This window comes from Pseudomonas sp. P7758 (assembly GCF_013386485.1).
Lineage (GTDB): Bacteria > Pseudomonadota > Gammaproteobacteria > Pseudomonadales > Pseudomonadaceae > Aquipseudomonas.
In genome coordinates this window covers 1-50,164 of the sequence record NZ_JACARS010000094.1, presented here as the reverse complement: position 1 = coordinate 50,164, position 50,164 = coordinate 1, and the positions used below count along the sequence as shown (strand labels likewise).

The 50,164-nt window shown below is 61.9% G+C and carries 31 protein-coding genes; 18 read left to right on the top strand and 13 right to left on the bottom strand.

Going from position 1 to position 50,164, the window contains the following annotated elements; genetic code table 11:
- Nucleotides 1-147: 147 nt before the first annotated feature.
- The 3 genes from nfuA to HX873_RS20440 all read right to left on the bottom strand — a co-directional run bounded on the left by nfuA (nucleotide 148) and on the right by HX873_RS20440 (nucleotide 4,187).
- Nucleotides 148-732: a Fe-S biogenesis protein NfuA gene (gene nfuA, locus HX873_RS20450; protein ID WP_003210817.1), complete on the bottom strand. Its 585-nt coding sequence runs from the start codon at nucleotides 730-732 to the stop codon at nucleotides 148-150.
- 59 nt (nucleotides 733-791) lie between these two features.
- Nucleotides 792-1,814 (bottom strand): acyltransferase, encoded by a 1,023-nt coding sequence (locus tag HX873_RS20445; RefSeq protein ID WP_003210814.1) that lies wholly within the window; start codon nucleotides 1,812-1,814, stop codon nucleotides 792-794.
- 81 nt (nucleotides 1,815-1,895) lie between these two features.
- The gene (locus HX873_RS20440; RefSeq protein WP_003210812.1) at nucleotides 1,896-4,187 is read right to left on the bottom strand and encodes a fatty acid cis/trans isomerase; all 2,292 of its coding nucleotides are present in this window, start codon (nucleotides 4,185-4,187) and stop codon (nucleotides 1,896-1,898) included.
- A 164-nt stretch (nucleotides 4,188-4,351) separates the two neighbouring features.
- On the opposite strand from HX873_RS20440, the gene metH reads away from it, so the two are divergent.
- Nucleotides 4,352-8,062, top strand: a complete 3,711-nt coding sequence (gene metH, locus HX873_RS20435) for a methionine synthase (RefSeq protein ID WP_177080999.1) — start codon at nucleotides 4,352-4,354, stop codon at nucleotides 8,060-8,062.
- 45 nt (nucleotides 8,063-8,107) lie between these two features.
- On the opposite strand, the gene HX873_RS20430 is transcribed toward metH, so the two are convergent.
- On the bottom strand, nucleotides 8,108-14,692 hold the full coding sequence (locus HX873_RS20430; protein ID WP_177123110.1) for an NEL-type E3 ubiquitin ligase domain-containing protein: 6,585 nt from the start codon (nucleotides 14,690-14,692) through the stop codon (nucleotides 8,108-8,110).
- Between the two features lie 161 nt (nucleotides 14,693-14,853).
- Complete coding sequence (locus HX873_RS20425) at nucleotides 14,854-21,486, bottom strand: NEL-type E3 ubiquitin ligase domain-containing protein (RefSeq protein WP_256349648.1); 6,633 nt, start codon at nucleotides 21,484-21,486, stop codon at nucleotides 14,854-14,856.
- A 141-nt stretch (nucleotides 21,487-21,627) separates the two neighbouring features.
- Here HX873_RS20425 and HX873_RS20420 point away from each other — a divergent pair, with 141 nt between their 5' ends.
- Complete coding sequence (locus tag HX873_RS20420; protein ID WP_008432997.1) at nucleotides 21,628-21,843, top strand: DUF2970 domain-containing protein; 216 nt, start codon at nucleotides 21,628-21,630, stop codon at nucleotides 21,841-21,843.
- 6 nt (nucleotides 21,844-21,849) lie between these two features.
- On the opposite strand, the gene HX873_RS20415 is transcribed toward HX873_RS20420, so the two are convergent.
- Nucleotides 21,850-22,929, bottom strand: a complete 1,080-nt coding sequence (locus HX873_RS20415) for an ABC transporter substrate-binding protein (RefSeq protein WP_177068964.1) — start codon at nucleotides 22,927-22,929, stop codon at nucleotides 21,850-21,852.
- Between the two features lie 449 nt (nucleotides 22,930-23,378).
- On the opposite strand from HX873_RS20415, the gene HX873_RS20410 reads away from it, so the two are divergent.
- Both HX873_RS20410 and HX873_RS20405 read left to right on the top strand, forming a co-directional pair.
- Nucleotides 23,379-25,037 (top strand): nitrite/sulfite reductase, encoded by a 1,659-nt coding sequence (locus HX873_RS20410; protein WP_003210800.1) that lies wholly within the window; start codon nucleotides 23,379-23,381, stop codon nucleotides 25,035-25,037.
- Nucleotides 25,021-25,515, top strand: a complete 495-nt coding sequence (locus HX873_RS20405) for a DUF934 domain-containing protein (RefSeq protein WP_003210798.1) — start codon at nucleotides 25,021-25,023, stop codon at nucleotides 25,513-25,515. Before HX873_RS20410 ends, HX873_RS20405 begins: the two co-directional genes overlap by 17 nt.
- 59 nt (nucleotides 25,516-25,574) lie before the next feature.
- Here HX873_RS20405 and HX873_RS20400 read toward each other — a convergent pair whose 3' ends face one another.
- Nucleotides 25,575-26,075: a MarR family winged helix-turn-helix transcriptional regulator gene (locus HX873_RS20400; protein WP_256579747.1), complete on the bottom strand. Its 501-nt coding sequence runs from the start codon at nucleotides 26,073-26,075 to the stop codon at nucleotides 25,575-25,577.
- A gap of 52 nt (nucleotides 26,076-26,127) precedes the next feature.
- On the opposite strand from HX873_RS20400, the gene HX873_RS20395 reads away from it, so the two are divergent.
- The gene (locus HX873_RS20395) at nucleotides 26,128-27,627 is read left to right on the top strand and encodes an FAD-dependent oxidoreductase (protein WP_177029360.1); all 1,500 of its coding nucleotides are present in this window, start codon (nucleotides 26,128-26,130) and stop codon (nucleotides 27,625-27,627) included.
- Nucleotides 27,628-27,635: 8 nt separating this feature from the next.
- Here the strand turns inward: HX873_RS20395 and HX873_RS20390 are convergent, their stop codons facing one another.
- Both HX873_RS20390 and HX873_RS20385 read right to left on the bottom strand, forming a co-directional pair.
- Nucleotides 27,636-29,282, bottom strand: a complete 1,647-nt coding sequence (locus tag HX873_RS20390) for a SulP family inorganic anion transporter (RefSeq protein ID WP_102604661.1) — start codon at nucleotides 29,280-29,282, stop codon at nucleotides 27,636-27,638.
- An 80-nt stretch (nucleotides 29,283-29,362) separates the two neighbouring features.
- Nucleotides 29,363-30,640: a serine/threonine transporter gene (locus HX873_RS20385; protein ID WP_177123109.1), complete on the bottom strand. Its 1,278-nt coding sequence runs from the start codon at nucleotides 30,638-30,640 to the stop codon at nucleotides 29,363-29,365.
- Nucleotides 30,641-30,892: 252 nt separating this feature from the next.
- On the opposite strand from HX873_RS20385, the gene HX873_RS20380 reads away from it, so the two are divergent.
- The 3 genes from HX873_RS20380 to HX873_RS20370 all read left to right on the top strand — a co-directional run bounded on the left by HX873_RS20380 (nucleotide 30,893) and on the right by HX873_RS20370 (nucleotide 32,679).
- A complete protein-coding gene (locus HX873_RS20380; protein WP_003210790.1) occupies nucleotides 30,893-31,276 on the top strand; it encodes a tautomerase family protein in 384 nt (127 codons plus the stop codon).
- Nucleotides 31,277-31,328: 52 nt separating this feature from the next.
- A complete protein-coding gene (locus HX873_RS20375; RefSeq protein ID WP_177123108.1) occupies nucleotides 31,329-31,925 on the top strand; it encodes a TetR/AcrR family transcriptional regulator in 597 nt (198 codons plus the stop codon).
- Nucleotides 31,926-32,142: 217 nt separating this feature from the next.
- Nucleotides 32,143-32,679 carry a cysteine hydrolase family protein gene (locus tag HX873_RS20370; RefSeq protein ID WP_177123107.1) on the top strand — a complete coding sequence of 179 codons (537 nt, stop codon included), beginning with the start codon at nucleotides 32,143-32,145 and terminating at the stop codon, nucleotides 32,677-32,679.
- A 15-nt stretch (nucleotides 32,680-32,694) separates the two neighbouring features.
- Here HX873_RS20370 and HX873_RS20365 read toward each other — a convergent pair whose 3' ends face one another.
- On the bottom strand, nucleotides 32,695-33,021 hold the full coding sequence (locus tag HX873_RS20365; RefSeq protein WP_003210784.1) for a hypothetical protein: 327 nt from the start codon (nucleotides 33,019-33,021) through the stop codon (nucleotides 32,695-32,697).
- A complete protein-coding gene (locus HX873_RS20360) occupies nucleotides 33,018-33,503 on the bottom strand; it encodes a hypothetical protein (protein ID WP_177123106.1) in 486 nt (161 codons plus the stop codon). Before HX873_RS20360 ends, HX873_RS20365 begins: the two co-directional genes overlap by 4 nt.
- A 29-nt stretch (nucleotides 33,504-33,532) precedes the next feature.
- Between HX873_RS20360 and HX873_RS20355 the strand changes: the two genes are divergently transcribed.
- The 6 genes from HX873_RS20355 to HX873_RS20330 all read left to right on the top strand — a co-directional run bounded on the left by HX873_RS20355 (nucleotide 33,533) and on the right by HX873_RS20330 (nucleotide 40,394).
- Nucleotides 33,533-34,483: a 2-hydroxyacid dehydrogenase gene (locus tag HX873_RS20355; protein ID WP_087692887.1), complete on the top strand. Its 951-nt coding sequence runs from the start codon at nucleotides 33,533-33,535 to the stop codon at nucleotides 34,481-34,483.
- A gap of 91 nt (nucleotides 34,484-34,574) precedes the next feature.
- Nucleotides 34,575-36,431: a pilus assembly protein TadG-related protein gene (locus HX873_RS20350; protein WP_177123105.1), complete on the top strand. Its 1,857-nt coding sequence runs from the start codon at nucleotides 34,575-34,577 to the stop codon at nucleotides 36,429-36,431.
- A gap of 130 nt (nucleotides 36,432-36,561) precedes the next feature.
- Nucleotides 36,562-37,629, top strand: a complete 1,068-nt coding sequence (locus HX873_RS20345; protein ID WP_003210778.1) for a phosphotransferase family protein — start codon at nucleotides 36,562-36,564, stop codon at nucleotides 37,627-37,629.
- Between the two features lie 19 nt (nucleotides 37,630-37,648).
- The gene (locus tag HX873_RS20340; protein WP_087692885.1) at nucleotides 37,649-38,416 is read left to right on the top strand and encodes an SDR family oxidoreductase; all 768 of its coding nucleotides are present in this window, start codon (nucleotides 37,649-37,651) and stop codon (nucleotides 38,414-38,416) included.
- Nucleotides 38,417-38,475: 59 nt separating this feature from the next.
- Nucleotides 38,476-39,909, top strand: a complete 1,434-nt coding sequence (locus HX873_RS20335) for a PLP-dependent aminotransferase family protein (RefSeq protein ID WP_102604666.1) — start codon at nucleotides 38,476-38,478, stop codon at nucleotides 39,907-39,909.
- Nucleotides 39,910-39,992: 83 nt separating this feature from the next.
- Nucleotides 39,993-40,394 carry a cupin domain-containing protein gene (locus HX873_RS20330; RefSeq protein WP_003210770.1) on the top strand — a complete coding sequence of 134 codons (402 nt, stop codon included), beginning with the start codon at nucleotides 39,993-39,995 and terminating at the stop codon, nucleotides 40,392-40,394.
- A gap of 129 nt (nucleotides 40,395-40,523) precedes the next feature.
- On the opposite strand, the gene HX873_RS20325 is transcribed toward HX873_RS20330, so the two are convergent.
- The gene (locus tag HX873_RS20325; RefSeq protein ID WP_177123104.1) at nucleotides 40,524-41,153 is read right to left on the bottom strand and encodes a DNA-3-methyladenine glycosylase I; all 630 of its coding nucleotides are present in this window, start codon (nucleotides 41,151-41,153) and stop codon (nucleotides 40,524-40,526) included.
- A 232-nt stretch (nucleotides 41,154-41,385) separates the two neighbouring features.
- Here HX873_RS20325 and HX873_RS20320 point away from each other — a divergent pair, with 232 nt between their 5' ends.
- From HX873_RS20320 to HX873_RS20310, 3 genes are all read left to right on the top strand, one after another.
- On the top strand, nucleotides 41,386-42,696 hold the full coding sequence (locus HX873_RS20320) for a C4-dicarboxylate transporter DctA (protein WP_008433031.1): 1,311 nt from the start codon (nucleotides 41,386-41,388) through the stop codon (nucleotides 42,694-42,696).
- Between the two features lie 145 nt (nucleotides 42,697-42,841).
- Nucleotides 42,842-43,546: a FadR/GntR family transcriptional regulator gene (locus tag HX873_RS20315; RefSeq protein WP_003212959.1), complete on the top strand. Its 705-nt coding sequence runs from the start codon at nucleotides 42,842-42,844 to the stop codon at nucleotides 43,544-43,546.
- A gap of 17 nt (nucleotides 43,547-43,563) precedes the next feature.
- Nucleotides 43,564-44,250: a GntR family transcriptional regulator gene (locus tag HX873_RS20310; RefSeq protein ID WP_102369279.1), complete on the top strand. Its 687-nt coding sequence runs from the start codon at nucleotides 43,564-43,566 to the stop codon at nucleotides 44,248-44,250.
- 196 nt (nucleotides 44,251-44,446) lie between these two features.
- Here HX873_RS20310 and HX873_RS20305 read toward each other — a convergent pair whose 3' ends face one another.
- Complete coding sequence (locus HX873_RS20305; protein WP_102604668.1) at nucleotides 44,447-49,306, bottom strand: NAD-glutamate dehydrogenase; 4,860 nt, start codon at nucleotides 49,304-49,306, stop codon at nucleotides 44,447-44,449.
- 468 nt (nucleotides 49,307-49,774) lie between these two features.
- Here HX873_RS20305 and HX873_RS20300 point away from each other — a divergent pair, with 468 nt between their 5' ends.
- Nucleotides 49,775-50,131, top strand: a complete 357-nt coding sequence (locus HX873_RS20300; RefSeq protein ID WP_003212949.1) for a hypothetical protein — start codon at nucleotides 49,775-49,777, stop codon at nucleotides 50,129-50,131.
- The last annotated feature ends 33 nt before the right edge of the window (nucleotides 50,132-50,164 follow it).

Sequence of the window (50,164 nt, the reverse complement as noted above, 5' to 3'; positions counted from 1 at the left end):
AACCATAAGCCGCCGTTACCTAAATAACGGATATGTACACAACATACCTAACCTAAAACCTCACAACCCTAACGCAACCCCCTGAATCCAAACCATAAAAAAACGACGCTCACGGGGCGCCGTTTTTCACATCCGCAGCGAACACCCTTAGTAGTAGGCGTTTTCTTTCTGCGTATGGTCAGTCACATCCCGCACACCCTTGAGCTCCGGAACCCGCTCAAGCAGCGTACGCTCAATACCCTCACGCAAGGTCACGTCCGCCTGGCCGCAGCCCTGGCAACCGCCACCAAACTTCAACACAGCAATACCATCATCAACCACGTCAATCAGACTCACCTGACCACCGTGGCTGGCCAACCCAGGGTTAATCTCGGTCTGCAGGTAATAGTTGATGCGCTCGTTAATCGGGCTATCCGCATTAACATTCGGCACCTTGGCGTTCGGCGCCTTGATGGTCAGTTGGCCGCCCATGCGATCCGTGGCGTAATCAACCACCGCATCGTCAAGGAACGCTTCACTGAACGCATCGATATACGCGGTGAAGCTTTTCAGCCCCAACGCCGTATCTTCAGGTTTTTCTTCTCCCGGCTTGCAGTAGGCAATGCACGTCTCAGCGTACTGGGTGCCGGGCTGGGTGATAAAGACGCGGATGCCAATGCCCGGGGTGTTCTGCTTCGACAGCAGATCAGCCAGGTAATCGTGGGCGGCGTCGGTAATGGTTATGGCGGTCATGGAAACTCCTCGCAGGCTTGCCGGCAGTTTACGCCAAATTATTACCGAGGTACAAAGTCCTAGTATTTTTGTCGGGAAAGCACCAACCGTTCGTCGCCATCGAACCAGCCTTTGAGCCGACGATAGCTGCCCTTTTCCAGCCAGTGATAGCTGGCCAGCGACCCAAGGGCGATCAGCACCACGCACACGCCGAGCATCACGTAGGCATTCACCCCATAACGCTGGGCGACAAAACCGCCGGCGGACAACACCAGCACGTGCATCAGATAGACCGAGTAGGAACAATCCCCCATCACCTTGAGCAGTCGGCTGCGCTCGAAATAGCGTTCCATCGAGATACAGGCCACCACCAGCACCGCACTCGGCAAGCCCCAGGTCAGGGCCCGCGGCGATGCCGGCCAGTGATAGATCGCCAGCAATGCCCCCGCAATCCCCAGCAATGGAAGCCACAGCCCGGGGCGAATCCAGCCCTTGCGGTAAAGCATGCCGATGCCTATCCCCAGCAGGAACTCATACACAATGTCCGAACGATAGAATTCGCTGATCCAGCCGAAAGAAGTCCACGCCTGGCACACCGCGAACAACAACGCGCCCACCACCAGCACCCGCCACTGCCGGCGAAACAGCAACGCCCACGCAAACAGCACGTAGAAGAGCATCTCGTAGTTCAGGGTCCAGCCGACGTTCAAGGTCGGGTACACCCCATAACCACCGGGATTTTCCGAAGGTATGAACAGCAAGGACATCAACACATGGGCCGCATCGACGCTCTGGTCCGGCAACACCGGCCGCGCAAACACCACCAGCAGCGCCATCAACAGCGTGTAGAACCAGTAGGCCGGGACGATTCGCAGCAGGCGATACAGCAGGAATCGCCAGGGCGGCAGCTGTTTGTTCTCGGTGGAGAGGAAGATCACCAGGCCGCTGATCACAAAAAACACATCCACGCCCGCCGCACCTTTGTCGACAAACAGGTGGCCCAGCGCCGAATCGGCCTTAAAGCCAAAGAAAATCTGCATGAAGTGATGACCTACCACGGTCCAGGCCGCCAGGGCGCGCAGTGCCTGTACTGAAATCAACATCGTCGACCCACTCTCCCAACACTCGACACCGGTTATTCAGGTGCCTATGGCTTGGGACAGCCGTCGACGGTCAAAGGTCGATCAAAGATTCTCGTAGCGGTTCATGTCCAGCACGCCCTCTTCCACCGGCGTGGTTTCGCGGATGTACTGCGACAGGTCGTGGAAGTACTGCCAGAACTGCGGATGGCTGCGGCGAATGCCCCAACGGTCGACAATCTTCTCGAAGCGATTGGCGTCCTTGGCATTCTCCATGGCCGCGACAAACTCCGGCACTTGCTGCGCCGGAATGTTGAACATGAAGTTCGGGTAGCTGCTCAGCACGCCGGGATAAATGGTCACGGTGTCCAGGCCCGGCTGATAGCGATAAGCCTCACCGAGCATAAAGGCCACGTTGCTGTGGGCGCGGTTGCGCAACAGGCTGTACATCTCACGTTTGCCGCTGCGGGTCTCGATGCGCAGCATGGTCGCTTCCGGCAACAGGTCGATCACCTTGAGCCCCGCCGCCGGGCGGTTGGTCAGGCGGCTCAGGGCCTGTTCGGCGTCCTGCAACGCAGGGTCAATGCCCGGACGCGAGCAATAGGCGCTGACGCAACGGTTGATCGGGTCCGGGCTGGCGTTCAGGTCGCCGTAGCGGGCCAGCAACTGGTTGGCGAAGTCGCGCTTGGGGTCCTTTTCATCGAGCTTGAGGCCCGTGGGCTTGTCATCGTCGATGGCTTCATAGTCCAGCCACAGCTTGACCTTGCCGCTGTTCTGGTACCAATCGTCAAGGAAGTCATCCCGCGAGTCCGCCGGCATCAGGCGCAGGAAGTTCTGCTCGGCACCGTTGCGGATCAGGTCGAAATACAGGCGCGTCTGGGCCTGATGGGAAACGTTGCCGAACACGTCGAAATTCACCGCCAACTGGTAGTAGGTGCGCTCCAGCAGCGGATAGTCGAACAGCCACAGGGTTTGCGGCACTTCACCAATCAAGCCCTTGGTCACCGAGGCGCTGTCGAAGTGACGGAAGATGCTCAACAAGGCGTTGTCGTTGCCCGCCCACAGGCTCGACCAGCTCGGCGGCGGCAGGTCGGCATAACTGTCCCGGCGCAACGCCTCGTACTCGTTGCGCTTGTCGCGGTATTTGAGCCAGAGGCTGAGCACGCTGCCCACATCGTCAATCTGCCCCGGCATCGCCAGCAACGGCGTGGCCTGGCCGCGGTAGCGGGCATCGGTGATATACAGGTCGTGGTCGGGGTCCTGGAACAGGGTCCAGAAGTTGTCGCGGATCACGTCTGTCGCGATCTGGCCCCGGCATACCGGCCCGCGAATAAAGGTGCGCACGAAGTATTCGGCGTTATCCAGCATGAACTGGTAGCGCGCCTTGGCCGGAATCGCCTCGAAGGTCTCGAACGGGTTTGCGCGCCGGCCCGGCCCGTAGCCCGGCAAGGCTTGCACCTGCCAGTCATCGGTATAGAACAGCGACTTGATCCGGGCCATCTTCTCGGCGCTGAACGGATAGGTGATGTGAGTCTTGTGCACGATCACCCCCTGCACCGGCCACAGGCGGTAGTACACCTGGGTGCCCGGGTCGTCGTTGGGGCGGCGGGTGTTGATCAGGTCGATCGGCTGCCCGCTCGGGGTGCGCGAGCGTACCCACTGGAAGAAATGCCCCGGTTCGCCGCCTTCAAAGTAGATGTGGGCAAGGAACAGGTGCTCGAACAACCAGCGCGCCACCAGGCTTTCCCGGGCCCCGGGCTGGTTGAACAGGTTTTCCCATTGCTGCACTTGCAAGGCTTCCTTGGCACTCGGGGCCAGGCCTTGTTCGTCGATCGGTGCGCCGGAGGCCAGCCAGCGTTGCAGGGTCTGGTACTGCTGGTCGGTCAGGCCGGTGACGGCCAGGGGCATGCCTTCCTTCGGGTGGTTACCTGCGTAGGCGTTGAACTCCCCCGGCATCGGGCAGGTGTTTTCGCGGCTCAGGCCCAGCACGATGTCGTCGGGCAGCTTGGCGTTGGGCGCAAGCGGCGCGTTATGCCCCAGCTCCAGCATGCGCGCCATCAGTGCGGCCTGGCTGCCCTGGGCGTCGAGTACCGAGTAGAAATCCTTTTGCTGCCAGGCGGCTTTGCCGAAGGCGTCATAGAACAAACGGGTGGGCTGGCTGGCCTGGCTGCGCTCGCCGTCGTACACCGGCACCTTGGTCGCGCCACGTGCGGCGCCTTCGGCACTGCCCAGGTTGAGCTGGCAGGCCGAGTCGTAGCAGGCGTGGCAGGCTACGCATTTCTCGGTGAAGATCGGCTGGATGTCACGGGTATAAGAGATCGCCGGGGCGGGACCTTCTGCCTGTGCGGTGAGGGCGAACAGCGCAAACGCGGCGCTGACGATGAGGCGAAGTGACATGTTTCCGGTCCCGATTCAATGCGTGCAGTGAAAAACCCGTCGATTCTACCGATGTAACGCCCCCGCCAACATGAGCGATATTCATGCAAACCCAGCACATGCTCTAAAAGCGCACAGGTTTGTTATGATCTTCGCCCTCCGTAATACCTGACCAGAGTAGTCCCATGCCCGATCGTAGCGCTCGTCTGCAAGCCCTCCACCAAGCCCTCAAGGAACGCATCCTGATCCTCGACGGCGGCATGGGCACGATGATCCAGAGCTATAAACTGGAAGAGCAGGACTACCGTGGCAAACGCTTCGCCGACTGGCCGAGCGACGTCAAGGGCAATAACGACCTGCTGGTGATCACCCGTCCGGACGTGATCGGCGGCATCGAAAAAGCCTACCTGGATGCCGGCGCCGACATCCTGGAAACCAACACCTTCAACGCCACGCGCATTTCCATGGCCGACTACGGCATGGAAGACCTCGCCTACGAATTAAACGTAGAAGGCGCGCGCCTGGCGCGCAAGATCGCCGACGCCAAGACCCTGGAAAACCCGGCCAAGCCGCGCTTCGTCGCCGGCGTGCTCGGTCCGACCAGCCGTACCTGCTCGCTGTCGCCCGACGTAAACAACCCCGGCTACCGCAACGTGACCTTCGATGAGCTGGTGGAAAACTACACCGAAGCCACCAAAGGCCTGATCGAAGGCGGCGCCGACCTGATCCTGATCGAAACCATTTTCGACACCCTCAACGCCAAGGCCGCGATCTTCGCCGTACAGGGCGTGTTCGAAGAATTGAACGTCGAACTGCCGATCATGATCTCCGGCACCATCACCGACGCCTCCGGCCGCACCCTGTCGGGCCAGACCACCGAAGCCTTCTGGAACTCGGTCAGCCACGCCAAGCCGCTGTCTGTGGGCCTGAACTGCGCACTGGGGGCGAGCGAGCTGCGTCCGTACCTGGAAGAGCTGTCGAACAAGGCCAACACCCACGTTTCCGCCCACCCGAACGCCGGCCTGCCCAACGAATTCGGCGAGTACGATGAACTGCCGTCGGAAACCGCCAAGGTCATCGAAGAATTCGCCCAGAGCGGCTTCCTGAACATCGTCGGTGGTTGCTGCGGTACCACCCCGGGTCATATTGAAGCCATCGCCAAGGCCGTGGCCGGTTACGCACCGCGCCCGATCCCGGACATTCCGAAGGCCTGCCGCCTGTCGGGCCTGGAACCGTTCACCATTGATCGCAACTCGTTGTTCGTCAACGTCGGCGAGCGCACCAACATCACCGGTTCCGCCCGCTTCGCCCGCTTGATCCGTGAAGACAACTACACCGAAGCCCTGGAAGTCGCCCTGCAGCAGGTGGAAGCCGGCGCCCAGGTGATCGACATCAACATGGACGAAGGCATGCTGGATTCGAAGAAGGCCATGGTGACCTTCCTCAACCTGATTGCCGGCGAGCCGGACATCTCCCGCGTGCCGATCATGATCGACTCCTCCAAGTGGGAAGTGATCGAGGCCGGCCTGAAGTGCATACAGGGCAAGGGCATCGTCAACTCCATCAGCATGAAGGAAGGCGTGGAACAGTTCATTCACCACGCCAGGCTGTGCAAGCGCTACGGCGCGGCGGTAGTGGTGATGGCGTTCGACGAAGCCGGCCAGGCCGACACCGAAGCGCGCAAGAAAGAAATCTGCAAACGCTCCTACGACATCCTGGTGAATGAAGTCGGCTTCCCGCCGGAAGACATTATCTTCGACCCGAACATCTTCGCGGTCGCCACCGGTATCGAAGAGCACAACAACTACGCCGTCGATTTCATCAACGCCTGTGCCTACATCCGCGACGAGCTGCCGTATGCGTTGACCTCCGGCGGCGTTTCCAACGTGTCGTTCTCGTTCCGTGGCAACAACCCGGTGCGTGAGGCCATCCACTCGGTGTTCCTGCTGTATGCGATCCGCAACGGCTTGACCATGGGTATCGTCAACGCCGGCCAGTTGGAGATCTACGACCAGATCCCGGCCGAGCTGCGTGACGCGGTGGAAGACGTGGTGCTCAACCGCACCCCGGAAGGCACCGACGCCCTCCTCGCCATTGCCGACAAGTACAAGGGCGACGGCAGCGTCAAGGAAGCCGAGACCGAAGAATGGCGTGGCTGGGAAGTCAACAAGCGCCTGGAACACGCGCTGGTCAAGGGCATCACCACCCACATCGTCGAAGACACCGAGGAATCCCGGCAGTCGTTCGCGCGCCCGATCGAGGTGATCGAAGGCCCGCTGATGTCCGGCATGAACATCGTCGGCGACCTGTTCGGCGCCGGCAAAATGTTCCTGCCCCAGGTGGTGAAATCCGCCCGGGTGATGAAGCAGGCCGTGGCCCACTTGATCCCGTTCATCGAGCTGGAAAAAGGCGACAAGCCGGAAGCCAAGGGCAAGATCCTGATGGCCACGGTGAAGGGCGACGTGCACGACATCGGCAAGAACATCGTCGGCGTGGTGCTGGGTTGCAACGGCTACGACATCGTCGACCTGGGCGTGATGGTCCCGGCCGAGAAAATCCTGCAGGTGGCCAAGGAACAGAAGTGCGACATCATCGGCCTGTCCGGGCTGATCACCCCGTCCCTGGACGAGATGGTGCACGTCGCCCGCGAGATGCAGCGCCAGGATTTCCACCTGCCGCTGATGATCGGTGGCGCCACCACTTCCAAGGCCCACACGGCCGTGAAGATCGAGCCGAAGTACAGCAACGACGCGGTGATCTACGTCACCGACGCCTCCCGCGCCGTGGGCGTGGCGACGCAATTGCTGTCCAAGGAATTGAAGCCGGCATTCGTCGAGAAAACCCGCCTGGAATACATCGACGTGCGCGAGCGCACCTCCAACCGCAGCGCGCGCACCGAGCGCCTGAGCTACCCGGCCGCCATCGCCAAGAAGCCGCAGTTCGACTGGAGCAGCTACACGCCGGTCAAGCCGACGTTTACCGGCGCCAAGGTGCTGGACAATATCGACCTCAACGTCCTGGCCGAGTACATCGACTGGACACCGTTCTTCATCTCCTGGGACCTGGCCGGCAAGTTCCCGCGCATCCTCACCGATGAAGTGGTGGGTGAAGCGGCGACGGCGCTGTACGCCGACGCACAGGAAATGCTCAAGAAGCTGATCGACGAAAAACTCATCAGCGCCCGCGCGGTGTTCGGTTTCTGGCCGACCAACCAGGTGCAGGACGATGACCTGGAAGTCTACGGCGATGACGGCCAGCCGATTGCCAGGCTGCACCATTTGCGCCAGCAGATCATCAAGACCGACGGCAAGCCGAACTTCTCCCTGGCCGACTTCGTCGCGCCCAAGGACAGCGGCGTGACCGACTACATCGGTGGCTTTATCACCACCGCCGGCATCGGCGCTGAAGAAGTGGCGAAGGCCTACCAGGACGCCGGCGACGACTACAACTCGATCATGGTCAAGGCCCTGGCCGACCGCCTGGCCGAAGCCTGCGCCGAGTGGCTGCACCAGCAGGTGCGTAAAGAGCACTGGGGCTACGCCAAGGACGAAGTGCTGGATAACGAAGCGCTGATCAAGGAGCAGTACAGCGGTATCCGCCCTGCCCCGGGTTACCCGGCGTGCCCGGACCACACCGAGAAGGCCCAGTTGTTCCAGCTGCTGGACCCTGAGGCCCAGGAGATGCACGCCGGCCGCAGCGGCGTGTTCCTGACCGAGCACTACGCGATGTTCCCGGCAGCAGCCGTCAGCGGCTGGTACTTCGCTCACCCGCAGGCGCAGTACTTTGCGGTGGGCAAGATCGACAAGGACCAGGTCGCCAGCTACACCGCCCGCAAGGAGCAGGACCTGAGCGTGACCGAACGCTGGCTGGCGCCGAACCTGGGTTACGACAACTAAGTCGTGGCGCGCTGACCCGAGCGCCCAGCCGGCTGGGCGCCCGGGTCAGATCCCCAGATCCCTCCTCGCCCGCCCCGAAAGCCTGAGCGCCAGTGCCTGTTGCTCGGCGAGGTTCTCGGTATCCAAGGCTGCAACTTCGCTCAGGTACTGGGCACTGAGGTCCGGGTGAAGCTCCTCCAGGGCATCGACCTTGACCTGATGCGCCTGCGCCAACACCGAAAACTCTTCCGGGTACAGCTTCTGCAAGTAGCTGACCCAGTACGGGCGTTTGACCAGCTCTTGCATAAACACCGGGGTGCTCTCTCTGGCCATAATGGCGGTATACGCCTGATCGATATTGGCCTGGGTGACCCGGGACAGGTTGCGGTACAGCATGGTGGACGGTTGGTGAGGCAGATCCAGGCGCTCGGCCAGGCCGATGCGGTAGGCCAGGCGAATTTCCGCCGGGTCGATGCTGGGGCTGCGGTTGATCGCTTCACCCGCAATGCGCTCCGCTTCATCGAGACGGATCATGCGCCGGGCCAGGTTGAACAGCGTGGTGCCTTCCTGCTCGGGCGTCCTGACCCGCAGGGCCTTGAACTCATACACGCTGACTTCAAGATCACTGAACAGGAGAATCCAGCCATCGCCGCAGGTCGCCCTCACCTGCATCGCCTGTGCCTGGCCAAACAGTTGTTCGCGCAAGTGCGGGTATTGCTCCGCCGCCTCAAGTACCGCCCACACCCGGCGAGTCAGGTCGGCGCGGTCGTGCAGGAAATCCTGGGCGTTCTTCAACTGGGAAATGATGTAGAAAAAGTATTCGCTGTTTTCGGCCTGCTTGAGCACGCTCCATACCCGGTGGCGGGCCGAATCGGCGGCAATACCCGAGAACCATTGGGCCTTCTGTTGTTCCGGGGTCAAGAGTTCAGGGTGGATATCCGACCCGGAGCTGCTATCGGTACTGTGGTAACTCTCCAGTGCGTCTTCCAATTCCTCGGCCGAAAACCCCAGACCACAGTCGGTCTGCTGCTCGTAGGCGCGCAGGCGTGCCAGATCTTCCTCAACCAGGAGGTTATCGGACAGGTCAGTGCCCCACATCAAGGCGCTGTGCCGGGGCAACAACGCGTCTTCAGGGATGGTTTCGATACGGTTACTGCGCAGGTCCAGGTGGCGCAACTGTGGAGCCTGGAGGACACCCTGCGGCCATGCCAGAAGGTTATTGCCGCGCAGTTCCAATGACTGCAATTGAGGCAGGCTGCTGATGTCCAGAGAGTCCAGGAGGTTCTCAGTCAAGTCCAGACGCTCCAGCGCGGTCAGCCGATTGAGCTGGCCCTGCAGCTCGCTGCGATAGCGCAGTTCGTTATGGCTCAGGTGCAGCTCGGTGAGTGTCGAGCATTCGCCGACGGCGTCGGGCAGGCTCATCAGGCCATTATTGTTGAGAGTCAGGGTACGCAGCTTGGGAAACGCCCGCAGGAACGCATTGGAGCCCTGCTCAGTAAGCTTGACTGCGTTGAGGTTCAACACCCTCACATGGGCCAACGGCTCGGGTAACGCCGGCAGGTCACCCAGATACAGGTCGTTCAATTGAAGGACCTCGCGCCCATCGCCCGGCGCAACCTCGGGGTGCGCCCGCAAGGTATGGCGCCAACTGTCGATAAGCCTGTCGGCCGCGCGACGACGGTCCACCGCGCTGACCCAGCCGCCCCCCTGGCGATAACCGCGAATATCGATCCAGTCGTTCAACACCCGCACCATACCCCGGTAGCCCGTGCGCCACCGAACCAGGCATGCCTCGACCTCCAGTGCGCCCAGGCCACTGGCAAGCAGTTCGTCAATGCGCCGTACCGCATCGCGCGTGGACAACGCCGGGTCTATTTGTTGCAGACGCTGCGCAGGTGTCTGCCGAACTTCACTGTTGGGCACCTCTACCTCCAGCGCGAGGAGCAGATCGGGACTGTCCGTGACCTCCAGGGGAAAGTATTCCGGATCGCCCCCCGTTCTGCCCTCCGCCAGCCCTTCGCGGGGAATGCCCAAGGGTTTATCCAGGTAAAAGCTCGGGCCAAAAACCGGCAGCATGGCCGGTGCGACGTTCAACGGATTGTCCTGGTAGGTACGCAGGGCAAAACGCTGTATGTCGGCGCAAGCCGGCAAGGTCAGGCGACAGCCACGCACGTTGCTGCTGAGCATCAGCAGGTCATGGCCGGTCAGTGCAGCCTGGGGGATCGTGGTAATTGCGCTGTAGCTCAGATCCACTTGACGCAGTTCGGGCAATGCCAGCCAACCTGTCGGCCAGGCGGTGGTCGCGGTGTGGCTCAGGTTCAGGCTGCGCAGCTGGTTGAGCCCGCTGACATCCAGGGTACCCACACGGTTGTAATCCAGGTTCAACCCTCGAAGCGTGACCAGGGCGCTGAGGCGCTGCTGTATCGCCTCAGTGATCGTCAACTGGTTGTGCGCCAGGTCCAGCTGTTTGAGAGACCTCAACTGCGTCAGGGACGCCGGCAGGTCCATCAGGTTGCTGCGGCTCAGGTCCAGGCCGTGGATTTGGGTGAACTGGGGGAGGAAATCGTTCAATGCCGCCACTGAAACCCGGGTGCCTGCGAGGTTCAAGCGCTGCACGTGGGCAAACGCTGCGGCCGGCATCAGCGGCAAATCCCCCAGTACCGTACCCGACAGGTCCAGCATGACCCCCTCGGAGGCGGCTGGCGAAGAAGGCCCGGCCACCTCACGGGGGGAGGCAAAACGTCGGTCGAGGCCATCGCGCCAGTAAGCCATGAGCTTGTCTGCCGCACGTTGACGATTGAGCGGGTCCACCGGTCGCCGGTCGACCTCCACTTCCCTGCCCTGCCACTCTTCCAGCGCCTGCTGCAAGGTTGCATGTTCATCCAGCAAGGCGTGCACACGGGTCAACTTGGCGTCACTGGTCAACCGATGGCGCCGCAGGTACGCCAAGGCACTGGGCGCAAACGCCGGGTCGCTGTCTTTCAGGCGTCGCAACGCGCCTTCACAATAAGCGTCCACCATCAGCACTTCATCCACCAAATGCCCCGGGTGGCCTTTCACGTGCTGATACACCGGCATGAACGCACGTCGCTCAAACGCTGCCCAGTTGAGGGTAAGGCCACGCCACAGGCGCTCGTGGCCCTCAAGCATTGCCGCCGGCATGGTATTTATCCCGGTCGCCAACAGGTCGAGCGTCTCCAGTTTGTCCAACGTCAGAACACCTACCGGCCACTCTTTCAGGGCGCCCGCCACCCGCAAGGCAAGCAGCTGTTTCAAGCCACTGACATCCAGCGCGTCCAGCGCGCCCGTCAGGACCAACCGGCGCAATTGGCTCAACGTGTTAAGGCGTTGCAAAAAGGCCGGCGAATAGATCAAGCCCCAGCCGTCGATCGACAACTCTTCAAGCTTGGGAAACAGCCCGAGGCCCGCGGCAATCGCTTCGACATGGGCGGGCTCGGTAAACACATTCAGGACTTCGACGTTGGAGAACTGCTGCGCAAGCCTGGTGCCCTGGGCGCCCGCCAGGGTTTCGCCGCTTACGCCCAACCCTCGCACATGGGAAAAATCAGCATCCAGCGCCGGCAAGTTACCGGCCTTGCCCAGTGACAGATAGGCATGGGGTTTCAAGCCCCGGTACGCGCCTTCGCGCCAGCAATTGATCAGGGTGTCGGCCGTATGTTGTGCCCCCGCCTGAGCACTGTTTTGCGTCACCCAACGATCCAGGGTCATGCGTAACCGGGTCAGTTCGCGCTCGCGGATGCCTATCAACTCATAGATCTGAGGGGGACGCTGGCCGGCCTGCAACAGACTTTGCACAAACAGCTGGGCCGCCTCATCGCTGAGGTTGGGGTAAACATCGCGAACCCTGGCCGCCAGGGCGGCATTGGGTGCCTGGGCCGCACCCCGGCCGCTCAGGGCATAACCTAATAACCCGCTCGCCAGACGCAACGCCGGGCGAGCCATGGGCGCGCGTATCTTCAGCACGGCGGCCATTTCGAGGCGGTGTGCCGTGGCATACCGTGCCAGGGTTTGCTGCAAATCGACGTCCGCGCTGGCCAGCGGCAAACCCAGTGACTGGCGCAGGGTCACGGGCAAGGCATGGACGATTGATGGGTAGAAATTACGACTGCCGGGGACCGGACTGTTAAGAGGAGCCCCCTGCAGGTCGTAAGCCAGGAATGTCTCGCCTTTTTTGACCAGGTAACGGCGCACTGCCGCGTCTTCAGGCCCGACTTCAGCCAGCAAGCGCCCACTGGGGTTGTCGGCGCGCAGTTCCAGGCGCGGCGTGGGAGACCAGCCCGGCAGTTGCTGCAAGCAATGCAACGCCAGCCGGTCACTGTCCAGGCTGGCGAGCGCCGGCAGGTGCAAGCCGGCCAACGCACTGCTCAGGCGACGTTGCTGTACCGCACGCCGCGCCAGGTTATCCAGGCGCGGCGCAACACCGGTTCGGCCCAGTATCTGCAGGCGTTCCTTATCGCTGGCCGTACTGATAATTTCGTTGATCGCGCCTCGGGACAAAGAAGCAAAGCGGCGCTGCAACACTGCGCCCTCGGGGGACAGGAGTACAGCCTGTGGCGGCGCGCCGCGAAACAACTGCAACGTATCGGCCAGCACGGCAGGCATCGGCAAACCATCTATGTGGACCTTGCGCAACAGGTCATCACTGATGCCGCTGATGTCGCCAAGGGCGCTCAACGTTGCATCGCTGATGCCTTGGGTTTCATGACCCAGGCGCCTCAGCAAGGTCAGGCGGTCCCATTCCAGTGGGCGTTCATGGGTATGGCGCCAGGCACCCGCCTGGTTGTGTTCGAGGATCGGCTGGTACGCGGCCGGATTGTTCGGATGCTGGATCCGCCATTTTCGAGTCCGCGCATCAAAAGCCTTTTCATAAAGGCCCTCACCCAGACGCACGTACATCTTGCCGCCCTGCGCGTATTGCCCCTGGGCATTGGGCTTGAGTGATGCATCCAGAACGGTATGACTGCGGTAGGCCGCAAGGTCGGGTTTCCACAGGCGCCTTTCGCCGTTCGGCAACTTCACCGGCACCAGCCCATCGACCCATTTCGACACCTGGATAGCGGGCGCCCGGCCAGCGAGGGCTGCCGCCCCACCCAGGGTAGCCATGAACCCGAGATTCAGCGCCACCGCCTCAAGGTGCTCCCATGCCGCATCCATATCGCCCTCCTGCCAGGATTCGATGCCGTGATAGACCTCCAGGCCCAACTGAATCGCCGTGACCGCCAACAACAGCTCCCCCAGGCCGGGCACCATGAATGCGGCCACATTCAATGTGTTCAAACCCATGCTCAACCAGTGAGCATGGCGTGCCTGTGCGGCTTTTCGATCAGCCTCCGCAGTGGGCACCGCCAGGGTTCTGGCATTGTCCTTGAGGCGCTGTACATGCCGCTCGTAGAGCGCGCCGAACAACTCCCCCTCGATCAACCGTTCTCGCCGGTTCAAGTTGATTTGCTCGTCGTAGACCTGCTCCTTGTAGCCTCGCGGGTTCCAGGTGAATGTGTAGAGTTTTTCCTTGAGGCGCTCAAGGAACTGCGGCGCCTGTTGCTGAGGTACCAGGCTGGCAAACAACTGCTGATAGGCAGGTGAGCGCAGGTTCACCGCCAGTTCCTTGTCGAACGCCTGCATAGACGGGTATTCCTTGAGCGGGCACTGCGGCGCGCCCGGAATCCAGGCCACCACCCGCGTATCAGGCGCCACGGGAAGCAGCCCGCTCACACCTGCCCCAGGAAACAAGGGCGGGATCACGGACCGGGTCGGTGCGACACCCGGCCCGATCAGCAGCACCTCCCCCAGCTCGCAGCCCAGGATCGACAGTTGACCGAAACGTACGACCTCGCCATCCAGCAGCGGCCGCGAAGTACCTGCCAGCACTTCACGCAACATGAGAAACACCGCCGGACCGATGTCGCCCTGCGCCCATGCGGTATACAGGCGTACCGTCAGCAGGTCTTTTTGCGCGCGAATCATCTGCTCCCGCACCACGGCCCGAGTGGCAGCGGCATCGAACACCTGCGCCAGGTGGGCCTGGTATTGCTGCCCCAGGTCCAGGGTGCGGCACAGGGTGGAAAAGGTTTGTGGAGTCATCGACAGGGTTTCGCTGTAGCGATAACGCGCCGCACGCGAGCCATCCGCCCGCGCCTCGCCGTAGTACTCGGTCAGCAGCGCACCTTCCGGCGCCAGGGCGCTGGTCTGTTCGAGGGCGATATCGGTGAAGTCTTCATCGCCCTCGAAGTTCAGCAGCGCTGCCTGCAACAACGAATGCTGCTGCGGGGCCTGGCGATACCGCAGGTAATGCAGCTGGTTTTTGTTGACGTCCGGGGCCTCGCGCATCGCCTCGCGCAACGCCGCTTCCAGCTTGGGCTGGGCGAATTCGACAATGCCTTGCAGCGCGCCAAGGCCCTTGGCCAAGGCTTCGCGGGACTGACGGCTGGCCTTGCGACTGTCATCGAGTGCCTTGTTCAATGCGGGCGAGAGCGGAACCTTGGTGGCAGGCCGCTCCCTGCCGGGCAACAGTCCATGTTTGAGCCGGCGCACATCGACGGGGGCCATATGGGCAACCCACGTGGGCAGACGTGCCTTGATCAGGGCGGTGTGCAAGCTTTCGTCCGCGAGGGCGTTAGGTGGAGTAGACATGTGCGGCTTCCTGAGAACGCTTTAGGGAGGCCCAGTACAGCGAACAGGCGAGCGCCTTCGCAGGTAGATAATTGTTTTTGTGCACCTTGGCGCCGAACCTGGGTTACGACCACTGGGGCGCGGCAGGCCCGTTTCCGGACCTGCCGCCGGGGCACAGGCTGTTATAGCCTCAGTGCTGCTCTCTCCCGCCCGGACAGGCGAATCAGCAGGGCCTGGCGTTGCTCAGTCCTTTGCTTGGCCAGTACCACGGCTTCTGCCTCGTACTGCGCGCCAAACTCCGGATAGCGATCCTCCAGGGCTTCAGCCTCGCGGGCATGGGTCTGGGCCAGCGTCGTAAAGTCGGCGGCGTATTGCTTCTGCACGTAGTCGACCCAGTACTGGCGCGTGACCAGATCGGCCGTGAACGCCTCGGTCGCCTCCCGGCCGATGATGCTGGCGTAGGCCTGGTCGATATCGGCCTGTTTCACTTGGGAAAGGTTGCGGTACAGCATGCCGGACGGCTGGCGCGGCAACTCCAGGCGTTGGGCCAGGCCGATGCGGTAGGCCAGGCGAATTTCCGCCGGGTCAACACTGGGCTTTAGGCTGACCACGCGGCTGGCGGTGGCTTCAGTCTGTTCCAGGCGGATCATGCTTCTGGCCAGCTTGAACAGCGCCGCGCCTTCTTTTCCGGGTTCCACGGTTTCCAGGGCCTTGAACTCATAGACACTGACTTCAAGGTCGCTGAACAGCAGGATCCAACCGTCACCGCAGGTCGCGTTGATCCGCATGCCGCGAGCCTTGCCGAACAGTTGCTCGCGCAACGCCGAACGTTGCTCGGCGGCCTCCAGCACCTCCCATACCCGGCGCGTCAACTCAGGGCGGTCGGTGATGAAGTCCTGGGCGTTTTTCAGCTGGGAAATGATGTAGAAGAAATCCTCACTGTCGTCAGCGCTCTTGAGCGACTCCCAGACTGCGTGTTTGCTGGAGTCGGCCGCCACGCCAGCAAACCACTGGGCCTTCTGTGCTGCGGGCGTCAGCAGCTCCGGATGCAGCTCACCGCTCAGATCCGCTTCCTCGTGACTGGTACTGAGGAGGAAGCCATCGAGCTCGCGATCAATTTGCTCCCGGGTATAGCCCAGGCCGAACCCCGTTTCCTCGAGGAAGTCGCTCAGGCGCTCGAACACGCGTTCTTCCAGCCCGTTGTCCGTCAGGTTGGTGTTGCTCATCAGGAGGTTGTGGCGAGGCAACAGGGCATCGTCCGGGATGGTCTCGATCTGGTTATTGCTGAGGTCGAGGGTGCGCAGTCGCGGCAGTTCCAATGCCCCGGCCGGCCATTCCTCCAGGACGTTGTTGTGCAGGTCCAGGTTTGTCAGCCCGCGCAGGCCGCTGACATCCAGGCTGGCCAGGGTGTTTTCGCCAAGGTCGAGCCATTCCAGCGCACTTAATGGGCCGAGCAGTGCCTGTAGCTCCACAGCGTCGCGCAAATCATTGTAGGTGGCTTCGAGATGAGTCAGCGCCGTGTATTGGTTGATCACCTCGGGCAGGTGCGCCAGGCCATTCTTGTTGAGCACAAGCCGGCGCAGGTGGGGGAAACTGCCCAGGAACCCATTGGACCCCTGCTCCGTCAGCTTCACCTCGGTGAGGTCGAGCACGCTGACGTGGCTCATTGAAGCCGGCAACGTCGGCAGGTCGCCCAGATACAACCCGGACAGGTCCAGTACCTCGCGCCCGTCCACCGGCGGCACCTCGGGCCGGGCACGCAGGTTGTGGCGCCAGCTTTCAAGGAGCCGGCCGGCGGCACGACGACGGTCGAGGGCACTGACCCAGCCGCCCCCCTCGCGATAACCTTCGATGTCGATCCAACTGTTCAACACCCGGCTCAAGCGTTGATGCTCGGCGCGCAACTGCACCAGGCGTGTGTCGACGCCGGTGGCGCCCAGGCCGGCGGCCAGCCATTCATCAATGCGCGCCACCGCCTGGGCACTGCTCAAGGCAGGATCCAGTTGTTGCAGGCGCGCCGCCGGAGTGAGGCGTGCTTGCGCGTCGACGTTCTCGACGTGCAGGGGCAACAGCAACTGGCCGGGGTCGTCGGTGACCCTGACCGGGAAATATTCCGGATCGCCGCCGGTCCGGCCGATGCGCATCTGTTCCTGGGGAATGCCCAGCGGCTTGTGCAGGTAGATTTCCGGCCCCACCAACGGCAGTAATTCCACATCAAGGCCCAATGGATTTTCCCGCAGGGTGCGTTGCGCAAAGGCCAGGATGTCGGCGCAGGCCCGGGCAGTCAGTCGGCAACCCCGCAGGTTGCTCTTGAGCATCAGCGTGTCGTGGCCGGTGAGCGCCTGGGCGGGCACCCGGGTGATAGCGCTGTGGCTCAGGTCCAGGCTTTCCAGGACTGGCAAGTCCAGGACACCCTCGGGCCATTCGGTGATTCCAGTGCGGCTGAGGTTCAAGTGGCGCAAGGCGTTGAGGCCACGCAGATCCAGGCTCGCGACACGGTTGTATTGCAAGTCCAGGGTTTCAAGAGCCGTCAAGCGGCTCAAGCGTTGCTGGATGGACGGGATGATGCTCAGTTGGTTGTGGGAAAGATCCAACTGGCGCAGGGCGGTGAAGTTGTCCAGGGCCGAAGGCAGCTGTGCCAGGTTGCTGGCACTGAGGTTCAAGTCTTCAATGGCGTTGAATGCGCCGAGAAAGTCATTCAGCGCCTCAATGGAAACCCGGGTGCCGCTCAGGTTGACCTGTTTGACATGGGCGAACGCGGCCGCCGGCAACCCGGGCAAGTCGCCCAGCACGCCCCCCGACAGGTTCAGTGTGGCGGTCGGCAGGTTGGAGCGCGCCGACATGCCCGACGGCGCAAACCGCGGCCCCAGGCCTTCACGCCAACTGTCCAGGAGCCGCTCGGCGGCGCGCTGGCGGTAAAAGACATCCACCTGCCGGCGGTCAACCCGCAACTCCCTGGCCGCCCACTCCTGCAGGTCCCGGCTCAGGGCGAGCTGTTCGTCGAGCACCTGGTGAGTGCGAGCCAGTATCTGTTCAGTGGTCAGACCCTGCTGCCGGAACTGAGAGACAACGTCTATGCCAAACCCCCAGTGCACATTTTTCAAGCGGTCCATCACGCCTTCACAGTAACCCTGCACCAGGGCTTGCTCATTGAGCAGGTGAGCCGGATTGCCCCGCACATGTTCATACACCGCCATGAATTCCCGGCGGTCAAACGCGGCCCACCGCAGGTTCAGGCCGCGCCACAATCGTTCATGCCCGATGAGCATCGACGGGGGTACCGAACGGATGTTTGTTCGCCACAGGTCGAGCCTCTCAAGGTGCTCAAGTGACGTCACCCCCTGTGGCCACTCCTGCACCGAGCCCTCCATGCGCAACGAGCGCAGGTGCGTGAGGGGGCTGACGTCCAGGTTTTGCGAAAGCCCCGCGACGGACAGGTTGCGCAAGCGCTCCATTGCCCCCAGGCGTTGAATGAAGGGGACCGAATAGGCCACGTCCCGACCATTCAACGTCAGTTGGTTGAGATCGACGAAGCGGTTCAGCCCGTCGACCAGTCCGGTGCCCGGCGTTGCGTCAAAAAACACCTCAAGGTGTCGCACCCGGGAAAACTGATCGGCCAGGCGCACGCCCTGATCACCCAACAAAAGCTCGGCATGTGCGCTCAGCGCCTGCACATGGGAAAAGTCTGCACTCAGGCGCGGAAGGTCCGTCACGCTGCCCAACGACAGAATGCTCTGGGGCGGCCGCTCGCGGTAAATGCCCTGGCGCCAGCATCCTATGATGTCGGCCGCTACCCGTTGTTGCTGGCTGGCCCCGCCCGCCTGCCCGGCTGCAGCGGCGGTCCATTGATCAAGTTCTGCCTGCAACAGGTCGAACTCACGCTGGCGGTTTCCCAACAGGGTGAAGATCTGTTGGGCGCTTTCACCGGCCTGCAATCGGCTCAGGACAAAATCGCTGGCCTGCCCGGCGTTGAGGTTCGGATAGAGCGCCTGCACCCTCGCCGTCAGCGATGCATCCACGTCAAAGCCTTTGCCCCGACCGCTCAACGGGTAACCCAGGACACCCCCCGCCCCCGTCAAGACGGGTCGCGAACGCGGTGCGCGCAGGCCGAGCACATTGGACATTTGGCTACGGCGGCGGGTGGCATAACTGGCCACCGCCTGTTGCAGTTCCCGGTCCAGGGTCGCCACGGGCATGTCCAGGCCAGGTCGGGCCGCAGCGGGGATCGCATGCACGACGGACTGGAAGAAATTACGCCGCCCGGTGGTCCGGCTGTTCAGCGCGACACCGCGCTCGTCGTAGGCCTGGAAGGCTTCGCCCTGCTTGACCAGGTATCTGCGCAGCGGCGCATCTTGCGGGCCAATGCTGTTCAGTAACGGTCCTTCGACAGCCTGAAAGCGCACTTCCAGGCGCAGATTGGTGGGCCAGCCCGGCAAGTGTTGCAGGCAATGCAGGGCCAGGCGGTCAGTGTCGGCACCGGCGTCGGCCTGACGATGCAGCCCCGCCAGGGCGCGGCTCAGGCGGCCTTGTTGGACTGCGCGGCGAGCGGCATTGTCCAGGCGCGCCGAGGCTCCACGCTGACTGCGCAGTTGCAAGCGCTCCTGTTCGCTGGCGGTATCAAGAATTTCCTGGATGGCTCGCCTCGACAATCCAGGGAAGCGCCGTTGCAGCACCGCCTCTTCGCCAGCCAGCGGCGCCGTTTCCGCCACTGGCTGGCTGCGGAACTGCTCCAGGGTATCGGCCAGCACGGCGGGCAGCGGCCTGCCTTCGATATACGCCTTGCGCAACACGTCATCCTGGACCCCACTGATATCCCCAATAATGCCCAGTGTCGTATCAGAGAATTCTTCAGTGGCAGGCCCCAGTCGTCGCAACAGGGTCAGGCGGTCCCATTTGAAGGGCTGCTCATGCACATGCCGCCAGGCACCGGCGTTGTTGTGTTCAAGGATCGGTTGGTAAGCCTCGGGATTTTCCGGGTGTTTGATCCGCCACTTGCGGATTCGGCTGTCGAAGACCTTTTCATGCAGGTTTTCGCCGATACGCACATAAATCTTGCCGCCTGTCTCGTACTGGCCCCGGGCATTGGGCTTGACAGCCGGGGCCAGCACCACCTCGCTGCGGTACGGCGCCAGGTCCGGTTTCCACAGCCGAGCCTCACCACTGGGCAGTTTGACCGGTACCAGGCCATCCACCCAGCGGGACACCTGGATTTTCGGCGCGCGACCGGCCAGGGCCGTCGAACCGCCGAGGGCGGCCATGAAGGCCACGTTCAGCGCCACCGACTCCAGATGTCCCCAGGCGGCATCGATGTCGCCTTCCTTCCACGCCTCGATGCCATGGTAGACCTCCAGGCCCAGTTGCACAGCCGTGACCGCCAGCATCACCTCCCCCAGGCCGGGCACGACAAAGGCCGCCATGTTCAGCACATTCAAGCCAATACTCAGCCAATGTTCGTGGCGTTCCTGGGCAGCCTTGCGATCCGCCTCGGCGGTGGGTACGGCGAGCGTTCTGGCGTTATCTTTCAGGCGTTGCAGGTGGTTGTCATAGAGCGCTCCGAACAGCTCGCCACTGATGAGGCTTTCGCGGCGCGCCAGGTTGACGTTCGGGTCGTAGACCTGTTCCATGTAGCCTCTGGAGTTCCACTCGAAGGTAAAGAGCTTGGTCTTCAGTCGTTGCAGGAAAGCCGGGGCTTCGTCTTGCGGCACCAGGCTGGCAAACAGCCGCTGATACTCCGGGGAGCGCAGGTTGATCGCCAGTTCCGCCTCGAACGCCTTTATCGACGGGTATTCCTTGAGCGGGTACAACGGCGCACCGGGGATCCACGCCACCAGCCGCTGGTCGGCCGCGGCCGGCACCAGCAACTCCCCTAGCGAGGCGCCGGGCACCAGCACAGTGCCCCAGCCCAACGGCTGCCGGGCATCTGCCATCGCGCCGACGCCCGGCCCGATCAGTACGACTTCACCCACCTTGCAGCCGAGAATCGCCAATTGGCTGCAGGCGACGGGCTTGCCATCCAACTGCGGCCGTTCGGTACCGGCCAGTAAGGCGTTGAGCATGGCATAGGCACTGTCGCTGATTTCGTTCTTCATCCGCGCCGTGTGCAGCCTGACGGCCAGCAGTTTCTTGTGCGCGTCGATCATCTGCTCGCGCACCACGGCCTTGGTGCCCGCCTCCTCGAACACCTGCTGCAAATGCGCCTGGTATTGCCGGCCCAGGTCCAGCGTGCGGCAGAGCGCGGCAAACTGGTCCGGGGTGACGGCGAGCTTTTCGCGGTAGCGATAGCGGGCCCGGCGTGAATGGTCGTTCAGAATTTCGCCGTAGTACTCGGTGAACAACGCCCCTTCGGGGGCCAGCGCGCTGGTTTGCTCAAGGGCGATATCGGCAAAGTCTTCATTGCCTTCAAAGTTGAGCAATGCTGCCTGCAACAGCGAATGCTGTTGCGGCACCTGACGGTAACGCAGGTAGTGCAACTGGTGCTTGTGGACGTCCGGTACCTCACCGAACCGTTTGCGCCAGGCGTCTTCCAGCAGCGGCTGGGCGAACTCGGTGATGCCCTTGAGGCCGTCGAGAGTCTTGGCCAGCCGCTCGTGGGCGCGGCGACTGGCCAACTGGCTGTCGGCGAATGCCTGGCGCAACCCCTGGGGCGCGTTACTGAGCCAGGCAGGTGGTGCATCCTCGGGGACGCGCCCGGGCAGCAGGCCCGGCTTCAAGCGTCGGATGTCCGCAGCCGCGCTGCGGGCAATCCAGCCGGGCAAGCTGTTCTTGATCAATGCGGTGTGTAGCCCCTGCTCTGTCGGGGCGGGTAAGGTTGGCATGCGCTCGTTCCTGATGACTCTGTTAAGGAGTCCCAGTACAGCGAACGGGCCAACCGCCAGGGCGGTAGATAGCTACAGCCGGTGTTTTGCGGGAACTTGGCTATCCTCATCCATGGGTTTGATCCCTACCGCGAGGCCTTTATGGACGATTCCAACAACAAGCCACCGACTTTCTGGCAGATGCTTCACAGCGTGATGGCAGCCGCCTTCGGGGTGCAGAGCGGGAAGAATCGCGCCCGCGACTTTACCCATGGCAAGCCCAGCCACTTTGTCATCCTGGGTATTGTGTTTACCGCCGTGTTTGCCTTGACCCTGTTTGGCATCGTCAAGCTGGTGCTGCACCTGGCCGGTGTTTGAAGCCGGTCAATGCATCAGCAGTTGCAGGCTGAACGGGTAGCGATAGGTGGCTGGCTTGCCCTGGGCTGACAGTGCTCGAAAGTCGACGCCGTAGTCCTCGCGCCCCTGCATCTCTAAAAGGCGCGTGGCGTGTGGCGGATCAATCAATCGAAAGAGCCCAAGCTTGCGCTCACGCCCACCGTACTGCGCCATGCCCAGGCCGCGGGCATCGTCATGCAGCACCACCATCGCCCAGCCGCCAAGGGTGAAATGCCCGGCCACCAGCACACTCAGGCGCCCCTCAAGGCGCGCCTGCAACGCTTCGGGCGAACTGTTGACCGCGCTGAACAACACGTCCCTGCCCGGCGTGCGCCCGCTGCCTTTGAGTGCATCCATTGCCCCCAGCGCCATTTCATCGTTGGCCGCCCACACCAGCGCGGTCTGCGGGTAGCGTTTGAATAACTGCGTGGCCTGGTCGAAAGCGCGCTGGCGACTCCACTCGCCATACACCAACTGGCGCAGGCGCACCTGCGGATGATCCGCCAGGGCGCGCTGCAAGCCCCGCTCGCGCAGTTGCGCGGCGGGAGTGGTCTTGGCCCCGGAGAACGCGATCAGGTCGAGGGTCTGGCCGGGGGCGACAGGCCCATGCAGGCGCAACAACTGGGTGAGCATCAAGTAGCCCGCCTGTTCGTCGTCGGCGACCATGCTGCCGATCCAGTCAGGGTATTTGCCGGCGTCCAGCAGTTGAGTCTGGTCCGCGGTCAGCGCGTTGTTGACGATCAGCAGCTTGACCCCGCTGCCCTGGGCCAGGCGCAAGATCTGCGGGGCAATGTACTGCTCGTTGACCAGCACCAGGTAGTCCGGGCGCTCGGCGCCTTGCAGGGCTTCACGGGCCTGCACCAGCGTGGTCTCGGGATTGCGCTCGGAATAGCGCACACGCAAATCCAGGCCGAGGTCCCTGGCGGCGGCCTGCATGAATTGCGCGTAGCTGACCCAGAAGGTCTCGGTCGAATTGCCAGGGTTGAGAAACACCACCGACGTCGCCTGGGCGATGGCCCAGAACGGCATGCTCAGCACCAGCAAGCACTTGCAGAGAACCTTCAACATCGTTGCCTGAGCCCTTCGGAATGACGGCCCATGATAATGGCATCAGGCCGGTCAATCTCGGCTAATTGCCGATTGTCGACAACAAGGCTCGATAACGCCCTTTTATTGATGGCTGACCCAGAACACGGCAGTGGAAACCACCAGGATAATCAAGAACAGAATGGCCCACGCATCGACACTGCTGTCACTTTTGCGGGCTTTGGTCGGATTGCTCATAGCATCGCCTCTTGTCGGTTTTATAGGTGATTGCACAAAGACACGAGCACAGTAAAGTTCATGATTGCCCGCATGACAAATGTGGGTATCGCGATAACCGTTCTCATTAGGCCATTTGGTTATTTGCATATACTCAAACATCACTTTTGCGCATAAACGCAAACTGGTATCGTGCGCCGGCTCCGTTGGGAGTGCGCGGCCGTGCGCGCAGATTTGCCGAGAACAGGACCTATATGTACGTATACGACGAATACGATCAGCGCATCATCGAGGACCGCGTCAAGCAGTTCCGTGATCAGACCCGACGCTATCTGGCAGGTGAACTGAGCGAAGAAGAGTTCCGCCCTCTGCGCCTGCAAAATGGCCTTTATGTTCAGCGCTTTGCGCCGATGCTGCGGGTTGCCGTGCCTTATGGCCAACTGACTTCCCGTCAGACGCGCATGATGGCCAAGATTGCCCGCGACTTCGACAAGGGCTACGCCCACATCAGTACTCGCCAGAACGTTCAGTTCAACTGGCCGGCCCTGGAAGACGTGCCGGACATCCTGGCTGAATTGGCCACCGTGCAGATGCATGCCATTCAGACCAGCGGTAACTGCCTGCGCAACGTGACCACCGACCAGTTCGCCGGCGTTGCCGCTGACGAGCTGATCGACCCCCGCCCATGGTGTGAAATCGTCCGTCAATGGACCACCTTCCACCCGGAATTCGCCTACCTGCCGCGCAAGTTCAAGATCGCCATCAATGGCTCGACCTCGGACCGCGCCGCCATCGAAGTGCACGATATCGGCCTGGAGCCGGTGCACAACGCGGCGGGAGAGTTGGGCTTCCGTGTGCTCGTCGGCGGTGGCCTCGGTCGTACGCCGGTAGTGGGTGCCTTCATCAACGAATTCCTGCCGTGGCAGGACCTGTTGAGCTACCTCGACGCGATCCTGCGGGTCTACAACCGCTACGGCCGTCGTGACAACAAGTACAAGGCCCGGATCAAGATCCTGGTAAAAGCGCTGACCCCCGAGGTGTTCGCCCAGAAAGTCGACGCCGAGATGGAACACCTGCGCGGCGGCCAGACCACCCTGACCGACGCCGAAGTGCACCGCGTTGCCAAACACTTCGTCGACCCGGACTACAAGGCCCTGAGCAATCAGGACGCCGCGTTGGCCGAGCTCGATGCGCAGCACCCGGGTTTCGCCCGCTGGCGCACCCGCAACACCCTGGCCCACAAAAAGCCGGGCTATGTGGCCGTGACCCTGTCGCTGAAACCTACCGGTGTTGCACCGGGTGACATCACCGACAAGCAACTGGACGGCGTCGCCGACCTGGCCGAGCGCTACAGCTTCGGCCAACTGCGCACCTCCCACGAGCAGAACATCATCCTGGCCGATGTTGAACAGTCTCAACTGTTCACCCTGTGGGGCGAGCTGCGCGAGCAGGGTTTTGCCACGCCGAACATCGGCTTGCTGACCGACATCATCTGCTGCCCGGGCGGCGACTTCTGCTCCCTGGCCAACGCCAAGTCGATCCCGATTGCCGAATCGATCCAGCGCCGTTTCGACGACCTGGACTACCTGTTCGACATCGGCGAGCTGGACCTGAACATCTCCGGTTGCATGAACGCCTGTGGTCACCACCACGTCGGCCACATCGGCATCCTGGGCGTGGACAAGAAAGGCGAAGAATTCTACCAAGTGTCCCTGGGTGGCAGCGCCAGCCGCGATGCGAGCCTGGGCAAGATCCTCGGCCCGTCCTTCGCCCAGGAAGCCATGCCTGACGTGATCGGCAAGCTGATCGACGTGTACGTTGAACAGCGCACCGAAGATGAGCGTTTCATCGACACTTACCAGCGCATCGGCATTGACCTGTTCAAGGAGCGCGTCTATGCAGCGAATCATTAAGAACAACGAAGTCCTCGACGAAACCTGGCACCTGCTGCCCAAGGACGCGAGCTTCGATGGCATCTCCAACTGCGACGACCTGATCGTGCCACTGGCCCTGTGGCGCGAGCACGCTCACGCCCTCAAGGCCCGCGACGGCGGCCTGGGTGTATGGCTGGACGCCGATGAAGAAGCCGAAGAGATCGGTGATGACGTGGAGCACTTCCAGGTCATCGCCCTGAACTTTCCGGCCTTCACCGACGGTCGCAACTACTCCAACGCCCGCCTGCTGCGTGACCGTTATGGTTACAAGGGCGAGCTGCGGGCGATTGGCGATGTGCTGCGCGACCAGTTGTTCTACCTGCGCCGCTGCGGGTTCGATGCCTTCGCCTTGCGCGCGGACAAAGACCCGTATGAAGCGCTGGAAAGCCTCAAGGATTTCTCGGTGACGTACCAGGCCGCGACGGATGAACCGTTGCCGTTGTTCCGCCGCAGGTAACCGCTGGAAGTCGTTTAAAAATACCCCTCATTGAGGGGTATTTTTTTTGCCCGGCTTTTCTATCGATTCTCAAGCGTCAGAGTGACCAGCGCATCGTCGTTGAGGTCGGCGGCAAACTTGCCCATCAGCCGCACCAGGTCGTCGATGTCCTGCTGTTCCCAGGTGGCGAAAATGGCCATCCCCATTCGCGTACGTGCCTCATCCACCCGATCCGTCATTGCCTTGCCCTGCGGGGTGATCACCGACTCGCGAACCCGGCGGTCCTTGGCACTTTCCTGGCGGTCGACCAAACCGAGGCTTTCCAGCTTCGCCACCTGGCGGCTGACCGTGGTGTAGTCGCGTCCCACGCGGTCGGCCAGCTCCACAACGCCGATCGGCCCCAGCCGCTCCACCAGCACCAGCAGCGGAAACAGTGCCCGATCAAGGGCGATACCCGCCTCCCGGACCATCACTTCGTCGCGCTGCGGCCGGTTCATGGCACCGACAATTTCAATCAGCGCCCCGTGAAGCTCGCGAATCTGAAGACCTATAGGTGTATTTTGCACGCTTTCTGTTGACACGGAATCTTCCTTGCTCAAATATATGTGCATATTACATATAAAGGCAGTCCAGATGAAAGAGCAATGCGCAGTCGACGTTCTGATTTGTGGTGCCGGTGCGGCCGGTTTGACCCTGGCGATCGACCTGGCGCGACGAGGCATTTCCTTCCGGCTGATCGAAAAATCCCCCGCGCCGTTCCACGGCTCGCGGGGCAAGGGTATTCAACCCCGCACCCTGGAAATATTCGAAGACCTCGGCATTCTCGACCGGATCACCGCTGCGGGCGACGTCTACCCGCCCGAGCGGCGATACAACGAAGATGGCAGCCACATCGACGCCGAGGTTATCGAGCTCTCGGCGCCAACGTCAGCCGAACCTTATCAGCAGCCTATGATGCTGCCGCAGTTCCTCACCGAACAGGTGATGCGCGAGCGCCTTCTGGAATTGGGGCACCGCCCGGCGTTTGGCTGCGAGTTAGTCAGCTTCGAGCAGGACAGCCACGGCGTGACCGCATATTTGGTCGGCAACGAAGGCGAACAGACACTGCGTGTACGTTGGCTCATTGGCGCAGACGGCGGCCGCAGTGTGGTACGCCGCACGCTGGACATCGGATTTCCTGGGCAGACCCTCGGGGTCCGTGCCATCGTAGCCGATGTGCTTATGACCGGCCTGTCGCGTGACTACTGGCACCGGTTCAGCACTGAGTGCATGACAATGCAGGTCGCAATCTGCCCATTGGCGGGGACCGAGCTGTTTCAGATACAGGCGCCGATTCCGCTGGACACAGAAGTTGACCTCAGCGCTGAGGGGCTCATGAACCTGGTGGCAGAGCGCACGGGTCGGCAGGACATTCATATCGACTCTGTCTCCTGGGCGTCGGCCTACACGATGAATGCGCGACTGGCCGATCACTATCGCGTAGGACAGGTATTTCTTATCGGCGATGCCGCGCACATCCACCCACCCACCGGCGGCCAGGGCCTCAATACCAGCGTGCAAGATGCCTACAATCTGGGCTGGAAGCTGGCGGCGGTGACGGCCGATGCGCCCGAAGCGTTGCTCGACACCTATGAGGAAGAGCGACGGCCTGTGGCAGCCTCGATGCTCGGCCTGTCGACCAGGCTGCTGGACGGAATGAAAAAGGGCAACATGCGCCGCGGCCGCGAGGTGCACCAACTCGATATCGGGTATCCCCACTCCTCGCTCGCAGTGCAACCGGCAGAACGAGAAGGCCGCTTGCTCGCCGGTGACCGGGCGCCCGATGCAACCGTGCGGGACGCCAGCGGCCATTCGTCCCGGCTATTCAAGCTGTTCCAGGGCGCGCATTGGACATTGCTGGGCTATGAGGTGGAACGCGGGTCACTGAAGCCTGCCGCCTGGCTGCATATCCATCGCTTCGGGCCGGGCGGCGACCTGGTGGATGATCAGCGACAGTTCAATGACGCTTACAACCTCGACCATGGCGAATGGGTGCTGGTGCGCCCCGATGGCTACGTCGGCGCGATCTTCACAGACGTTGAGAAACTGCACGGCTACCTCGCCCAAGTTGGGCTCAGCGCCGAGGCGTTTTAATGTCGAGCTCAGGCAGTTGGCTGCAACGCCAACTGCACCGCGCCATCAACACTCAAGCCGCTGATCAATACCTGGGGAGCACACGCCTCAGGCAGCGTCTGCAACACCTCCTGCGCCTCATGCCGTACGCGGGCCAGCACCAGGCATTTGCCCTCCCCTCGCACCTGTACGAAAAATGCCTGCAATGCCTCGATGCTGGTGCCGTCCAGGTCGGGGGATTCTTCCAGGCTGAGCACTACCGTGTGCACCGGTAACGTAGCGTGCCGCATCAGGCTCAACACCGCCCCCAACACTCGCTCGGCATTCGCGAAGAACAGCGCTTCACTGGGCCGCACGATCAGCACACCGGGGATCCGTTCAGCGCTCGGGTGATGCAGCAAGTCGACAAAATCATGCCCACCGTCAATGCGCCCCAACTCGCGCACGTCCGCCGACGACATCTGGCGCAACATCAACACCACGCTGATCCCGACCGCCACCAATAACCCATCCAGCACCCCCAGCACCAACACCGCCGCCACCGCGCAAATCACCAGCAACCGGTCGCGCCGCCAGGAGAAATAGCGGCCCAGGGGCTGCAGGCTCAAGCCACGGCCCAAGGCGTAAATGACGATGGCGGCAAGCACCGGCTCCGGCGTCAATGCCACCAGCGGCAGCACCGTCAGCACGATCGCCAACACCACCAGCGCCGCCACGGCGCCCGCCAGCCGCGAGTTGGCTCCCGCCGCCTCATTGGCCGATGTCGCCGAATACCCGGCGCCAGTGGGCATGCCCTGGAACAGCCCGGACAGCAGGTTGGCGGCCCCCAGCGCCAGCAGGTCACGGTTGGATGACACGCGATCACCATGCTTGAGGGCGAAGGAGCTGATGGAGCCGTAGGACTCGGCGTAAAGAATCATCACCATGGCAAACGCCAACTCTCCCAGGCGCAGCCAGTCGGCGAACGGCAACACCGGCAAATGCGCCAGTTCCAGACGCAGGTCGATGACGCCGATCAACGCCACGCCATGGGCCTGCAGATCCAGCCACTGGCCGGCGGCAATCCCGAGGATCACCACCAGCAACCCGCCCGGCAGGCGCCGAACTCGTGCGCATAGCCAGAGCAGCAGCAACGCGACGCCCGCGACGGCAGCGGCGGCCCAGTTCCAGCGCGGCAGTTGCTCCAGGAGCTGGGGCAGGAAGCGAATCAGGTTGTTGTCGGTCAGGTGCACGCCCACCACGCTGGCCAACTGCTTGAGGATGATCGTCAGCGCCAGGCCAAAGGCAAAGCCACGCAACACCGGCTTGGCGATAAACGAGGTCAGCCCGCCCAGCTTGAGCATCCCGGCCAACAGGAAAAACGCCCCCGTCACCAGTACCAGGCCCATTGCCAGGCTCAGCCTGAGTGCCGGGTCATCCCCCGCCAGCGTTGCCGTGGCCGCCGCCAGCACCGCTGCCGAGGACGATGTGGCAGAGACAATCGCGAAGCGGCTGGTGCCAAACAGGCCGTAGCACAACAATCCGGCAAACAAGGCGATCACGCCCGCCTGGGGCGGCAACGCGGCGATGCTGGAATAGGCCACGGCCTCGGGCAGCAACAGGCCGGCGATGGACAGGCCGGCCAGCAAGTCTTGTGCACGGTTCGGCGTGGTGTCGCTCTCAGGCTTGGTGTTCAATCCCTAATTCCCTGGCAAAAAAAACGGCCAATCCGCTGTCTGCGAATTGGCCGTGATCATTGCACTGAAACCGGGTGCTGTCAGGACACCAGCGAATAAATCAGCGCGGTAATCGCCACCAGGCCCACCGCCGTCACAAACACGTTGGACGCCTGGCCACGGTACTTGGCCATCGCCGGTACCTTGCGGATCGCGTACATCGGCATCAGGAACAGGATCGACGCAATGATCGGCCCGCCCAGGGTCTCGATCATGCCGAGGATGCTAGGGTTGAGGGTCGCGACGATCCAGCACACCACCAGCATGAAGGCAGCCGTCATGCGGTCCAGGGTCTTGGCAGCCGGGCGACGGCCACTTTTGAGCACCAGGCCCTTGAGGCCTTCGCTGGCGCCGATGTAGTGGCCCAGGAACGACTTGGCAATCGCCACAAACGCGATCAGCGGCGCGGCGAACTCGATGGTCGGGTTGCTGAAGTGGTTCGCCAGGTAGGACAGGATCGACAGGTTCTGCGCCTTGGCTTCGGCCAGTTGCGCCGGCGACAGGGTCAGTACGCAACTGAACACGAAGAACAGCACCATCACCACCATCAGGATGTGTGCCCGGGACAGGATCTGCGAGCTGCGTTCCTCGGCGTGTTCGCCGTACTGGCGCTTCTGGTCCACCGCAAAGGCCGAGATGATCGGCGAATGGTTGAACGAGAACACCATCACCGGAATCGCCAGCCACAGCGTGTGCAGCAGCGCCGACGGGGCCGGCACGGTGCTGGCGGTGCTGAGGATGCCGCCGTTCCAGTGCGGCACCAGGTACACGGCGAGGAACAGCAAGGCGACGATAAAAGGATACACCATCAGGCTCATGGCCTTGACGATCACCTGCTCGCCGCAACGCACCACGGCCAGCAGGCCGAGGATCAGCACCAGCGACAGGATCGCCCGCGGCGGCGGCGCGATGTGCAGTTGATGTTCCATGAAACTGCCGACGGTGTTGGTCAGCGCCACGCTGTAGATCAGCAGGATCGGGAAGATCGCGAAGAAGTACAGCAAGGTGATCGCGGCACCGGCCTTGAGGCCGAAGTGCTCCTCGACCACGTCGGTGATGTCCGAGCCTTCACGGCCCGAGAGCACAAAGCGGGTCAGGCCACGGTGTGCGAAAAACGTCATCGGGAACGCCAGCACGGCGAGGATCACCAGCGGCCAGAAACCGCCAAGGCCCGCGTTGATCGGCAGGAACAAGGTGCCGGCGCCGATGGCCGTACCGAACAGGCCGAGCATCCAGGTGGTGTCCTGGCGGCTCCAGCTTGTGAGGGTTGCAGGTGTCGTTGCGTAGCGTTCGTCGACGCTATTGGCCTGATCATTCATCCGTTCGGATCTCCGCATTCACTCAGTCGAGACGAGTCAGAAAAACCTGACAGGCAGCGCCACGACCGAAACAGGGGCGCGATTGTCCGGGATTCGCTTGAAGAAGCAAAGACTTAGCTGAGGAATGGTTGTGCAGTGCAGAGGATTGAAGACGTTTCCGGCAGGGTCAATTTTACATTTCATAAGAAATCTATTTTATAAATTCATCACGTCATGTATTTTTAAAGCACGCCCCTCACTGGACTACCTGCCATGCCAATCGTGCGCATCGACCTTCGGAAAAACCCCGACGTCACCTACGCCAAGCGCGTCGGCGTATTGATCTACAACGCCATGCACACGGCCATCGGCGTGCCTGAACACGACAACTTCCAGATCCTCACCGAGCACGATGAACACCACTTCATCTATGACCCGGAGTACCTGGGCATCCAGCGCACCGACAACCTGGTGATCATCCAGATCACCCTGAATGAAGGCCGCAGCACCGAGCAGAAAAAGCTGTTGTACAAGACCATCGCCGAGAGCTTGAACCGTGAACTGGCGGTGCGCCTGGAAGATGTGTTTATCAGCCTGGTGGAGGTCAAGAAGGAAAACTGGTCGTTCGGCAACGGGATCGCGCAGTACGCCAGCTAAACGTTTTATGATGCCACCCATCCCTGCCACCACCTGATCCAGAGAGCCCTCGATGCCACGCGTGTCCCGCAAACAAGCCGAACTCAACCGCGAAATCATCGTCGAGGCCGCCACGCGGCTGTTTCGTGAACGGGGCATCCATGGCATCAGCGTGTCGGACGTGATGGCCGCCGCCGGGCTGACCCATGGCGGTTTCTACGGGCACTTCGAGTCCCGCGAGGCGCTGGCCACGGAAGCCTGCAACCGGGCATTCGAGCAATCGAGCGAGCGCTGGCAGGCCAGGGTCGAGCAAAGCCCTGATCCCGAGGCTGCGCGCCTGGCGTTGATTGATCCGTATCTGTCGGCCGCCAATCGTGACAACCCCGGGGACAGTTGCCCGGTTGCGGCTTTTGCCGGGGAGATGTGCCATGAAGCCGCCGACAGCGCGTTGCAACGCTGCTTTATCCGGGGCTTTGAAGCGTCCATGGGCATCCTGGCCGCTACCCAGGCCACCGGAACCCCCGAAGGTGACCGGCAGGCCGCCATTGCCCAGTACGCAATGATGGTAGGCGCCCTCACCCTGGCCCGTGCGACCAAAGGCAACGGCCTGTCTGATGAATTCCTCGCTGCCGCCAGGAATCTGCTGATCCCGGAAAAAAACCTCGGCTGACGAGTTGACAGCCAAACGCCAGCGCCAGCATGATCGGCCCATGAACCTTATTCAACTGGCCCTCACCCGCACCACCACCACGACCGCTTCCGGCGGGTCGTGTGGTAGCGGTGAGTGGCGCGCAAACTAAGCCACCCGGATTTACCCAAGGCCCCGCCAGCAATGGACGGGGCCTTTTTATTGCTCCGCCCATTCGGCAACCACAAGGAGCAGTACCATGCCTGACATCAAGCGCCCCGCCCTGCTGGTCATCGACATGCAGGTCGGCCTGTACGACGGCCCGGAAAAACCCTACGAACGCCAGCGCGTACTCGACAACATCAACCAGCTGATTCAGCGCGCCCGACACGCTGGCGTGCCGGTTTTCGCTGTACGTCACACCGGCCCTGCGGGTTCGCCCATCGAGGTGGGCAGCCCGTTTTGGCAACTATGGCCAGCACTGGAGGTTGATGAAGCTCGCGACACGGTTTTCAATAAAACCCGGCCCAGCTGTTTTCTCGGCACCGCGCTGTCGCAGCAACTGGCGGCGGCACAGGTGAATGAACTGGTGATCGTCGGGATGAAAACCCAGTACTGCATCGACACGACGTGCCGAGTGGCCGTGGAGCTGGGGTTCTCGGTGCTGCTGCCGGAGGATGCCCATACTTGCATGGACACTCCGGCGTTATCGGCCGCATCGATTATCGAGCACCATAACGCAACCTTGGCCGGGGCATTTGTGCAGCGTGTGAAAGCTGACGATATCTGCTTCTAAAGCCTGGAGCTTTACCTAAGCCGAGGTTCTCAATACGTTGCGCAGTTCGCCATTGATCGCGCTCTGCGCAACAGCCAGTTGCTCCACCAGATCACCGGCTGCGTGCGCCGTTAACGCAATCACTGGACGGTCCCAGTCGTAATTTCTTATTACATTGATGCGGAACCCACCATGGGTATCGAAGGAGGGGTACCAGCCGACATCCAATATAAGCCCACCGGCGTATTCAACCTGAAGCATGTCCTCTTTCAACAGGTGAACCTGACTCTCCATCGCCCCATCCTGCAAGATGGAGAGATCATCATGGGTGACGTTTCCGTCAATAAAGCCTAGTGAGATCAACTTGTTAACCTCCTGAATTCCTGCTCGGAAATCGGATGACCATGTATGACGCCCGCGCTTGACTCAATTCGAACCCAGTAACTGGGCTTGCCATCACTGGCACCTATGACTTGCGGATACTCCCTGAGTTTCCAGGGTTTTGCATGAGTGCTTGGCACTCCATTTTTATAGGCTTCTCGCTCAAGCTTTTCAATATTTATACCGGGCTTGTATTTGGCCGGGCCGTATCGGGTGCTGCTGACAATATCTTCCCAAGCTAGGTTTTTTGATGGGCTGTGCTTGTAGCCATAAGGGGTCCACTCGACGATTTCGGGGGTGGCAGGAACATGCATCCATGACGTCTCTGCTAAGGAAAGTCGTCGAAGTCTGCGGCAGTAAAAAGGCCTGGGACGAGCGGTCTGGAAAATCAGATTAGGCTGGTGAGAAATGAAATTTTTCTGCGGTAAAGAAACGATCGGGACTACAAATCCCGCATAATCCAAGCCTCTAATCCTTCAGGAAGAACCTTCCGATGCCCGTCACCGTTCTGGTCCTGGTTGAAACCATCAACGACTACCTGCCGATCATCGAAGGCAATGGCTTTCACGTGATTCTTGCGCCCACCCCGGCCGAACGCGCCAAGGCCATCAAGACCCACGGCGGGCAGGTCCAGGCGGTGCTGACCCGTGGCCCGCTGGGCCTGTACGCCGAGGAAATCGCCGCGCTGCCGCTGCTTGAGATCATCTGCGTGATCGGCGCCGGGTATGAACACGTGGACCTGCAAGCCGCCAGCAACCGTGGAATCGTGGTCACCAATGGCGCCGGGGTGAATGCGCCGTCGGTGGCCGACCACGCCATGGCTTTGCTGCTGTGCCTGGTGCGGGACATTCCCCGGGCGGACGCAGCAGTACGGCGCAGCGAATGGCCCAAGATAATGCGCCCTTCCCTGGCCGGCAAACAGCTGGGCATTCTCGGCCTGGGGGCCGTGGGCCTGGAAATCGCCAAGCGGGCTGCCCTGGGTTTTGGCATGGAGGTGAGTTATCACAACCGCCAGCCCCGCGAAGATGTGGACTACACCTACTGCGCCACCGCCGTGGAACTGGCGCGGGCCTCGGACTTCCTGATCCTGGCCACCCCGGGCGGCGCCAGCACGCGACATTTGATCGACCGCCAGGCCCTCGACGCACTGGGGCCCAACGGTTTCCTGGTGAACATCGGCCGTGGCAGCGTGGTGGTCACCGCCGACCTGATTACCGCCCTGGAGCAACGGCGCATCGGCGGCGCGGCACTGGACGTGTTCGACGATGAACCCAACGTGCCCGACGCGCTCAAGCGCCTCAGCAATACCGTGCTCACGCCCCACGTCGCCGGCCTGTCGCCGGAAGCCGCCCATGACACCGTGCAGCGCGTGGCGGACAACCTGCTGGAATACTTTGCCGGCCGCCCTGTGCTGACGCCCGTGGCACTGCCTCCGCGAAAATAATGGCCAATAGCCATGAATCCTTGCAAAACCTGACTACACTGCCTGAGGGGATACTCAGGATGCCGGTACTGGACCGGCGAAGGAACGCAGGATGGTTTGCCAGGGACCCGGCTCGGCCCGCCAACGCGGCGCAATAGGACTGATGGGTGCGATGACCCTGGGGATCGCACTGTTGTTCCTGTTGCTGGTGGTCGACAGCGGCCGGCTGTACCTGGAAAAGCGCAAGCTGCAACGGGTTGCCGACACCGCGGCGCTGGAAGTGGTCACCCGCGGCGGCGCCTGCGTGACGCCGAATACCAACGCCGCGCAATTCGCGATCCAAAGCGCAGCCCGCAATGATTTCCCGCTCAACGCAGACCGTACCCTGGCGACCACCTGCGGCACCCTGGTCACCGGGGCTGACTTCATGCGCGCCTTCAGCCCCAATCCCTCAAGGTCCGATGCGATCCAGGTCATCGCCACCCACCGCGTCGTCACCAGTATCGCCAACCGCCTGTTCATGCTGCTCTCCACCGGCCCTTTCGAGCCGACCATCCGGTTGCAGGCAGTGGCCGTGGCCGCCGTGCCCGCGCCCCCGGTGGCCGTACTGACCATCCGCAGCACCTTGCTGACCGTGGACAGCACCAAGTCCGCCGCACTCAATGCGTTGATCGGCGGACTGCTGGGGGGCAAATTGCAACTCGACGCGGTGGGCTGGAAGGGCCTGATCAATACCGATATCAACCTGCTCAGTTACCTGGACGCGCTGGCGATTCAATTGAAGGTCAGCGCCGGCAACTACGACGAGTTGCTCAAGACCGACGCCAGCGTCGGCGATCTGATCCAGGCCGCGATAGATGTACTCAAGCTGGGGGGCGATGCGGTCAAGGTGGTGATCAATAACCTGGAAGCGATCAAGCTGATTGCACCCGGCACCAAGATCCTGCACCTGGGCGACCTGCTGACCATCCAGAACGGCACCGACAAGAGCGCCCTGGACGTTAACCTGCAACTGTTCAACCTGATCCAGGGGTTTGTGCAACTGTCGAACAAGTACAACGCGGTCGCGGTGGAGTTGCCGGTGGATGTGCTGGGACTGCTGAATATCACGGTCAAGACCAAGGTCATTGAACCGGCGCAGGTTTCCGCCATAGGTAACCCCAAGCTGATCGCCACCCAACCGATCTACGTCAGGACCGCGCAAGTCAGGACGTTGATCTCGGTGAAACTGCCGGCAATCGGCGCGGTGAACGATTTACTGGGCGGGGTAACGGCGCTGGTGGGCCTCTTGTTAGGCAGCTCCTTTGATCCCAAAATCGGCCAGCAAATCGATGTAGCACTGGAAGCCGCCAGCGGCAGCAGCACGGTCACCGGATATCGCTGCAACGGGCCTGCGGACAAAGCCTTGTCGGTGCTCGGTACCACCTCGGCGGTTAGGCTGATGGTGGGCCAGATCGACCCAAAAAACCTGTTTTCCTCCACAGCACCACTGAACGTTGACGAATTCCCATTACTCGACCTTGGGGTGAAGACCTGTAGCAACGGTGTCTGCGATCCCCGGCAACCGTATGGCGTGGGTGGCATCAGCCTGAAGATCGACAGCAGCGTGGCCAAGACCGTCCGGAACCACACTTACCTGTCGCCGCCCGAGTTGAAAAGCCCCCCGGATTACTTCAGTTTCAGTTCCAACAACGTGGTGGGCAGCTTGAGCAACACCCTCAATGGCATCCAGTTGATCAACCATCCACCGACACAGGGCGGACTGATTGGGCTGGTGCTGAACCTGGTGGTCGGCCTGGTCACCGGCGTACTGAATCTGCTCAGCGGCATCATCTCCGGACTGCTCAGCCCGCTCCTCGACCCGCTGGTCAATAACCTGCTCGCCGGCCTGGGCATCGACCTGGCAAAAGTCGAAATCGGTGCCAACCTGTCCTGCAACCCCGGCGGGCGCGCAGTTCTGGTGATCTGAGCACATCAAGCCCGCTGATCATCGGCCAACACGCTAACCTATTAAGCCGCCCCAACCTTGTGGCTTGGCGGCCGCGCGCATTAGATTAGCCAATAGTCCAAGGCCTTAAGAATAAGCAGAAGGGATAAGCATGGCGCTTAATGACCAATCGACCCAGATTCGCCCCGGCGAAGAACTTGATGCCAGCCTCATCGATCCCTACCTCAAGGCCCATATCCCGGGCTTGAGCGGCAGCGTCAAAATCAGCCAGTTCCCCGGGGGTGCCTCCAACCTGACGTACCTGCTGGAATACCCCGGCCAGGAATTCGTGCTGCGCCGCCCGCCCTTTGGCCACAAGGCCAAGTCCGCCCACGACATGGGCCGCGAATACCGGATTCTCAACCAGCTCAAGGACGGTTTCCCGTATTGCCCCAAGGCCTACGTGCACTGCACCGACGAGTCGGTGATCGGCGCCGAGTTCTACGTGATGGAGCGGGTCAACGGGATCATCCTGCGCTCGGACCTGCCGCCGGAACTGGGCCTGGACGCGGCGAAAACCGAAGCCTTGTGCAAAAGCTTTATCGACAAGTTCGTCGAGCTGCACCAGGTCGACTACAGCGCCTGCGGCCTGGCCGACCTGGGCAAGCCCGAAGGTTACGTGGAGCGGCAGATTCGCGGCTGGAGCGACCGCTACGAAAAAGCCCTGACCCCCGACGCCCCCAGCTGGGAAGCGGTACGTGCCTGGCTCAACGACAAGATGCCGGCCGACCACCCCACCTCGAGCATCGTCCACAACGACTACCGCTTCGACAACGTGATTCTCGACCCGCATAACCCGATGCAGATCATCGGCGTGCTGGACTGGGAACTGACCACCCTCGGCGACCCGCTGATGGACCTGGGCAACACCCTCGCCTACTGGATCGAAGCGGCCGACCCGGCCCCGGTGCAACTGATGCGCCGCCAGCCGAGCAACGCCCCCGGCATGCTTACCCGCCGCCAGTTCGTCGACTACTACGCCGAACGCTCCGGGATCCAGATCGACAATTTCGACTTCTACTACACCTACGGCCTGTTCCGCCTGGCCGGCATCGTGCAGCAGATCTACTACCGCTTCTTCCATGGCCAGACCCAGGACAAACGCTTTGCGCAGTTCATTCACATGAACAAGCTGCTTGAGCAGATGAGCCTGAATGTCATCAAACAGTCTTCCCTCTGACCCTCTTCAAGGAAAAACCATGTCCAAGACCCAACTGTTCGACCTCGACGGCAAGATCGCTTTCGTTTCCGGCGCCAGCCGCGGTATCGGTGAGGCCATCGCCAAGTTGCTGGCCCAGCAAGGCGCCCACGTGATCGTGTCGAGCCGCAAGATCGACGGCTGCCAGCACGTGGCCGACGCGATCATCGCCGACGGCGGCAAGGCCACGGCAATTGCCTGCCATATCGGCGAAATGGACCAGATCACCAACGTGTTTGCCGCGATCCGCGAACAGTTCGGCCGCCTGGACATCCTGGTCAACAACGCCGCCACCAACCCGCAGTTCTGCAACGTGCTGGACACCGACCTGGGCGCATTCCAGAAGACCGTCGACGTGAACATTCGCGGCTACTTCTTCATGTCGGTGGAAGCCGGCAAGCTGATGCGCGAGAACGGTGGCGGCAGCATCATCAACGTGGCCTCGATCAACGGGATTTCGCCGGGCGTATTCCAGGGCATCTACTCGGTGACCAAGGCCGCCGTGATCAACATGACCAAAGTCTTCGCCAAGGAATGCGCGCCGTTCGGCATTCGCTGCAACGCGCTGCTGCCGGGCCTGACCGACACCAAGTTCGCCTCCGCGCTGGTGAAGAACGACTCGATCCTGAAAATGGCCCTGGCGCAGATCCCCCTCAAGCGCGTGGCCGACCCGAGCGAGATGGCCGGCGCGGTGCTGTACCTGGCCAGCGACGCGTCGAGCTACACCACCGGTGTATCGCTGAATGTAGACGGTGGTTTCCTGTCCTGATTCGGCTGGCGGGTGACTTGCGGTAATCTTGCGGGTGATTGCTTGCCTCTGGATGAAACATGGAACTGCACGTCGTTATCAAGGGCCGCAAGGACCTGGCCGAACAGCTTTACCAGCAATTGCGCACGGCCATTGAGTCGGGACAACTGGTGGCCGGGTCGCAATTGCCTCCCAGCCGCTTGCTGGCCCTGCAACTGGGCGTGTCGCGCAAGACAGTCTCAGACACCTACGCGGCGCTGACCTACGAAGGGTTGTTGGTCGGCAGGATCGGCCGTGGCACGTTCGTCAACGCCTGGGCCACGCGCCGCGAACACCTGCAAAGTGCCGCCGACCTTGCCTGCGCCGCCAACCTGGCCAAGTGGCAGGCCCTTCCCGCGCCCATGGGTCACCCCAACCGTGAAACCCGCCCGAGCCGGGACTTTATCGGCGGTGCCACCGCCCGCAGCCAGTTCCCCCAGGATGAATGGCGGCGCTGCACCCTCGATGCCTTGCGCCGTATCTCACAGGACAGCGGCTTCTACAGCCGGCCGGAAGGCTTGCCGGCCCTGCGCAGTGCAATCGCCGGGCATATCGCATTTTCCCGTGGGGTCAGGTGCAGCGAAGACGACATCGTAGTCACCAACGGCGCCCAGCAGGCGCTTGACCTGATCGCCCGCGTGGTGCTGGAACCGGGCACCGTCGTCGCCATGGAAGACCCCGGCTACACCCCGGTGCGACTGATGTTCGACGCCATGGGGGCGACCGTGGTGGGCGTGCCGGTGGACGAACACGGCCTGCGGGTCGACTTGATTCCCGACGGCACGCGGCTGATCTACGTGACACCGTCCCATCAGTTCCCCCTGGGCATGCCCATGAGCGTGCCGCGCCGTGAGGCGTTGCTGGCACGTGCGCTGGCGTTGGGCGCCATCGTGATCGAGGATGACTACGACAGCGAATTCCGCTACGAGGGCCGCCCCACCGACTCCCTGCAAAGCATGGACACCCGCGGCGTGGTCGCCTACGTCGGGACCTTCTCCAAAACCCTGCTGCCGGAGTTGCGCCTGGGCTACACGGTGTTGCCGCCGGCGATTTTCGGCGCGGTGCTCAAGGCCAAGCAACTCACCGACCAGCACAGCTCCACCCTGCCGCAATGGGCCCTGGCCAAGTTCATCAGCGAAGGCTACCTGCTCAAGCACATTCGGCGCTGCCATGGGGTATATGCCGGGCGCCGGGAACGGATTCTGCAGCGCCTGGCGGGGGACCTCTCGCCGTGGTTCGACGTGGTGCCCACCGTGGCCGGGTTCCATCTGGCCGCACTGTGCAAGGTGCCGGTGAATATTCCGCAGCTCACCCAATTGGCACGGGAGGCTGACGTGGGGCTCTATCCGCTGAGCGTGTTTTTCCACGACACACCGGTACGCGAGGGACTGAAGATCGGGTTTGGCGCGATCGAAACCCTGGACATTGACCCGGCGCTGGACGTGGTGCGGGATATCCTGCGACAGATTGGCTGAGGGAATTTCCGCCGGATTGGCTATTGGTCAAATCCGGATCGGGGCCTAGGGTGAACGGGTCTCGACTCACTCGGAGCCTCACCATGAAAGTACTGCTCGGCACCACCCTGCTGCTGGCCTCGTTAAGCGCCTTTGCCCACGACCCGGTGTACAACCAGGAAAAGATCAACGTGTTGCAGGAACACGCCCTGGCCAACGTCCCCGGCAAGAAAACCGTGATGCTCACCGTGGACTACGCCCCGGGCCAGGCCACCGTGCCCCATAGCCACACCGGCACGGCCGTGGCCTATGTGCTGGAAGGTGCAATCACCTCGCGGGTCAACGATGAAAAGGCGATCACCTACAAGGTCGGCCAGTCGTTCTATGAACCTGCCGGCTCGCGGCACTTTGAATCCAGCAATGCCAGCCAGACCCAACCGGCGAAACTGCTGGTAGTGATGGTGATGGATGACAAGGCCGACGTGCTCACGCCGCTGCCCCACTAACCCGCGCCACCGCACCCTCCTGTGGGAGCTGGCTTGCCTGCGATGGCGGTGCATCAGACACAGTTGTGTTTGCTGATCCACCGCCATCGCAGGCAAGCCACACAGTTTTAACCGCGCACAGTCAGTGGCTCAGGGTCGTTTGAAGTGGTGGCGCAGGTGTTCGACTCGAGGCCGGCAGATACAGCCTTCAAGGTGGTCGTTGACCATCCCCATCGCCTGCATGAACGCATACATGGTGGTCGGGCCCACATAGCTCCAGCCACGCTTTTTCAGGGCCTTGGACAAGCGCGTTGACGCGGCTGACGTGGGGTTGGCCGTCCAGTACGCCATGTCCACCACCGCCGGGCGCTCATCGGCGGCCGGTTCAAACGACCACAGCCACGCCGCCAGCGAGCCGGTCTCATCCACCAGCTCACAGGCGCGCCGGGCGTTGTTGATGGTGGACACGATCTTGGCGCGATTGCGCACGATACCCGGGTCGGCCATCAATCGCTCGATGTCCTGCTCGGTGTACTGCGCCACCCGGCGAAAATCAAAGCCCTCGAACGCCCGCCGAAACGCCTCGCGCTTGCGCAGGATGGTGATCCACGCCATGCCCGCCTGAAAACCTTCCAGGCAAATCTTCTCGTACAGCGCAATGTCATCGGCCACCGGCACGCCCCATTCGTGGTCGTGGTAATCCGGGTACTCCGGCGCCGCCGTGCGCCACGTACAGCTGGTGACGCCCGCCGCGTCCGAGATCAATCCTGGAATATCCATAACTCACCCTGTGAACCAAGCCCGGGATGATAAGCGAAAAAAATTCCGGGCCGCCAACCGCTCAAGTACGAACCTTGCGGACCAACTGGTCAGACCGGGACCTGCCATCCGCGTAATATTTACTTGCGACTTGAAAAAAACCGAGCGTAGACTGGCCCCGCACTGGACATACCGGTCAGACCACAACAATTAAGCCCTGGACCCACCAGGGCACCGAATAGAGATCCTTCCCATGCTCAGATGGTGCTCGCGTTCGATTTTCCTGCAAGTCGTGATTGGCCTGGTGATCGGCATAATCTGCGGCCTCGCCCTCCCTGAATTCTCCTCGCAACTCAAACCCCTGGGTGACGGCTTCATCAAGCTGATCAAAATGCTGATTGGCCTGATCGTCTTCTGCGTGGTGGTCAGCGGTATTTCCGGTGCCGGCGACTTGAAGAAAGTCGGGCGCATCGGCCTCAAGTCGGTGATCTACTTTGAAGCACTGACCACCGTGGCCCTGGTGATCGGCCTGATCATGGCCTTCAGCACCGGGATCGGCACCGGCGCCAATATCCACCTGGAGCAACTGTCGTCTGCCGGCCTGAATGAACTGGCAGACCGCGGCCAACACATCAAGGGCACCAGCCAGTTCCTGATGGACCTGATCCCCAACTCGGTGATCGGCGCCTTCGCGGACAACAACGTGCTGCAAGTGCTGTTGTTCTCGGTGTTGTTCGGCAGCGCACTGAACCTGGTGGGCGAAGCCGCTTCCGGCATCTCTCGGTTGATCAACGAGCTGAGCCACGTGATCTTCCGCATCATGGGCATGATCGTGCGCCTGGCGCCCATCGGCGTGTTCGGCGCCATCGCCTTCACCACCAGCACCTACGGCCTGGATTCCCTGCAACACCTGGGCAGCCTGGTGGGCCTGTTCTACCTTACGTGCTTCCTGTTCGTCGCGGTGATTCTGGGGCTGGTGATGCGCCTGTCGGGCCTGCGGATGATGCCGCTGCTCAAGTACCTGCGGGAAGAACTGTTGATCGTGATGGGCACCGCGTCCTCCGATGCCGTGTTGCCCCAGATCATGCGTAAACTGGAGCACCTCGGGATTGGCAGCTCCACCGTGGGCCTGGTGATTCCGACCGGGTACTCGTTCAACCTCGACGGTTTCTCCATCTACTTGACCCTGGCCATCGTGTTTATCGCCAATGCCACCGGCACACCGCTGTCGATGACCGACCTGCTGACCATCCTGCTGGTGTCGCTGATCACCTCCAAGGGCGCCCACGGGATTCCGGGTTCGGCACTGGTGATTCTGGCGGCGACACTCACCGCAATCCCGGCGATTCCGGTGGTGGGCCTGGTGCTGGTGCTGGCGGTGGACTGGTTCATGGGCATTGGCCGGGCGCTGACCAACCTGATCGGCAACTGCGTCGCCACCGTGGCCATCGCCCGCTGGGAAAAAGACATCGATATCCAGCGCGCCAACAAGGTGCTGGACGGTCAACAAGGGTATGCCTTCCAGGCCAAGAAACCGGTGCTGCCCGCCCACCAAGAGTTCTGATGAGACAGACTCACCCCCTGTGGCGAGGGAGCTTGCTCCCGCTGGGGCGCGAAGCGGCCCCAAAAAATGGGCCTGCTGCGCAGTCCAGCGGGAGCAAGCTCCCTCGCCACACCAAGCAGACAGTTCAATTTAAAGGGAGCCACACGTGATCACCTCGTCAACCGTCGTCAATTCAGTGGTAGAAAAACTGCGCGCCGCCCTGGCGAGGGGTCAGTGGCGGCGCGGCGAGATGCTGCCCGGCCAGCGTGAACTGGCCGAGCAAATGGGCATCAGCCGCCCGAGCCTGCGCGAAGCGGTGATCGTGCTGGAAACCCTCGGCCTGGTACGCTCCATGCCCGGCAAGGGCGTGGTGGTGCTGGAAACCACCCTCAGCGAATCCCAGGCCCAGGACAGCGGCGTGGCGGACGCCAGCCTCGAAGACATCCTGCAACTGCGCTACACCCTCGAGCCCTTTATCGTAGGTTTAGTGGCGCAATCCATCAGCAGCAAGGAAGTCGGGCAACTGCGCCTGACCCTGATGGACATGCGCGAAGCCCTCGACGCCGGCGACAGCGAAGCCGGGATGAACGCCTACATCGCGTTCCACGAAGAACTGTTCGCCCTGACCTCCAACCCGATCTTCCAGAACGTGGTGCAACAGACCAGCAACGCCCTCAAGCAAAGCGCCCAAGTGCTGCGCAACTCCCCCGAACACCTGGCGGAACGCTTGCAGGAAAACGACGCCGTGGTGCGGGCGATCCGCAACAAGAACAGCGCCCTGGCCAGCGCCGAAATGCGCCGGCATATCCTGCAGGAAGGCTTGCGCATGGGCATTCGCTTGAACATCCCGGATGACCATCTGGGTAGCTGACTTCCAGGAGACCGCGCATGACCGCTCACGCCCTGCACACCCCTTTCCCCTTTACGCCGTTGCGCCTGGTGGGCAAGCCGAAACTCTCGGTGGACGACATCTACCCGGCGTTGTTCGACGCCATTCTCGAGCAACGCATCGCCCCCGCCAGCCGTTTTACCGAGGAGAGCCTCGGGCAAAGTTTTGGCGTCAGCCGCAGCGTGATTCGCCGGGTGCTGGCGCGGCTGTCGCACCAGCAAGTGATCATCCTGCGGCCCAACCACCGCGCCCAGGTGGCGGCACCGGATGCACAACAGACCCAGCAGATTCTCGAGGCGCGACGCCTGACGGAAATCACCGTGGTGCAGTTGGCGTGTGCCCAGGCGAAACCGGCGCAGATCCGCCAACTGCGGGAGTTGATCGCACGGGAGCGCGACTGCATCGAGCGTGACGAACGTGGCCCGGCGATTCGCCTTTCCGGGGAATTTCACCTGCAACTGGCAGCCATCGCCGGGAATGCACCGTTGGCACAGTTTCTCAACAGCCTGGTGCCGCTGACCTCATTGGCGATTGCGCAGTTTGAGGCCAAGGCTTGCACGTATTGCGCATGGCAGGAACATAGGGCGATTGTGGATGCGGTGGAGCATGGCGATGCCGGCAAAGCCGTCAACTTGATGACCCGGCATCTGGATCATCTGGAAGCCAAGCTACTACGCAGCAATTGATCACACTGTTTTAACCTGTGGCGAGGGAGCTTGCTCCCGCTGGGACGCGCAGCGGCCCCAAAAACGGGACTGCTGCGCAGCCCAACGGGAGCAAGCTCTCTCGCCACAAGTTGAGATAACACGCCGATAATCAAATGCAAAAAAGCCCGATATCTTTCGATACCGGGCTTTTGGTTTTACCGCTCAATCAAGCCAGTTACAGCACCGATTGACCGCTCATCGCCAGGTCCAGCAACTCACGGTTGGCTACCGCGTACATGGCGTAGTCCGTGCCGACTGCAGCACGAATCTCCACCATCATGGTGCGCCAGCGATCAGCCATGTCCTGGTGCTGCTCAAGCCACAGGGCCACGCGGGCTTCCATGTCTTCTGGCGCATCGGCCATTTGCAGTACGGAAATGGTGATCGCCCGTTGCTGCCAATCCACGTCATCGCGGAAGGCTTCGCGGGCCTGGGCCTGCCAGTTGTTGCCCACGGGCAGGCTGCTGATCTGCTGCAGGTACCACGGCAAGTCCAGGGCGCTGCCGACGGCGAAGTAAGCCTTCGCGACGTCTGCCGCACTCTGGCCTGTCACGTCGGCGGCTTCGATGATCGGCAGCAGGGTGTACAGGTGGGTAGTGCCTGCAACCATGCGCGCCAACAACTCCGGCACACCGGCTTCGACGTAAGCCTGATAACGGTTCTGCCAACCTTCGCGGGTCGGGCCTTCCAGCAGTTCGTCGAGCTTGAGGCCCAGCGCGGCAAGGTGCGGACCGAAGTGCGCAACATCACGCCCGGCATCCTGTTCGTTGCGACGGCTGCGCAGGAACCAGCGCGTGGCACGGCGGCCCAGGCGCATCAGCTCGTCCATCAGCTCCAGTTGCACATCGGCCGAGACCTGGTGGTCCAGGGCTTCGATCTGACGGAACCAGTGCGGGAGGTGGAAGATGTCACGCACGATCACGTAGGCGCCCGCCACGTTCGCCGGGCTCATGCCGGTGGACTCTTTGAGGCGCTGAACGAAGGTGATGCCCATGTGGTTGACCAGGTCGTTGGCGATCTGGGTGCTGACGATCTCGCGCTTCAGACGGTGGCGACGCATGGCTTCGGAGAACTTCGCCACCAGGCTCGGCGGGAAAGCGGTCTCCATGTCACGGGTCAGGTAGTCGTCATCCGGCACCAGGGATTTGAGCAACGCTTCCTTGAGGTCGATCTTGCTGTAGGAGATCAGTACCGACAGCTCCGGACGGGTCAGGCCCTTGCCCGCAGCGGCGCGCTCGTTGAGCTGCTCCTCGGTCGGCAGGTACTCGATGGCGCGGTCCAGCTTGCCACGGCCTTCCAGATCGCTCATCAGGCGCTTGTACTCGGCCACGCGCTCGAAGGCTTTGCGGGCAGCCAGGGACAGGGCCTGGGTTTGCTTGTAGTTGTTGCCCAACACCAGGCTGCCGACTTCGTCGGTCATGCTCGCCAGCAACTGGTTGCGCTGCTTGTCGGTCATGTCACCGGCCTGCACCACTTCGTTGAGCAGGATCTTGATGTTCACTTCGTGGTCGGAGCAGTCCACACCACCGGCGTTGTCGATGAAGTCGGTGTTGGAACCGCCGCCATTGAGGCCGAATTCCACACGACCCAGCTGCGTCATGCCGAGGTTACCGCCCTCGCCCACCACCTTGCAGCGCAGCTCGTTGCCATTGACGCGCAGGGCGTCGTTGGCCTTGTCGCCCACATCGGCGTGGCTCTCGGTGCTGGCCTTGACGTAAGTACCGATACCGCCGTTCCACAACAGGTCCACCGGTGCCTTGAGCAAGGCATTCAGCAGTTCGGTCGGGGTCAGCTTGTCGGCCTGGATGTCGAAGCGTTCTTTCATCTGTGGCGAGATGGCAATGCTCTTCGCGCTGCGCGAGAAGATACCGCCGCCTTCGGACATGATGCTGGTGTCGTAGTCGGTCCAGGCCGAGCGCGGCAGGTCGAACAGGCGCTGACGTTCAGCGAAGCTGTTGGCCGGGTTCGGGTTTGGATCGATGAAGATGTGCAGGTGGTTGAAGGCGGCGACCAGTTGCAGCTTGTCGGACATCAACAGGCCGTTGCCGAACACGTCGCCAGCCATGTCGCCCACGCCCACCACGGTGATGCTGTCTTGCTGGACGTTGATGCCGCGCTCACGGAAGTGACGCTGCACCCCCACCCACGCGCCCTTGGCGGTGATGCCCATTTTCTTGTGGTCGTAACCGGCAGAACCACCGGAAGCGAACGCATCACCCAGCCAGAAGCCGTAGTCGATGGCGATGCCGTTGGCGATGTCGGAGAAGGTCGCAGTGCCCTTGTCCGCTGCTACTACCAGGTACGGGTCATCGTTGTCGTGGCGCACCACGTTCAACGGTGGCACCAGGGCGCCGTCTTTCAGGTTGTCGGTAATGTCCAACAGGCCGGAAATGAAGATGCGGTAGCAGGCGATGCCCTCGGCCGCGATCTCGTCCCGGCTGCCGCCCAACGGCAGGCGACGCGGCAGGAAACCGCCCTTGGCGCCCACCGGCACGATCACCGAGTTCTTCACTTGCTGGGCTTTTACCAGGCCCAATACTTCAGTGCGGAAGTCTTCTTCACGGTCAGACCAGCGCAGGCCGCCGCGAGCGACGTTGCCAAAGCGCAGGTGCACGCCTTCAACCCGTGGCGAGTAGACGAAGATTTCAAACTTCGGCACCGGCTTGGGCAGCTCAGGAATCGCGTGCGGGTTGAACTTGAAGCTGAAGTACGACTTGTTCTGGCCGTTGGCGTCAGCCTGGTAGAAGTTGGTCCGCAGGGTGGCCTTGATCAGGTCCAGGTAGCGACGCAGGATGCGGTCTTCGTTGAGCACCTGAACGTCGTCCAGGGCCGTGAGGATCGCTTGTTCCAGGCGTTGCTGCTTGTCTTCGAGGTCTTCGGCGGTGAGCTTGCGCGCCAGGTAGAAACGGGTCTTGAACAACCGGGTCAACTCGCGGGCGATGTCGGTGTGGTTGTTCAGGGTACTGGCGATGTAACCCAGGTCGAAGCCCAGGCGAATCTGCTTCAGGTAACGGGCGTAGGCACGCAGCAGCGCCACGTCGCGCCATGGCAGGCCGGCCGTCAGCACCAGACGGTTGAACGCATCGTTTTCGGCATCGCCGTGCACGATATGCACGAATGCGTCCTGCAGAGTGTCGTTCAATTGCTGGATATCGAGGTTCACACCTTCGGCGGCGATGAACGCGAAATCGTGAATCCAGAACTCGCGGCCATTGGCATGACGCAGGCGGTACGGGAATTCACCCAGGACACGCAGGCCGAGGTTTTCCAGGATCGGCAGCACATCGGACAGCGCCAGCGGCGTATCGGCATGATACAGCTTGCAATGCAGCTCGCGCTGGCCGGAAACCTGGCCCAGCGGCTGATAGAAGCTCATCACCAGCGGGTTGGCTTCGGTCAGGCTGAGCAAGTGCTGCATGTCGACCACGGCCGAATGCGCGGCGAAACGCTCGCGGTAGCCGGCCGGGAAACCTTTCGGGAAATCAGCCAGCACGTTGGTGCCATGGGCTTCGCCGAAGCTTTCCACCACCAGGCTGGAGTAGTCGTCCTGCCAGCTGCGGCAGGCCTGCACCACTTCTTTTTCCAGTTGCAGCGGGTCGATGTCCAGGCGGTTCTTCGGGTCTACCCGCAGGATCAACTGCACGCGAGCCAGTACGGACTCGGAGAAGAACGTCCAGAACTCGCAGTCCGAGGCTTTCAGGCGATCCATCAGCACTTGCTGGATCTTCTGGCGCACCTCGGTGGAATAGATGTCCCGCGGCACGTAGGCCAGGCAGTAGCAGAAACGGCCGTACGGGTCTTTGCGCAGGAACACGCGGATCTTGTTGCGTTCCTGGATCTGCACGATCGACATCACGGTGCTGAACAGCTCGTCCACCGGGGTCTGGAACAGATCATCGCGGGGCAGAACCTCGACCACCTGGGCCAGTTCCTTGCCCAAGTGCGCCTTGGCCTGGAAGCCCGAGCGACGCTCGATTTCCGTCACCTTGCGACGGATGTAAGGAATCACCCGCACGCTTTCGCCGTACACCGAGGAGGTGTAGAGGCCCATGAAGCGGCATTCCTTGATGACCTTGCCGTCGGCGTCGATCTGGCGGATCGACACGTAGTCCGGGTAGGCCGGGCGGTGCACGCGGCTTGGGTGTGCAGCCTTGGCGAACGACAGCACGGCCGGCTCACGCAGGTAGTTCACCGCGTAGTCTTCGATGCGCAGCTCGTCGGTAGTCAGGCCCGGGCGCAGCAGTTTGGTCAGACCGAGGAACGAGTTGGCGTCATATTCGATATGACCGCCGTCCGCCTCGTCACGTACCACGAACTCTTCATAGCCGAGGAAGGTGAAGTGGTTGCCCACCAGCCATTCCAGGAAGCTCTTGATCTCGGCTTTTTCTTCGCCGTCGATCACGTACGGGCTGGCGTCGATACCGGCCAGCAGTTCCTGGACCTTGGCTTTCATCGGTTCGAAATCGGCGACGGCAACGCGCACTTCGCCCAGTACCTGCTCAAGTTCCTTGCTCAGGACACTCAGCTCGGCGGCGTTGGCGCAACGGTCGATTTCCAGGTACATCAGCGATTCTTGCTGAACGTCTTCGCCCTGGGTGCCTTTGGGCAGGATTTCCAGCAGTTCGCCCTTCTTGCCACGACGCACGCTGAGTACGGTGGTTTGCAGGGTGTGGATGCTGTAGCCACGGCGGTTCAGCTCGGTACGCACCGAGTCCACCAGGAATGGCAGGTCGTGGTGCAGCACTTCGACCGCAGTGTGGGTCGATTGCCAGCCATGACGTTCGTAATCGGGGTTGTAGACCCGCACTTGCGGTTGGTTGTGATCAAAGCGCTCAAGCAGGCGCCAGGCAGACAGGGTGCAACCGGCCAGGTCGGACAAGCGACGCTGGGTCAGTTCATCCAGGGAAATGATGCCGAAGAATTGTTCAGCGAACAGCGCCACTTGTGGCAGTGCCTGTTCACTGATGTGCTGCGCCAGTGCCGCTTGCAGTTGGTGCTGGAAGTCGGCTTTGCTGGCTGCGGTGAAGAACGCCATCTGTGGTACTCCGCTTGGGCTTGTTATTGATGGAAGCGTCGCGTGTTATCCCCTTGCGGGGAGAACGTCAGCTCTGTTCGCGGTCTACAGTAACGAATTCAGAGTGACAGGTGGGTGAAGCTGGACAAGACAATGAGGTCACATTCAACTTCCATAAGATGCGCACCTTGCCAGGTGACGGTACGACGGGCAGGTCAGACTCCTGGCGAGGCACATCCGTTGCGCAGCTTAACGAGTGTAGGAAGCAAGCTGCTTGCGACGCTGCGACATATTCGGTCATCGGCACGCTGCCGGCGGGTTGCGACTTGGGCAACCGGGTGTTTTCGGAGAAATCCCGGGGCGCCGAGTACCGGAAATGACTGATATTGCCCGCCAGGTCATGCCACAAGGTCTGACACACGATGCAGCACAAAATTCGCCGCAATGGCACAATTGCCCTGCTTCGCCCTCCCCCAGACAGGATTAACCATGCCATTGCAACTCACCACCGCCCACCTGATCGTCAACCCGTGCGATGACGAAGAAGACAACATGGCCATGCTCTGCTGCCACGGCGACAAGGGCGAGATGTTCATGGTGACCCGTTATCCGGACGAGGACGAGGTGGAAGTCACCTGGGATTACGAGCCGTCGACCCTGGACGGGTTGAAGATCACCCTGAGTGCCACGACACTGTTGGTGGAGATTGGCGCGGCGGATGCCGATGCATTGGGCGGCCACGATCAATTGGCAATCACCCACGGCACCGCCGAGTCGGATCTGGCCGAAGTGGAAGAAACCCTGCAGAACATTCTCAAGGGCACCGGGACCTATATCCGGGCCTAGTTGCCAAATCCGCACAATGTGGCGAGGGAGCTT

Bases quoted from the DNA above. Each gene is read 5' to 3' on its own strand.
- HX873_RS20305 (WP_102604668.1), bottom strand. From the start codon at position 49,306: ATGGCGTTCTTCACCGCAGCCAGCAAAGCCGACTTCCAGCACCAACTG.
- HX873_RS20340 (WP_087692885.1), top strand. From the start codon at position 37,649: ATGTCCAAGACCCAACTGTTCGACCTCGACGGCAAGATCGCTTTCGTT.
- HX873_RS20385 (WP_177123109.1), bottom strand. From the start codon at position 30,640: ATGAATGATCAGGCCAATAGCGTCGACGAACGCTACGCAACGACACCT.
- HX873_RS20375 (WP_177123108.1), top strand. From the start codon at position 31,329: ATGCCACGCGTGTCCCGCAAACAAGCCGAACTCAACCGCGAAATCATC.
- HX873_RS20445 (WP_003210814.1), bottom strand. From the start codon at position 1,814: ATGTTGATTTCAGTACAGGCACTGCGCGCCCTGGCGGCCTGGACCGTG.
- HX873_RS20395 (WP_177029360.1), top strand. From the start codon at position 26,128: ATGAAAGAGCAATGCGCAGTCGACGTTCTGATTTGTGGTGCCGGTGCG.
- HX873_RS20440 (WP_003210812.1), bottom strand. From the start codon at position 4,187: ATGTCACTTCGCCTCATCGTCAGCGCCGCGTTTGCGCTGTTCGCCCTC.
- HX873_RS20350 (WP_177123105.1), top strand. From the start codon at position 34,575: ATGGTTTGCCAGGGACCCGGCTCGGCCCGCCAACGCGGCGCAATAGGA.
- HX873_RS20380 (WP_003210790.1), top strand. From the start codon at position 30,893: ATGCCAATCGTGCGCATCGACCTTCGGAAAAACCCCGACGTCACCTAC.
- nfuA (WP_003210817.1), bottom strand. From the start codon at position 732: ATGACCGCCATAACCATTACCGACGCCGCCCACGATTACCTGGCTGAT.
- HX873_RS20370 (WP_177123107.1), top strand. From the start codon at position 32,143: ATGCCTGACATCAAGCGCCCCGCCCTGCTGGTCATCGACATGCAGGTC.
- HX873_RS20405 (WP_003210798.1), top strand. From the start codon at position 25,021: ATGCAGCGAATCATTAAGAACAACGAAGTCCTCGACGAAACCTGGCAC.
- HX873_RS20330 (WP_003210770.1), top strand. From the start codon at position 39,993: ATGAAAGTACTGCTCGGCACCACCCTGCTGCTGGCCTCGTTAAGCGCC.
- HX873_RS20310 (WP_102369279.1), top strand. From the start codon at position 43,564: ATGACCGCTCACGCCCTGCACACCCCTTTCCCCTTTACGCCGTTGCGC.
- HX873_RS20420 (WP_008432997.1), top strand. From the start codon at position 21,628: ATGGACGATTCCAACAACAAGCCACCGACTTTCTGGCAGATGCTTCAC.
- HX873_RS20300 (WP_003212949.1), top strand. From the start codon at position 49,775: ATGCCATTGCAACTCACCACCGCCCACCTGATCGTCAACCCGTGCGAT.
- HX873_RS20430 (WP_177123110.1), bottom strand. From the start codon at position 14,692: ATGTCTACTCCACCTAACGCCCTCGCGGACGAAAGCTTGCACACCGCC.
- HX873_RS20325 (WP_177123104.1), bottom strand. From the start codon at position 41,153: ATGGATATTCCAGGATTGATCTCGGACGCGGCGGGCGTCACCAGCTGT.
- HX873_RS20415 (WP_177068964.1), bottom strand. From the start codon at position 22,929: ATGTTGAAGGTTCTCTGCAAGTGCTTGCTGGTGCTGAGCATGCCGTTC.
- HX873_RS20335 (WP_102604666.1), top strand. From the start codon at position 38,476: ATGGAACTGCACGTCGTTATCAAGGGCCGCAAGGACCTGGCCGAACAG.
- HX873_RS20355 (WP_087692887.1), top strand. From the start codon at position 33,533: ATGCCCGTCACCGTTCTGGTCCTGGTTGAAACCATCAACGACTACCTG.
- metH (WP_177080999.1), top strand. From the start codon at position 4,352: ATGCCCGATCGTAGCGCTCGTCTGCAAGCCCTCCACCAAGCCCTCAAG.
- HX873_RS20410 (WP_003210800.1), top strand. From the start codon at position 23,379: ATGTACGTATACGACGAATACGATCAGCGCATCATCGAGGACCGCGTC.
- HX873_RS20320 (WP_008433031.1), top strand. From the start codon at position 41,386: ATGCTCAGATGGTGCTCGCGTTCGATTTTCCTGCAAGTCGTGATTGGC.
- HX873_RS20425 (WP_256349648.1), bottom strand. From the start codon at position 21,486: ATGCCAACCTTACCCGCCCCGACAGAGCAGGGGCTACACACCGCATTG.
- HX873_RS20345 (WP_003210778.1), top strand. From the start codon at position 36,562: ATGGCGCTTAATGACCAATCGACCCAGATTCGCCCCGGCGAAGAACTT.